The sequence below is a fragment of the Gemmiger formicilis genome (assembly GCF_900167555.1).
GTDB classification, from domain to species: Bacteria; Bacillota; Clostridia; order Oscillospirales; family Ruminococcaceae; genus Gemmiger; species Gemmiger formicilis.
In genome coordinates, this window is sequence record NZ_FUYF01000018.1 from 1 (window position 1) to 44,998 (window position 44,998).

General features: G+C 49.1%; 46 protein-coding genes. 23 read left to right on the forward strand and 23 right to left on the reverse strand.

Annotated features, from left to right (window positions below; translation table 11 throughout):
• Positions 1-117: 117 nt before the first annotated feature.
• Genes B5D32_RS15690 through B5D32_RS11690 form a run of 3 tightly spaced genes read right to left on the reverse strand, consistent with a single transcriptional unit; the run spans position 118 to position 2,439 of the window.
• Positions 118-681, reverse strand: a complete 564-nt coding sequence (locus tag B5D32_RS15690; RefSeq protein WP_078785207.1) for a response regulator — start codon at positions 679-681, stop codon at positions 118-120.
• Positions 629-1,765 carry a sensor histidine kinase gene (locus B5D32_RS11685; RefSeq protein ID WP_078785208.1) on the reverse strand — a complete coding sequence of 379 codons (1,137 nt, stop codon included), beginning with the start codon at positions 1,763-1,765 and terminating at the stop codon, positions 629-631. Before B5D32_RS11685 ends, B5D32_RS15690 begins: the two co-directional genes overlap by 53 nt.
• Positions 1,762-2,439 (reverse strand): response regulator transcription factor, encoded by a 678-nt coding sequence (locus B5D32_RS11690; protein ID WP_078785209.1) that lies wholly within the window; start codon positions 2,437-2,439, stop codon positions 1,762-1,764. The genes B5D32_RS11685 and B5D32_RS11690 overlap by 4 nt, the downstream gene beginning before the upstream one ends.
• A 143-nt stretch (positions 2,440-2,582) precedes the next feature.
• Here B5D32_RS11690 and B5D32_RS11695 point away from each other — a divergent pair, with 143 nt between their 5' ends.
• The 8 genes from B5D32_RS11695 (at position 2,583) to pcp (ending at position 8,088) form a co-directional block, all read left to right on the forward strand.
• The gene (locus B5D32_RS11695; RefSeq protein ID WP_078785210.1) at positions 2,583-2,726 is read left to right on the forward strand and encodes a CD1871A family CXXC motif-containing protein; all 144 of its coding nucleotides are present in this window, start codon (positions 2,583-2,585) and stop codon (positions 2,724-2,726) included.
• Positions 2,719-3,603, forward strand: a complete 885-nt coding sequence (locus tag B5D32_RS11700) for a 4Fe-4S binding protein (RefSeq protein WP_078785211.1) — start codon at positions 2,719-2,721, stop codon at positions 3,601-3,603. Before B5D32_RS11695 ends, B5D32_RS11700 begins: the two co-directional genes overlap by 8 nt.
• 2 nt (positions 3,604-3,605) lie before the next feature.
• The gene (locus B5D32_RS11705) at positions 3,606-4,472 is read left to right on the forward strand and encodes a TlpA family protein disulfide reductase (protein ID WP_078785212.1); all 867 of its coding nucleotides are present in this window, start codon (positions 3,606-3,608) and stop codon (positions 4,470-4,472) included.
• Positions 4,473-4,893: 421 nt separating this feature from the next.
• Entirely contained in the window at positions 4,894-5,319 is a 426-nt protein-coding gene (gene bilQ / locus B5D32_RS11710; protein ID WP_078785213.1) for a bilirubin utilization transcriptional regulator BilQ, read from the forward strand.
• On the forward strand, positions 5,303-6,406 hold the full coding sequence (bilR, locus tag B5D32_RS11715) for a bilirubin reductase (protein WP_078785214.1): 1,104 nt from the start codon (positions 5,303-5,305) through the stop codon (positions 6,404-6,406). The genes bilQ and bilR overlap by 17 nt, the downstream gene beginning before the upstream one ends.
• Positions 6,407-6,409: 3 nt before the next feature.
• Positions 6,410-6,916, forward strand: coding sequence for a flavodoxin family protein BilS (bilS, locus tag B5D32_RS11720; protein WP_078785215.1), 507 nt, complete (start codon positions 6,410-6,412; stop codon positions 6,914-6,916).
• A 326-nt stretch (positions 6,917-7,242) separates the two neighbouring features.
• The gene (locus tag B5D32_RS11725) at positions 7,243-7,437 is read left to right on the forward strand and encodes a hypothetical protein (protein WP_242943458.1); all 195 of its coding nucleotides are present in this window, start codon (positions 7,243-7,245) and stop codon (positions 7,435-7,437) included.
• A gap of 18 nt (positions 7,438-7,455) precedes the next feature.
• Positions 7,456-8,088, forward strand: a complete 633-nt coding sequence (gene pcp / locus B5D32_RS11730) for a pyroglutamyl-peptidase I (RefSeq protein ID WP_078785216.1) — start codon at positions 7,456-7,458, stop codon at positions 8,086-8,088.
• Positions 8,089-8,540: 452 nt separating this feature from the next.
• Here pcp and B5D32_RS11735 read toward each other — a convergent pair whose 3' ends face one another.
• The 6 genes from B5D32_RS11735 to B5D32_RS11760 all read right to left on the reverse strand — a co-directional run bounded on the left by B5D32_RS11735 (position 8,541) and on the right by B5D32_RS11760 (position 16,516).
• Positions 8,541-9,848, reverse strand: a complete 1,308-nt coding sequence (locus tag B5D32_RS11735) for an L-cysteine desulfidase family protein (RefSeq protein WP_078785217.1) — start codon at positions 9,846-9,848, stop codon at positions 8,541-8,543.
• Between the two features lie 237 nt (positions 9,849-10,085).
• Positions 10,086-10,979, reverse strand: coding sequence for a LysR family transcriptional regulator (locus B5D32_RS11740; protein ID WP_078785218.1), 894 nt, complete (start codon positions 10,977-10,979; stop codon positions 10,086-10,088).
• A gap of 405 nt (positions 10,980-11,384) precedes the next feature.
• On the reverse strand, positions 11,385-11,861 hold the full coding sequence (locus B5D32_RS11745; protein WP_078785219.1) for a hypothetical protein: 477 nt from the start codon (positions 11,859-11,861) through the stop codon (positions 11,385-11,387).
• A 287-nt stretch (positions 11,862-12,148) separates the two neighbouring features.
• The gene (locus B5D32_RS11750) at positions 12,149-13,420 is read right to left on the reverse strand and encodes a ParB N-terminal domain-containing protein (protein ID WP_078785220.1); all 1,272 of its coding nucleotides are present in this window, start codon (positions 13,418-13,420) and stop codon (positions 12,149-12,151) included.
• A 1-nt stretch (position 13,421) separates the two neighbouring features.
• The gene (locus tag B5D32_RS11755; RefSeq protein WP_159447037.1) at positions 13,422-14,267 is read right to left on the reverse strand and encodes a ParA family protein; all 846 of its coding nucleotides are present in this window, start codon (positions 14,265-14,267) and stop codon (positions 13,422-13,424) included.
• Positions 14,268-14,950: 683 nt separating this feature from the next.
• The gene (locus B5D32_RS11760; protein ID WP_159447038.1) at positions 14,951-16,516 is read right to left on the reverse strand and encodes a replication initiation protein; all 1,566 of its coding nucleotides are present in this window, start codon (positions 16,514-16,516) and stop codon (positions 14,951-14,953) included.
• 2,261 nt (positions 16,517-18,777) lie between these two features.
• On the opposite strand from B5D32_RS11760, the gene B5D32_RS11765 reads away from it, so the two are divergent.
• The 3 genes from B5D32_RS11765 (at position 18,778) to B5D32_RS11775 (ending at position 20,464) form a co-directional block, all read left to right on the forward strand.
• On the forward strand, positions 18,778-19,194 hold the full coding sequence (locus B5D32_RS11765; RefSeq protein ID WP_078785223.1) for a DUF3842 family protein: 417 nt from the start codon (positions 18,778-18,780) through the stop codon (positions 19,192-19,194).
• Entirely contained in the window at positions 19,191-19,778 is a 588-nt protein-coding gene (locus B5D32_RS11770; protein ID WP_078785224.1) for a uridine kinase family protein, read from the forward strand. The genes B5D32_RS11765 and B5D32_RS11770 overlap by 4 nt, the downstream gene beginning before the upstream one ends.
• 143 nt (positions 19,779-19,921) lie before the next feature.
• A complete protein-coding gene (locus tag B5D32_RS11775; protein ID WP_078785225.1) occupies positions 19,922-20,464 on the forward strand; it encodes an ECF transporter S component in 543 nt (180 codons plus the stop codon).
• 215 nt (positions 20,465-20,679) lie between these two features.
• Here the strand turns inward: B5D32_RS11775 and B5D32_RS11780 are convergent, their stop codons facing one another.
• Together B5D32_RS11780 and B5D32_RS11785 are read right to left on the reverse strand one after the other, a co-directional pair.
• Positions 20,680-21,615 carry a DUF1848 domain-containing protein gene (locus B5D32_RS11780; RefSeq protein WP_078785226.1) on the reverse strand — a complete coding sequence of 312 codons (936 nt, stop codon included), beginning with the start codon at positions 21,613-21,615 and terminating at the stop codon, positions 20,680-20,682.
• A 49-nt stretch (positions 21,616-21,664) separates the two neighbouring features.
• Positions 21,665-22,123 carry a helix-turn-helix domain-containing protein gene (locus B5D32_RS11785; protein ID WP_078785227.1) on the reverse strand — a complete coding sequence of 153 codons (459 nt, stop codon included), beginning with the start codon at positions 22,121-22,123 and terminating at the stop codon, positions 21,665-21,667.
• An 863-nt stretch (positions 22,124-22,986) separates the two neighbouring features.
• Between B5D32_RS11785 and B5D32_RS11795 the strand changes: the two genes are divergently transcribed.
• Together B5D32_RS11795 and B5D32_RS11800 are read left to right on the forward strand one after the other, a co-directional pair.
• Positions 22,987-23,469 carry an LURP-one-related/scramblase family protein gene (locus tag B5D32_RS11795; RefSeq protein ID WP_078785229.1) on the forward strand — a complete coding sequence of 161 codons (483 nt, stop codon included), beginning with the start codon at positions 22,987-22,989 and terminating at the stop codon, positions 23,467-23,469.
• A 69-nt stretch (positions 23,470-23,538) separates the two neighbouring features.
• On the forward strand, positions 23,539-23,988 hold the full coding sequence (locus B5D32_RS11800; RefSeq protein ID WP_078785230.1) for a hypothetical protein: 450 nt from the start codon (positions 23,539-23,541) through the stop codon (positions 23,986-23,988).
• A 214-nt stretch (positions 23,989-24,202) separates the two neighbouring features.
• Here B5D32_RS11800 and B5D32_RS11805 read toward each other — a convergent pair whose 3' ends face one another.
• Complete coding sequence (locus tag B5D32_RS11805) at positions 24,203-24,949, reverse strand: YoaP domain-containing protein (RefSeq protein ID WP_078785231.1); 747 nt, start codon at positions 24,947-24,949, stop codon at positions 24,203-24,205.
• A gap of 404 nt (positions 24,950-25,353) precedes the next feature.
• Between B5D32_RS11805 and B5D32_RS11810 the strand changes: the two genes are divergently transcribed.
• Both B5D32_RS11810 and B5D32_RS11815 read left to right on the forward strand, forming a co-directional pair.
• Positions 25,354-25,824, forward strand: a complete 471-nt coding sequence (locus B5D32_RS11810; RefSeq protein ID WP_078785232.1) for a GNAT family N-acetyltransferase — start codon at positions 25,354-25,356, stop codon at positions 25,822-25,824.
• A gap of 148 nt (positions 25,825-25,972) precedes the next feature.
• A complete protein-coding gene (locus tag B5D32_RS11815) occupies positions 25,973-26,425 on the forward strand; it encodes a DUF1003 domain-containing protein (RefSeq protein ID WP_143402749.1) in 453 nt (150 codons plus the stop codon).
• Between the two features lie 522 nt (positions 26,426-26,947).
• Here the strand turns inward: B5D32_RS11815 and B5D32_RS11820 are convergent.
• Positions 26,948-28,243 carry a tyrosine-type recombinase/integrase gene (locus B5D32_RS11820; protein WP_005608354.1) on the reverse strand — a complete coding sequence of 432 codons (1,296 nt, stop codon included), beginning with the start codon at positions 28,241-28,243 and terminating at the stop codon, positions 26,948-26,950.
• A gap of 86 nt (positions 28,244-28,329) precedes the next feature.
• Positions 28,330-28,959 (reverse strand): helix-turn-helix domain-containing protein, encoded by a 630-nt coding sequence (locus tag B5D32_RS11825; protein ID WP_005608353.1) that lies wholly within the window; start codon positions 28,957-28,959, stop codon positions 28,330-28,332.
• A gap of 171 nt (positions 28,960-29,130) precedes the next feature.
• Between B5D32_RS11825 and B5D32_RS11830 the strand changes: the two genes are divergently transcribed.
• The 8 genes from B5D32_RS11830 (at position 29,131) to B5D32_RS11870 (ending at position 36,012) form a co-directional block, all read left to right on the forward strand.
• Positions 29,131-29,361 (forward strand): helix-turn-helix domain-containing protein, encoded by a 231-nt coding sequence (locus B5D32_RS11830; protein WP_004843519.1) that lies wholly within the window; start codon positions 29,131-29,133, stop codon positions 29,359-29,361.
• 140 nt (positions 29,362-29,501) lie between these two features.
• A complete protein-coding gene (locus tag B5D32_RS11835; RefSeq protein WP_005608351.1) occupies positions 29,502-29,816 on the forward strand; it encodes a hypothetical protein in 315 nt (104 codons plus the stop codon).
• Positions 29,817-30,146: 330 nt separating this feature from the next.
• On the forward strand, positions 30,147-31,868 hold the full coding sequence (locus B5D32_RS11845) for a MobA/MobL family protein (RefSeq protein ID WP_040893156.1): 1,722 nt from the start codon (positions 30,147-30,149) through the stop codon (positions 31,866-31,868).
• A complete protein-coding gene (locus tag B5D32_RS11850; RefSeq protein WP_330378863.1) occupies positions 31,786-32,541 on the forward strand; it encodes a DUF6040 family protein in 756 nt (251 codons plus the stop codon). The genes B5D32_RS11845 and B5D32_RS11850 overlap by 83 nt, the downstream gene beginning before the upstream one ends.
• A gap of 63 nt (positions 32,542-32,604) precedes the next feature.
• Positions 32,605-32,949: a broad-spectrum bacteriocin mediterrocin MdcF gene (gene mdcF / locus B5D32_RS11855; RefSeq protein WP_005608346.1), complete on the forward strand. Its 345-nt coding sequence runs from the start codon at positions 32,605-32,607 to the stop codon at positions 32,947-32,949.
• A 67-nt stretch (positions 32,950-33,016) separates the two neighbouring features.
• On the forward strand, positions 33,017-33,466 hold the full coding sequence (locus B5D32_RS11860; RefSeq protein ID WP_004843525.1) for a hypothetical protein: 450 nt from the start codon (positions 33,017-33,019) through the stop codon (positions 33,464-33,466).
• Positions 33,467-35,407 (forward strand): DUF1430 domain-containing protein, encoded by a 1,941-nt coding sequence (locus B5D32_RS11865; protein WP_005608344.1) that lies wholly within the window; start codon positions 33,467-33,469, stop codon positions 35,405-35,407.
• Positions 35,404-36,012, forward strand: coding sequence for an ATP-binding cassette domain-containing protein (locus tag B5D32_RS11870; RefSeq protein ID WP_005608342.1), 609 nt, complete (start codon positions 35,404-35,406; stop codon positions 36,010-36,012). The genes B5D32_RS11865 and B5D32_RS11870 overlap by 4 nt, the downstream gene beginning before the upstream one ends.
• A 151-nt stretch (positions 36,013-36,163) precedes the next feature.
• Here the strand turns inward: B5D32_RS11870 and B5D32_RS11875 are convergent, their stop codons facing one another.
• The 9 genes from B5D32_RS11875 to B5D32_RS11915 form a co-directional block, all read right to left on the reverse strand.
• Positions 36,164-36,400, reverse strand: a complete 237-nt coding sequence (locus B5D32_RS11875; RefSeq protein ID WP_004843528.1) for a DUF6061 family protein — start codon at positions 36,398-36,400, stop codon at positions 36,164-36,166.
• A 296-nt stretch (positions 36,401-36,696) separates the two neighbouring features.
• Positions 36,697-37,074, reverse strand: coding sequence for a translation elongation factor Tu domain protein (locus tag B5D32_RS11880; protein WP_021748087.1), 378 nt, complete (start codon positions 37,072-37,074; stop codon positions 36,697-36,699).
• A gap of 615 nt (positions 37,075-37,689) precedes the next feature.
• Positions 37,690-37,920 (reverse strand): phosphoketolase family protein, encoded by a 231-nt coding sequence (locus tag B5D32_RS11885; RefSeq protein ID WP_078785234.1) that lies wholly within the window; start codon positions 37,918-37,920, stop codon positions 37,690-37,692.
• A 29-nt stretch (positions 37,921-37,949) separates the two neighbouring features.
• On the reverse strand, positions 37,950-39,440 hold the full coding sequence (locus B5D32_RS11890) for an L-fucose/L-arabinose isomerase family protein (RefSeq protein WP_078785235.1): 1,491 nt from the start codon (positions 39,438-39,440) through the stop codon (positions 37,950-37,952).
• Positions 39,441-39,569: 129 nt separating this feature from the next.
• Positions 39,570-40,196 carry a DUF4867 family protein gene (locus tag B5D32_RS11895; RefSeq protein ID WP_078785236.1) on the reverse strand — a complete coding sequence of 209 codons (627 nt, stop codon included), beginning with the start codon at positions 40,194-40,196 and terminating at the stop codon, positions 39,570-39,572.
• Positions 40,193-41,677, reverse strand: a complete 1,485-nt coding sequence (gene xylB, locus B5D32_RS11900) for a xylulokinase (RefSeq protein WP_078785237.1) — start codon at positions 41,675-41,677, stop codon at positions 40,193-40,195. Before xylB ends, B5D32_RS11895 begins: the two co-directional genes overlap by 4 nt.
• Before the next feature lie 27 nt (positions 41,678-41,704).
• Positions 41,705-42,370, reverse strand: a complete 666-nt coding sequence (fsa, locus tag B5D32_RS11905) for a fructose-6-phosphate aldolase (RefSeq protein ID WP_078785238.1) — start codon at positions 42,368-42,370, stop codon at positions 41,705-41,707.
• Between the two features lie 14 nt (positions 42,371-42,384).
• The gene (locus B5D32_RS11910) at positions 42,385-43,080 is read right to left on the reverse strand and encodes an L-ribulose-5-phosphate 4-epimerase (protein ID WP_078785239.1); all 696 of its coding nucleotides are present in this window, start codon (positions 43,078-43,080) and stop codon (positions 42,385-42,387) included.
• 206 nt (positions 43,081-43,286) lie between these two features.
• Positions 43,287-44,852 (reverse strand): xylulokinase, encoded by a 1,566-nt coding sequence (locus tag B5D32_RS11915; protein ID WP_078785240.1) that lies wholly within the window; start codon positions 44,850-44,852, stop codon positions 43,287-43,289.
• Between the last annotated feature and the right edge of the window lie 146 nt (positions 44,853-44,998).

The following is a 44,998-nucleotide window of genomic DNA, read 5'->3' on the forward strand; positions in this document are numbered from 1 at the left end:
TTTGTGTATTATCGAGCATTTTGGCAACGCAGATGCCGTGCCGCAGCCGCCGGAGCGGTGCTTAAGCCGTAAGGCGGGAATTATGCGGTGTTGCCTTAGGTTGGCCGCTGCAAAGCGTTACAAATCGTTCCGCAGCTTTACGGCACTCCGTTCGGCGATGCACTGCTTTAAGGCGTTGATCATCTTGGCTTCGTCCAGCGGTTTGGCCAGGTGAATATCCATGCCCGCCAGACGGCTGTCCATAATATCCTCGGAAAAAGCATTGGCGGACATGGCAATGATGGGGATGATTTCCGCGTCGGGGCGGTTCATGGCGCGGATGGTTCTGGCGGCGTCCCAGCCGTTCATACGCGGCATCATAATATCCATATAGATCACGCCGAAACAGTTGACGGGCGACCAATGGTCGCCTCTACACACGCAATAAGGCAAAAATGCAATTTTTTGACGGTCTGATATACTATATATATAAGGTCTACTGCAACACACCGCAAAAGGCAGCCCCCTATAGTTCGCTAAACTTTGATTTAGCGAACTTGTGCATTTCTCTTTTACGGGAGGCTTTTGCTTCCCGATGCCCCCTGCTCCCGTCATCTCGTTCTCCCTGCCGATGACTTTTATTTCCGCTTTACATGGGCAGCGCAACGGTAAATACGGTTCCTGCCCCTTCTGCCGGCTCATCCTGTACTGTACCGCCGTGCAGTGCTGCAATTTCCCGCACCAACGCCAAACCCAGTCCTGCGCCACCCATTTCGCGGCTTCTGGATTTGTCCACACGGAAAAACGGTTCAAAGATGCTGGTCCTGTATTCATCGGGAATACCGCAGCCGGTATCTGCAACGCGCAGTATTGCTTTGCCATTTGACTGGCTGATCGTAATCTGCACAGAACCGCCCGGCTGATTGTACTTGATTGCATTTTCCACAAGGTTGAACAGCATACGGTAAATCAGGGCATCGCTTCCGATAATATGAATATCCTCACATTCCTGATGCAAGGTGATCTGCTTTTTCTGGGCCAGCGGCGTCAGATCCGTCACAATTTCATCTGCCAGCGGCGCAAGCTCAATGCAGTCATCCCGCGGAACGGCCTGCAAATTGCTCATTTCCAGCAGGGTCCGTACAAGCGCCGATAAACGGGCTATCTGCTCTGTCTGAAAATGTACCAGCTCTGCGGTTTCCGCGTCCGTATTCATGTGATCTTCGGCGAAGATTTCCAGTTTTGCCTGCATGATGGCCAGCGGTGTTTTCAGCTCATGGGCTGCATTCCCGGCAAACTGCCGCTGTAGGTCAAAGGAATGGGCCAGGCGATTCAGCATTTGATTGACAGATTGACTTAGCTGCCGAAATTCCGCAACGGTATTTTCTTCCAGCCGTACATCAACCAGATTATCCTGATCGACCTTCTCGGCCTGCTGTGCCAGCTCTTTCAGTGGTTCCAGCGCTTTGCCGCTGATAAAATAAGCAATCGCTGCGCTGAACAGCGTCACCACTGCCGTAATGCACCACCCTTTGCGGCCAAAAATCGTCTTTGTATCGTAAACCTCTTGCGAGAATTGCACCAGAAAGTCTGACATCTGATCTTCGGGGATCTCTATGGTCAGATCCTCCCCGCCGTCCTGTTGATATTGTAAAACGTACCCGTTCAGATTGTCCATACCAGAGGCGCCGGAGCGATACAGCAACAAATTCAGGCAGATGCAGGCACCCGCAATCAGTAATGCCGTCATAAGTGTGATGCGCCATTGCAAAGATAATCGCTTCATTGCTCGCTCTCCCCCACTTCATAGCCTTCTCCGATGCGGTTTCGGATAGGATCATACCCCAGTGCCGCGCGCAGCTTTTTGCGCAGCGCCGAGATATGCACCCGAATCGAGTTGCTGAACGCATCTACGCGGCCGTCCCAGACATGTTCCATCAATTCCTCCTGACTGACAGGGCGTCCCTGATGCAGAAGCAGATATTCCAGAACACTGCTTTCCTTGCGGGTCAGTGGAACAGGTTGACCGTCCACCATAGCCACCCGGCTCTTGGTATCAAAGCTCAGTCTGCCGCATCGCAGGCAAACATTGCGCTGAATAAACTGCCGCCGTGTCAGGCTGCGGACGCGGGCTTCCAGTTCGGCCAAATGGAATGGCTTGGCCAGATAATCATTAGCGCCGGCGTCCAGGCCTTCCACCTTGTCCGCAATTTCACTGCGGGCCGACAGAATCAGAACCGGCGTTTCCAAATCGGTCTTTCGCAGTGTGCGCAGAACTGTCATTCCATCCACTCGGGGCAGGTTCAGATCCAGCAAAACAAGGTCATACCGCTCTGCCGCCAGCATTTCCAGCGCGGTTTCCCCATCACCGCAGTCATCTGTTTCATACCCTGCACGGTGCAGCTTTCTGGCAACGCTTTCCCGCAGGGACGGCTCATCCTCAACCAGCAGCAAACGCATAATAAACGCTCCTTATATAAACTGTGTTTCTGTTTACTACCATTATAACAGCTTTTGCTAAAATCTGCGTTAATTTTTTCTTAGCAGAAAATTTATACCCGTTGTGCTATACTGATCTCATCAAAACAAAAAGGAGGATCGAAATGTTGAGCAAAAAGGCAATCGTTCAGGTGCTTTTTCTGCTGGCTGCCGTTATGATGATCGGTTACGGGGCATGGCGCGGTGAGGCGGGCACTGTCTTTACGAAAGCAATTCGATTATGTATGGAGTGTGTTGGCATTGGATAAGAATCGTTCGCATTTTCTGGTCCGTTTCCGGGGACTGATCCAGGCAGGTGCAGCACTACTGACAAACATCCATCTGCCGAATTTTCTCAAAGGAACGCTTTATCAGGGCAAGGGGAAATATCTCTGCGTTCCGGGCCTTAACTGTTACTCCTGCCCCGGCGCTGCGGGGGCCTGCCCTATCGGGGCCTTTCAGGCTGTGGTCGGGTCGTCAAAGTTTCGGTTTTCCTATTATGTTACCGGCATTTTGATTCTGCTGGGCGTGCTGCTGGGGCGCTTCATCTGCGGTTTTCTCTGCCCGTTCGGCTGGCTGCAGGAGCTTTTGCATAAGATTCCCTCTCCTAAGCTGTCAACCAGACGCCTGAAACCGCTGCGCTATATCAAATATGCGGTACTGCTGATCATGGTCGTACTGCTTCCGGCTGTTATTGTCAACACATCCGGCATGGGGGATCCGTTCTTCTGCAAGTACCTGTGTCCGCAGGGCGTACTGGAGGGCGCAATTCCGCTTTCTCTTACAAACGCGGGCATACGAGCTGCTTTGGGAAAGCTGTTCAGCTGGAAATTCTGCATTCTGCTGGCAGTTGTGGTAGGCAGCGTGGTTTTTTACCGCCCGTTCTGCAAATGGCTGTGCCCCTTGGGGGCGGTCTATGCACTTATGAATCATGTATCCCTGTTTCAGATGCGCGTTGACCGCGATACATGTGTTTCCTGCGGTGCCTGCGCAAAAGCGTGCCCGATGGATGTGGATATTACCAGAACACCAAACCACGCGGAGTGTATCCGCTGCGGTAAGTGTATAAAGTCTTGTCCGACCAAAGCGATCTGCTATCAGTACGGTTTCGGCGACAAGTCAAAAACAGAAATCAAGGAGAATTGACAATGAAACGTTTTTTTGCATGGATCACAGCCCTTCTGATGCTGCTCTCCCTCGCTGCTTGCAGCAGCACACAGACAAGCACTGCGGCAGCTTCCCAGCAAGCATCTACTTCTGAGACGGGCAAGTCTGAAAATGAGCTTATCGCAGAGGAAAACGATATTCTGGCGGCAAATAACACCCTGTGGGAAAAGGTTTTTGCCTCCATGGACAAGAATGTTACCGACACCACACTAAGCAGCAATTACGGTGATATTCTTATGAATGCGTTGGATCATGCGAAGGACCAGTTCACCGATGAAGAATATGCTGCTTTAAAGGCCGATGCGGACAAAATCCGTGAGATCGAAACACAGATCGCAGCACTGCCGCAGGATGAAGCTGCCAGCCAGTCTATGACGCAGACGGCCAGCACATTCCCGCAATTTGAAGGAAAGGATTTGGACGGCAACAGCGTAAGCAGCAGTCTTTTTGCCGATAATGCGTTCACCGTTGTAAATTTCTGGTTCAGCGGCTGCAAGCCCTGTGTGGACGAGATGGACGACCTTAACGCATTGAATCAGCGCATTCAAGAGCAGGGCGGCGAGGTGATCGGTATCAACACAGAAACCCTTGATGGCAACGCGGACAACATTGCCGCTGCCAAACAGATTCTGGAACAGGCCGGGGCTGCATTCCGCAACATCTATTTTGACTCTGCCAGTGATGCCGGTAAGTTTGCCCTCGGCATTATGGCCTTCCCCACCACCTGCGTTGTGGATCGTCAGGGCAACATCGTTGGGGAACCGATTATGGGCGGTATTGATAAAGAGGATAACGCTGCCACACTGCAAAAGCTGATCGATGAGGCTCTTGCGCAGTCGCAGCAGTAAATAAGAAAATAGCTTAGGCAACACCGCATAATTCCCGCCTTACGGCTTAAGCGCCGCTCCGGCGGCTGCGGCACGGCATCTGCGTTGCCAAAATGCTCGATAATACACAAAGTATTATCTGCGCTTTTGGCTTAGCAGCTGCCGCACCTCGCTCGCCGTATCGGCACTTAGAATTATGCGGTATTGCCTTAAAAAACTCGCAGCAGTCATGGATACGAAAGTACCCTTTGGCTGCTGCGAGTTTGTATTTTGCTGCGCCGCCGTGTGGCTGGCTATGTCCCCTGCTCCAGGGCTTACTGCCCGGTTTGCTTTCCCTCTATAGCATATATTTTGTCTTTTCGATTGTATATCAGCATTTTATACTTGACAAAGTCAAGCGCATGGGCTATACTCTTTTACGAAAGGAGATGCTGCATCCACCATGTATCAAAAGGCCCTTTCCTACTACATCGCCATGCTGTACCGCAGCTTTGCGGATTTCACAGGCGGCAAGCTACAGGAAGTCGGACTAAATTTCGGGCTTTTGTTTTTTATTGTATATATCGGAAAAAAGCCGAACTGTACGCCTTCGGAATTGACAAAAGCATTGTCCCTTGACTGGGGGCACAGTCAACGGTGCATCAATCGTCTTACTGACGATGGCTTTATTACCAAGGAAAAATCAGGGCGTCACTATCTGCTCAACCTGACAGAACGCGGGCAGGAGGCTTTTGAAGCCGCCCACCGGATATTCTTTGACTGGGACGACAGATTTATGACGAATCTGACTGCAAAAGAAAAGGAACAGTTGCTTGCCTTATTGGAAAAAGCAACAGAAAGGATACCGCACCATGTACGAAACGATTAACAGCCCCATCAATTACGGCGGTTTGGAATTGAAAAACCGCATCATTTTTGCCCCTACCACCTTTGGCCTTGCGGAGGACGAATACTTTGAAAAGATCCGCAAGATCGCCGCAGGCGGCTGCGCCATGGTTATCATCGGTGACGTCCCCGTCGGCAAAAGCCAATTTGAGAAATCTCTTTTTGATAAAAAAGGCTTCGCCCATTATCAGAAGCTGGTCGAAATCGTCCACAGCTATGACTGCCGCATCTGCGCCCAGCTGCACCAGACCGACTCCAATATGCTGGCCATGCTGAAATACGTGCCCGGCGTTCTGACGAAGAAGATTTCCATGGAGGAGCTGCGTCCCCTGCTGAATGCCGAGGTTGCCCCTTACATCAGCAAGCTGTCCGCCCGCAAGATCCATAAAATCATCAACGGCTTCGGCGAGGCCGCCGTGCTGGCTGTCAAAGCCGGGTTCGATATGGTGCAGGTCCACGGTGACCGCATGTGCGGCAGCTTCAGCTCCACTGTCTTTAACCACCGCACGGATGAATACGGCGGCAGCGCCGAGAACCGTGCCCGCTTTGCGGTGGAGGCCGTCAAAGCCATCCGCAGCCGTCTGCCGGAGATTCCCATCGACTACAAGCTGGCCGTCCGGCAGGAAGATCCCCACTATGGCAATGCCGGTGTGCTGGAGTCCGAGCTGGGTATTTTTGTACCGCTGCTGACCGATGCCGGTGTGACCAGCTTCCATGTAACGCTGGCGAACCATTCCAGTCTGGAGGACACCATTCCCCCGGCCAACCACCCGTACTTCAAAGAGCAGGGCTGCTTCCTGAAATTCTGCGACGAGGTGCGCCAGTATACGGACAAGCCCATCACTGGCGTGGGCGGACTGAATCAGCCTGATTTTGTAGAGCAGCAGCTTGCAAGCGGACGCATCACCTGTGCTGCCATGAGCCGTCAGCTGTTGGCTGACCCGGAATGGCCGAACAAAGTGGCCTCCGGGCAGATCAAGGAGATTCACCGCTGTGTTCGCTGCAACAAAAAATGCCTTGGCGGCTTGCAGCAGCATCAGGGCACCCATTGCATTTATGAAAAGGTATGACCTGTGAAATACGCTATTGTATTCAGCAGCCAGACCGGCAATACTAAACAGCTTGCCGAGGTTGTTTCCTCTGTTCTCCCTCAGGCAGATTTGTGTTTCTTCGGTTCCCCGTCACAGGAGGCTCTGCAGGCAGAGCGTCTTTTCATCGGCTTTTGGACGGACAAGGGGCGCTGCAATCAGGAAATCACCGATTTCCTGAAAACGCTCAAGGGCAAAGAGGTGTTCCTGTTTGGCACAGCCGGGTTCGGCGGCAGTCAGGAATATTTTGACAAAATTCTTTCTTCCGTTCAAAAGCGCCTCGGTGCTTCCAATACTGTCATCGGCACCTACATGTGCCAGGGGAAAATGCCGCAATCGGTGCGGGAGCGCTATGTAAAGATGAAAAACAGCCCTCTGCCGATCCCAAACGTTGACAAAATGATTGAAAACTTTGATACTGCTGTTTCCCACCCCGACGAAACGGATTTGCAGAAATTGAAATATGCCGTGGCGCAATGCATAAAGCGCTGATACAAAGTAGGTCCTAAAAACACTCTTCCGTCTGGCTGCCTGCGCACCGGCGCTGGCCTACTGCGTCGTCATGACGATCCACTTTTTAAAGCAGCGGCAGACCCACCCCTGCTGAGCCGCCATGACTGCTTTTACCGCAGTCATAGCGAGACCCTTTATTTGCTTATCAATTGCGCACAGGTGCACGCGGGCAGACCTTTTATGGTCTGCCCTTTTTATTTGCACGCTTCCTCTGTTTTCGACAGGTCGGCTGCTTATATGCTATACTGGTACCATCATACAAAGGAGGCGCATCCGCCCTGCTGGGTGCCTCCGGCATTGTATTTATGCTCATCATGCTGTCCAGCCTAGCCGGCAGCCGGAACGGCGGTATTCCGCTCACTTTGATCCTTGTCGGTGCGCTCTATCTGAGCCAGCAGGTATATGATATTTTGTTCGTGCAGGACAATGTAGCCAACTTTATGCACATCGTCGGCGGCGCCTGCGGCACTGTGTTTGGTTTTGCCGTGCGCAGAAAATAATACGCGGAGGTTTCCTTCATGAAGATCCTTGTCACCGGTTTTGACCCGTTCGGCGGAGAGACCGTCAACCCGGCCTATGAGGCTGTCAAACTGCTGCCCGACACCATTGCCGGGGCACAGATCATCAAGCTGCAGGTTCCCACCCGGTTTGCTCTTTCCGGTACCGTTCTGGAAGCCGCCGTAAACGAGCACCGGCCCGATGCGATCATCTGTGTCGGGCAGGCAGGCGGGCGGTCCGCCATCACGCCGGAAAGAGTTGCCATCAACCTTGCGGACGCAAACATCCCCGACAATGCAGGCGACCAGCCTATGGACGAGCCGATCCGGAAGGACGGTGCGCCCGCCTACTTTACCTCTCTGCCCGTAAAAGCCATGGTGCAAAAAATGAGAGCCGCCGGTATTCCGGCAGCCCTCTCCTACACCGCTGGCTCCTTTGTGTGCAACTCCCTGATGTATACGCTGCTCTATCTCATCGACAGGCAGTATCCCGCTATGCGGGGCGGCTTTATCCATGTGCCGTATGCGATGGAGCAGGCCGTCAGCAAGCCGCTGGGAACACCCAGCATGGAGCTGCATCAAATCGCGCGCGGCCTTGCGCTTGCGGTAGAAGCAGTCGTCGAAAACGAGCGTGACCTTACCGTGAACCGGTAATACAGGCCCAATCTCTCGAAATAGTGCTTGCATTTTTTAGGGTTCGTGCTATAATCATAGCATCATCACAGAATAGGAACGGGACAACGGGGTCACGCACAGACAAGGTGCGCGATCCCGTTTTTTCGTCTGCGCACAAAGGCGTGCCGCACTTCATTGGGTGCTGCACGCCTTTTGGCTTTTCTGTTGCTTGTTTTCCGAATGGAGGGATTTGAAAATGCTTACCGCACGAATTAAAAAAATACGCTAAAACTATGTAAACGCCAAACCGCAGATCTCCTGCGAACGCGCCGCACTTTGGACAGAATCCTACAAAAGGAGCGCGGGAAAGCCCGTCTGCATCCGCAGCGCCGACAAAAGCACAGCTTTCCGGGTGGGAGCAGCTGGCCGAGCAGGAATACGGGATAAAGGTCACTTCCTATAAGTAGTCCCTGTTTTCCCCTGCGACGGCTTTACGGCTCCTGCATCATGATCCGCACGATCTCTTTGTCTGTTTCGCGCATACCCTCACGGCCCAGCAGTCCCACATTACGGATGGTATTTTCAACGCCCTTTGTGACGATGCCATCTCCACTGCGGAACTGCTGGCCGTTTTTGTACATGTGATACCCCAGGATGCCCGCCTCCACGCTGGAGGCGATCTTCGCCGCACAGCTGGCCTTGGCACCATCGCAGATAATACCCGAAACGATGGCCAGTGCATTGACAAGGGTGTGGGAGACCGCTTTCAGGTCTGCGCCCTGCAGATAGGCAATGCCGCAGCCCGCAGCACAGCCCGCGCTGACGGCCCCACAGTAGGCGGACAGCCGCCCTATACCGGCCTTCTCGTGGATCGCAATCAGGTTGGAGAGGGCCAGTGCGCGGCAGAGAGTCTCATCGGATGCCCCCAGCTCTCTGGCATACTCGATGACCGGCACCGAGACCGTGATGCCCTGATTGCCGCTGCCCGAGTTGATGACAACTGGCAGCTCACAGCCGCTCATACGGGCATCAGAGCCTGCTGCTGCCTTGGCAATAGCGCGGTTGCGCACATCCTCGCCGTAAAATTTCAGCATTGTAGAGCCGATGTTCGCACCGTAATCCCCTCGCAGTCCCTCTTCCGAGATGCGGGTGTTGTACCGGATCTGGGTTTCCAGCAAAGGTCGGATGTCGTTGATCTCGCAGGTATCGGCAAATGCAAAGATATCCGCAATGTTCAGCAGTGCCCGGTCTGTCAGACCGCTCTCGGCAGGGGCGGCGTCACCGCAGAGCTGCTTTGTCTCCTGCGCGGTATGATCCAGCAGCACTTCGCTGTTTCTTTGGATCAGGACAATATTCGTGTGGTACTGGCAGATGCGCACCACGGCAGAATCGCTCCCCTGCTGCAGCGTCACAATAATGTCGAAGATAAAGCCGTTGTCGATTGCCTTCACCGTGACCGGCACCTGCTTCAGGAAGGTGCGCATCGCAGCCTTCTGGTCCGTTGTTACAGCTGCGATGACCTCCAGTGCCTTGTCCGCCTGCCCGCCGACGATGCCTGCCGCTGCGGCGGCTTCAATGCCCTTCATGCCATCGGTGTTGGGCACGATGACGCTCTTGACATTCTTGATAATGTTGCTGCTCACGCCGATCTCGACTTTGTCCGGCATGCCGCCAAGCACATCCCGCGCCTTGGCGGCGGCGTAGGCGATGGCAATCGGTTCGGTGCAGCCCATGGCAGGGATCAACTCCTCTTTCAGGATCTGCACATACGCCTGATAGGTCCTGCTCTGCTTATCCATACAAGTGACTCCTTTGGTTGCTCTGCAAAGTGTCCGCAGCGGGGTATTATACCGCGTCTGCTGGTTTGTATAGTACAAGTATAGACATTTTCCCCGCCTTTTGCAACAGCATTTTGGCGGCGTTCCAATCCGGAGCACTTTATGCACAGGTTGGACATAAACACTTCCGTTTTCTGCATCCTATAACGCAAAATGTGCCTGCTTGCGCGGGCACATTTTGCGTTATTCTGCTTTTTCCTATCTGGCCGCATTCAGCAGCTGCTTTTGAAATTCCCGGGCCGCCGTATTCAACGGACGGTGCCGGTCATAAACCAGACTTACTGAGCGCTGCGGAATCGCCTCCCGCAGGGTCAGCTGTACAATGCTGCGACGCTGCAGGCTGCTGCGGGCCATCGGCTCCGGCACAAAGGCAAGGCCAAGCTCACTCTTTACCAGCGTCATCATCTGGTCTGTGGTGGCCGCCTCAATATCCGGCTTCAGGTCTGCACTGTGCTCAAGGAAAAACTGCCGGTAAAACAGGCGGCTCATGCTCTCGTTCCCCAGCATGATCAGCGGATAGGCGTCAAGCTCCTGCAACGAGAGCGTCCGGCTTGCCAGCGCCGTGAAGGTTTTCCCGCCGACCAGGATTTCGTTGAACGGCATCAAATCAACTTTTTTCAGCTCCCCCTCTGCACCGGTGGGGGTCGTTACAACAGCGAAATCGACCTCGCCGTTTTTCACAGCCTGAATCGCCTGCGGCGTTGAATGGTTGGAGATCCGCAGCCGGATACCGGGGTACTGCGCATGGAAGTCCCGCAGCCGTTCCGACAGGTAGATGTTCAGCGCCGTCTCGGTTGCGCTGATACTGATTGCACCATGCTCAAAGGTCGCGCTGGCGCTCAGCTCCTCCTCGGCATCCTGTATCTGCACAGCAGCCGAGGAAATGCGGGTATAGAGCATCTCCCCCTCCGGCGTCAGCGCCACACCCCGGTTGGAGCGGATAAACAGCACACAGTGCAGCTGATCCTCCAGCTTGTTCATCGTATGTGTGATGTTGGGCTGGTTGCTGCCCAGCACGCGGGCCGCCTTGGTAAAATTGCGGTATTTTGCGACAAAGTAAAAAATCTTGTAGTATTCCCAATCGACATACATAGGCGCAGCCTCATTCATAGCAAAATTACATAGTCATAATGCGGTAAATACTTTTTACACATTCTATGTCACAAAGTATAATAGCACCTCAACCCAAAATCAAGCAAAATTTTCCCTCTATAGAAACAAATTGTAAGGAAGACGAAACCAAAGTGCTGACCGCAGTACCTGCGGAAGGGTACCTGGCTCTAAGGCAACATCGCATATTTCTGTGTGCCGCCCCTATATTTTTTCAAGACTGCGTCTCCCCCCTCCCCTGCCCGCATTTGCTGGTGGGGGCTTTTTGTTTACCGTCTTCAGCGCGTCCCTCTCTCAGAGCGCGTGCGTGGACGCCTCTGCAGCGCGTTTTGCTGCGGGCAGCGGCAGACAAAAAAACGCCCACAGCGGCGGCTGTGGGCTTTGGGTTCAATCATTATTGGCGGATGCTCCCAGCGCACGGCAAAGCGGATGATTCAGCAGCATACCGGCGATAACATACCGATAGGAGTGCACCACACCGTTTCGGATCGTTTGCGGTATCCGCTGCTTTCGTACCAGCTTTTCCAGCGCATCCATCTGCTCTTTCAAAAAGTAAAAAGATATTTGTGGATAGATCTTGTCATCCAACTGCGTAGCAATAAACCGGCTGACAACCTTTGTTTCCGGAAACAGATAGTAGTCCGCCCTGTTCTGCTCGATTTCTGCTTTGCTGGCCAGATATTCCCTGCTGTTCATGATCAGGCAGTTGTCAGCACCGACCTTCATGACCTTATCCATCTCGGACTGGAGCAGCCGATTGGCCAGGGTGCCTACGCGGATATCCTCCACAGCAGCCTCATCCACAAGCGTCTCCCGAATCAGGAGCCCTACCCGAAGGTTGACCTTGACTTTTTCTTCTTTCATTCGCATCACCCTTTGGGCAATACCGCATAATTCTAAGTGCCGATACGGCGAGCGAAGTGCGGCAGCTGCTAAGCCAAAAGCGCAGATAATACTGGATGTCTTATCGAGCATTTTGGCAACGCAGATGCTGTGCCGCACACCGAGCCGCAGCGAGGCGTTTCGGAGCGCAACCGCCGCTTGCGGCGGCTCTTGGCGCGGAGATCCGCCGGAGCGGTGCTTAAGCCGTAAGGCGGGAATTGTGCGGTGTTGCCTTTGTTACCGGGACAGTGTCTCCCCCCTACCCTGCCTTACTTTGCGGCTTCAATCAAATCCCGGAGGCTTTGCGCCTGCTCGATCAGTTCATTCAGGATCGCAACATCATTATCACGGCGCTCCTGAGACATCTTTTTGACGCCGCGCTTATAGCTGGTTGAACTCATTTTCTTAAAAATCTTATTGGCAACAGGCTGGATCGTCTTTTCCACAAAGGTCGCGCTTTCAGACTCGCTCTTTTGCTCCTTTTTCTCGACGCGCTTTGCCTCCTGATCCCTGGCCACATCCTTTGCGATTTCCTCGGCCTTCTCCGTATCATGCCGACTGACGGCGTCACGGTACTCCCCTACCCTGTTCTGCAGCAGGCGGATTTCGTTTTTACACTCCGCAAACGCAGTCTTCAGGCGCTCGTCCCGCTCATCCGGCTCGTTGGTTTTTCTGGCTCTGTCAATAGCTCGTATAAAATCATAATGTATGCTGTTGCATTCCTGCAGCAGGCGCTCCCGGGCATCGGTGTCACAGTTGCTCACATCAACCGCGCTCAGCAACAGATAGCACTGCGCAATTTTATGCTGCTCCTCCGGCTCCAGCGTGATATAGCTTTCACACTCCATGCGGGTCAGAAACTTGTTATCCAAAAGGCGAAGCAGCTCTTTGTCCAGCTTTTCCTCGATGCGGAAATCACGGTCGATCTGCTTGGCTGTGGTTGCACTCACTTCCTTAATTGCCTTTTTAGCGTCCTTTTCCGTCATATTGAACGGCTCGTTCTGAAGGCAGACCACAAATTCTGCAACGGCCTTACGGCGGATCTGTTCATCCGCAAAGCCGCCGCGGACCTGCAGGTTCGCACTGTATAAAAGCACCTTTTTTTCATTTTCCGAAAGACTGGTTGTGATCACATTGCAGTTTTTGATGGTGTTCCAGGTGGCGTCTCCTCTCTTTTCGAGGTACTCCATCGCGCGGTAGCGGCGCTCACCGGAGAGAAGGACATACACTGTTTTTCCATTTTCTTCCTGCGGAAACACCACCAAATTATGCATCAGGCCGTTGCGCTGAATATCCTCCGCCAGCTGCACAATATCCTCTTGGGTATCTGCCTGCCGGAAGATTTCGTTGTCCGCGTTTACGCGAATATCGTACAGTGCAATATCACGAGCTTCGTATTCAATGCTTTTATGCCCTGCGGTCAGATCACTGATAATTTTTCCTGCATCGCCATTATTGGAATCAATTTTGCCCAGCTCTGCATCCGTCGGGCGGGAACGTTTTACGATTTCCTTCTTTTTGGCGGGGCTTTTCATTCCCATATCATTTCACCTCCAGACGCTTTTTTAACTCTTCATAGGCTTTCACATAGGCTTTTGCCACAGGCTGCGTTTTTGCCATATAGCACACAGGCAAAAAGCGGGAAATGGATGTTTTCACTGTCTTGCTTGTGGGAATTGCAACGCTGAACAGCGATGTGCCGAGTTCTTCCTTAAAATGCTCCTGAATCTTCTTGTCTGTTGCTGCGCTTTTGTCTACATTCACCAACAACACACCGGCACCCATCAGGTGAGAAGTGGAGCTTTGCTTCATCTTGTTGCATTCATAATAAAGGCGAAATGCCGATTCTTCGGAGTTATCCTCACAGCCGGCTGGAATCAGGATATAATCCGCCGCATAGATTGCATTGGAAAGCAACAGGCTGTCCCGCGTAGGCTGTGTGTCAATAAGAATGTAATCGTACTCATCACGTACCTGATTGAGGAAATAGTACAGAAAATCCCCCATACCGGAAACCTTCCTCGGATCTCCGTCCTTCAGGCGCTCTGCATCGCCAATCAGCAGTTCAATGCGCTTATTGATTCGCGGCGTCTGCGCATCGCACGGGATCATATCCACATTTTCATACTGCGTTTCCATAATAAAGTCTCGCGTCTTGCTATGATACAGGAACCCGTCGAAAAGATTATAAAGCGCCTTACCGTAGAATTCATCACTTGTGATGCTCAAGCCGCCGCTGAGTGCTTTGGTGAGATTTCCCTGCGGATCAGTATCCACGCAAAGAACTTTTTTCCCCTCATCGCCCATCAGGTAGGCAAGATTGGAGGCCGTTACGGTTTTACCCGTGCCTCCCTTTTCAATGGCAATTGTAATAATTTTTGCAGACATTGAGCAATTCCTCATTTCTGTAAAGGCTGTTATTTGTGGATGTGTCCGTTAATTCTTGTTGCTGTGAATTGTCGTTCTGTAATTCTCTTGTAATCGATTTTCCATGTCTTTTTGCCATTTCCGGTTGTACGATTTTATCACACTTCCGTGGCTGAATATGTTGAAGCCTATGCCTCGCCACAAAATAGTTGCAGCCATCTTTTGCTGTTTATTGTAATTTCAATTATAACATAGATATAAGTAAAGTCAATTCTCTTTTCCGGGTATCATCCTGCCATAACGATATTTCAAGTCTATCAATTCTTGTTGCTATTCTTTAATATATCTGCATTCGTATAGGCCATTTCTTTACATACTCGCACCGCGCTTCACAGCACGAAACAGAGTTCAGACCGTCAAAAAAATTGCCTTCTTGCCTTATTGCATGTATAGGGGCGACCATTGGTTGCCCGTCAACTTACCGCATCAACGCATCTCCTGGGATAGTTTGCTTACAAGGCAAACGGGCACGGGCGAGCAATGCTCGCCCCTACTAGAGTTTTTTGACAGTCTTACAGAGTCAACACATCTTTCAATTCTTGTTGCTGTTCTCGGTTTGTATTTATTTGTCACTTATAATCTTTGTTTTTTCTTTACAGCAAAAAGCAGCAGCCTGCAACTTGCAGGCTGCTGCCAAATAATACCTATACATCCTCAAAGACAGACATATCAAACTTAAACACTCCCGCCGGATCCAACGATGCGAGCTTCTGCTTGCCAGCCGCGATAATCAAAGCACTGTTTTCAATCGTATCGTTATAAACAACCGTGCGGTAATACTGTGCAGACTTCCTTTCGGTTGCTTTGTCAAACATCTCCGTAAATTTTACACACAGTCCCAGGGCCCATGTTTTCAGCCCGGCATTGTCATGAATGATTCGGTTTAAAGAATCCAGTGTTTCCTCCGCTTGGTCACACTTGTTGGTGTTGGTCAGGATCTTAGCCGTGTATGTGAAAATATCATTGCAGATATTTTTCTCGTTGTCCGTCAGCTTATCCTCATACGAAGCATAGTCTGCTTTGTTTCTGATCTCCGTAGTTGCTTTTCTATACTTCATTTTCAAAATATCTGTGCTAAATGGCTCTGTAATATGCTGGGCTGCTTTTTCCGCACTCTGGGTTTTCTTCTTTCTGGAATCCCTTACAATTTCGTCATCGTGCGTATTTCTATCATGATAGGAGCGGACATCCCTCATTTCCGCTTTGGTCTTGTATTTGATGAAAATATACAGGTATTCATATTTGCGAACACCGCGCTTGCGCGCCGGGGCATAGTCAAACCAAAGATCCGTCATCTCATTGATTTCTTTCTTAACGGTCTTTAAAACATTCTTTTCAAACTCTGTAAAAGTCTTGTACTTTTCAGACAGCGGTTTTTCCCGGTCAAACTTTTTCTTGTCGGCAGATGCCGGATCCTTTTTCTTTTTACTCTTTGTGGACTCTCTCTCTGCCTCTGTGGGTGCAGAAAGCAGACCTTTAAACTCATCAATATTGAATTTTTTATACTTATAACCCGTCAGCTCGTCGCGCTTTGAGGAGAACTTATTCAGAATCTCATCATTTACCGGCTGGAATACAAGGCCGTTCGTATAGCCATAGTCTCTGTTTCCATTGTCATAGGAGAGTATGATTTCATAAACGCGCATAGAGTAGGTGCTTTTCATCATCAGCAGATATTCGATGCTGTAAGAGGTATAGTTGCTGGTAAGCTGCGCAATATCCTTCCAGATGTCCTGGTTAAAGCGCAGGCGAATCTCTTTCTTGTCGAAATCGACCTCAGAACCTTTTTGCAGCCAGGAAATGGAGCGATACACCTTACTGCCGGGTTCTTTCTTGACCCAGAAGGTACGATTTTCCAAATTTTCTATAGTCTCCTTCAGATTCAGTGCATAAGTCGTATCCACCGTGCGCACTCCGGTCAACTTGGCAAAATCGTTGAAAGTGATCGAATAATATTTGGATGCATCCTTATCATTTTTCTGGTCGATTTTAGACATGAGCATAAAGAGAACCTTTTGCTCATTTCTGGGCAGAGAGTACTTTGTCCGCTGGATCAGGTCATTACTTTTGGTAATGTAAGAGCCAAAGCCGACAGGGGAGTGCTGCCATTTCGCAATCGCCTGCTTTTTCTCGCGGACCTCATCATCAGAAAGGACCTCTCCAACTAAAGATTCCTCGTTTTCATCAATGGACGAATTCGTTTTGTTCATATCCATTACTTATAGCTGTACAAGAAGGGCCTTAAAATAATTACGATATACAGCTATATATTCCTTTCGTTAGATGTTACAATACAAATAGGTACACAAATATCATTATACTGATAATATTACTATACTATTTGCCGACTGTCAACGAAAAATGTTTGGAGCTTTTCTTTTTTTTAAATTTTGCTTTTTTCTCTTTTACAATTATTTATCTTATATCTTACTTCTTACTTATTTATTATAATATGTAGAAAGAGAGGTTTCCACATGGCAGCGGAGAGGAAAAAACACTTGGCGAAAGAGATTTCCACACCGGATGCAAGAGGTTTAAAAGGCTGTAGAAAGAGATTGCTACAGCCCAATCAGCCAAAATAAGCATGTAGAAACCTCTTTTTTGCCGTGGAAGAATCTCTGTTTTCAAAGTTTTTTCTGTATACTGCCTGTTGCGGCTACAAATTGTGCAGGGTGAAAATCTTGCTTTTGCGATAGCGGGAGAGCATTGCCGTGCAAACATAGGTGGAGAGTGCGATAGCTGATTTTTCCGGTGTAGAAACCTCTCTTTGCGCAAGCAACGGAAAACGCTGACGCTTGAATTAGGATAGTGTGCATAGAAGCAGGGGAGAGAGTGAAACAAAAATTTCCCTTCCGCGAGTGTAGGAACCTCCTTTTGCTGCTGCAAGTGATCTCTGCGGTAGGAGGTGCTCGATTTTTTCCGGTGTAGAAACCTCCTTTTAGGAATTGCTTCAAAAACACTATATATTGGTGTTGTGGATCAACTAACATACTTATTCTTGCACAAAGAGAGGCTATATAGGCAGAGACAGGAAAGGTAATAGTGGCGAACCAAGAGGTTACTACACATAAACAGCGTAAAATTTTTAAACAGAATAATAGGCGATATACCGATATATAACTGGGCTGCGAAAAAGGAATTATCTGCACTAAAAAGAGGTTTCTACATCAAAAGAGCGAAAGAAAAGAGGAAAAAACACAGCCATGTACAGGAAGACACTACCAAAGCAGCGTAGTGATAAAAGGATGTAAAACCACAATATATAGATATAAAGAAGAAAATAGCACTTGAAAAACCAAAAAAGCTGGGAGAGAAGATAGTAGAAATGGGAAAAATCGTCGCAGAAGAAATACAATAAGGAAATATTATTATAATGTATACAACATGTACACAGCGTAATGCGAAGATGATCCAGAGAGGTCCATAGTGGTGCAAAGTATGGCATAATGCAAAGTAAACATTTTTTTTCGGGAGTGAGATGTAGAAACCTCTCTTTTCGCTGGACTTCATGACTTCTTGATGAGAAAACCTCTTTTTAGCGGGTTTATCCACTTTTTCGGCAGTAATCTACAGGGATTGCGGGCTTAATGTACTTACATAAGGTGAATAAAAAGGATAGGTGAGTGGCTGTATAAGATATAATTTAATATACAAATAGGATAATATATGGGAAATATACAAATTGGTCCATACAATCTGTTCCCAAAAGGGAAATTATCCGATTGTTAAAGTGTAGAAACCTCTCTTTTAGGTGGGCGGGAAAGCCTTCGCAACACGAAATAGGCTGAATAAGAGAATGGACCTTGCAATAGGTAGAAAGGCGGATTATCACCCCGTAGGTTATATGGCACATGCCGAAGGAAGAAAAAGCATAAAGCAAACACCATCCAATAAGGTAAGGGTTATCTCAAGAGGGCAGGGGAGGGGGACTGGCAGCAGGATTGGGTTTGCGTCTGCTATAAAGGCATACAGCATTTGGGAAAGTTTCGATATGCTATAGCAGCGAGAGCAGTCGCCTTGGCAGTCAAGAGATCTCTTAGCGAACGCAACAAAAAAGCAAAAATAAAGTTACAGCAACAGGAATTGATGGAAAATGGAGCACGATGAATTTTTACAAGTAATCAGAAGCCCTTTTCATTTTGCCACTTGCGATGCCGTACTCCGGGGGTGTAAAATAGTAGACATAAGTAAGCCACTGCAGTGGCGCAGACTGTCGAAAAAGGTGCGTTCACCCCTTGGCCCCCTCTGCGAGGGGGCTCCGCCGCAGGCGGTGGGGGAGAGAACTATACGGTTGCCCGAAATATTTCGGGCTATGGCAAGGTTTTCTCCCTCCGCCTCTTCGGGGCACCGCTCCCCCTCTGGCGCAAGCGCCACCTCCCCCGTATCGGGGGAGTCTGTCTCGCAGAGGGAGGTTTTTCGACAGCCTGAGCCGCTGCAGTGGCAGGGCATATAGCGACAGGGGATGTAAGGTATGAAACGAGTTTTGATCATTGATGGGCAGGGCGGCGGCATGGGCGCACAGCTTGCAAAGCTGCTGCTGCCTAAACTGCCTGCGGATTGCGAGCTGCTGGCAGTGGGCACGAATGTGCTGGCAACCAGCGCCATGCTGAAGGCGGGTGCAGTGCGCGGTGCCACCGGGGAAAATGCGGTGGTGTACAACGCCGCCAGAGCCGATGTTATCCTGGGACCCATCGGTATCTTGATGGCTAACGGCATCATGGGCGAGGTTTCACCCAAAATGTCGGTGGCGATTTCTGGCAGTGAGGCAGCCAAGGTTTTGATCCCGGCGTCTGGCTGCGGGATCTTTGTGGCGGGCACGCAGGATTGCCGCCTTGACGAGTATCTGCAAAATGCCGTAGCACTTACGCTGCGTGCGCTGGACGCATGACGCCGCTGGCAACAGCCGCCGCCCCGATCCTGCAGGCCGCACAGTTGGCCGCAGAAAACGGCCCGGCGCTGCTGGCCATTGATGGGCGTTGCGGCAGCGGCAAGTCTACACTGGCGGAATTTCTGGCGGGGCAGCTGGGCTGCCGGGTAGTGCATACCGATGATTTCTATCTACCGCTTGCTGCGCGCTGCGCGAACTGGCAGGAGCAGCCCGGCGCGAATATAGATTTCATTCGACTGAGAAACGAGGTTCTGCAGCCGCTTTTGCGCGGAGAAACCGCGCTCTATAAGGCATACAGCTGCGCGGCGGGGGCCTTCCTGCCGTCTAAGCCGTTTGCTGCCGCACCGTTGACGATTCTAGAGGGCAGCTACAGCCTGCATCCGGCGCTGCAGACCGAATTTGCGGTGCGCGTGTTTGTTACCTGCCCGCCTGATGTGCAGGAGGCACGCCTGCAGGCGAGAGAGGGCATACACTACGCAAATTTTGTGCAGCGGTGGATCCCGCTGGAGGAAGGCTATTTTGCTGCCTATGATCCAGCCGCACGCTGCGATTTTGTACTGGACACGGCGGAGATTTTTGTGTAATATAGTAAGCGAACCTATGGCATGACTGTGTGACTCCCGCTATGGCGGGTTTGAGATGATGCAGTAATGCCCTTATGAAAAAGCCAGGAAGGCAGTGCCCAGAAGGGTGCGCGGTTCAAACTTTTTGATAAGGGTGATATGTTGTGAAAAACCAGAATTCCAAAAGATTGGCTTATGCAGCGCTTTTCTTGGCGCTATGCCTTGTGCTGCCCATGCTGACGGGCCAGATTCCGCAAATCGGCAGTATGCTGCTGCCGATGCACATTCCGGTGCTTTTGTGCGGCCTTGTCTGCGGCTGGCAGTACGGTGCAGCGGTGGGCTTTGTTGCGCCGCTGCTGCGCTCGGTCCTGTTCGGGATGCCTCCGATGTATCCGGTGGCTATTGCGATGGCCTTTGAGCTGCTGACCTACGGCCTTGTTATCGGGCTGGTATACCGCCGTATGGCTCAAAGGGGCGCGGCAGGGGTGTATGCAGCGCTGCTTACCGCCATGGCAGCGGGGCGGCTTGTCTGGGGCGTGGCTGAGGTCGTGCTGCTGGGCTTGGGTGGCAAGGCGTTTACCGCCCAGGCATTCTTGGCGGGCGCACTGCTCAATGCCGTGCCGGGTATTATTGTGCAGCTGGTTCTGATCCCCGCTGTGATGGCGGCCCTGCAGAAGGCCGGAGCCGTTAAAGAATACGCCGAATAAGGCCGTTTGCTGAGAGGCTGCGCAGGAAGCGCAGCCTTTTTTGCTGTGTGCGGCTGTATTGAAGCTCGCTTTACACGATACAGCAACAGGAATCGCTCGCCCCCATATTTTCGCAAATGAAAACAAAAAAAGCTTGCAAAATAAGGCTAAAATGCCTGTACTTGCAAGCTTTTGTTGTTGCAGCGGTGAAAACGGCCGGCAGCCGCTGTCTGCTGCTAGAGGAGCTCAGCCATACTGATCTGATCGACCAGCCAGCTTTCCTGTTTTGCCTCGTGGATCACATCGCCCGGCTGGCTGTGCCCGACCAAAAAGGGCGAAGCGGGGTCGTGCATACGCATATTCTGCGCTACAGTCACACGGCTGGCGTTGGCGTAGCAGTATAGGCAGCCGTGACCGCAGGTATTGTAGGCACCTATATCCGCCGTAAGGCAGCAAGCGCACTCCTTGCGGGCTGGCTTTTGCGGGGGCAGCCGCAGGGGACGGTGCAGCGCGGCCTCGAAAGTCCGTTGCGTCATGCAGCCGCTGCAATCGGCACCATAGCGGGCCAGCGCAGTGCCCTCGGCGCAGGGTCGTATCATCATGCCGTATTTTTTGCCGATTTCAACAAAAGCTTTTCCCAGTGTTTCGCGCTCAGTGAGTGGGACGCTTTTCATCTGCGGAAAATTCCGCCGTACCTTCTCATAAAGGTCGATAAAGCTGATCACACAGGTCCTGGTATAGCCGGAAAGTACAGATGCCATCTGCTCGAATTCAGCGATATGTCGCGCAGCTGTGTAGGTGTCGGAAAGAAAAATGGGGTCATACCGCCATGATATACAATCGGGACCGACAATTTTTGACAGGGTGATAAAGTCCTGCAAGACCTGCGCCTTCGGCGGTACATGCGGCTCAATCTCCGGTCCGTAAGGGGTGATCGTGATGAACCAGTACTGCCCATAGGGGCGCAGCAGCTCCATGCGGGGGAACATCGGTGCAGGATTTTTGGTGCAAAAGCCGATCAGGTCCACCACATCCGGGTTGATGGCATACCGCGTGACGGACTGCGGGTCATAAGGGTTGCGCACCAGCACAAACCCTGCACGCAGGCGGTTCGCAAACCACGTGCTGTAAAAGGCAGGGATATCGGTGCGGAAACCTGTTTGTAAAATCATAAAATGCCCTCCTGTTGGTGCAGCATGCAGCTTGCCGATTCTATACAAATTATAATACCATGCTGCAGAGCATTGCAAGGAGGCTGAGCGCCGCTGCAAAATTTTCCTTTTTAGCTGGTTCGTCTCTTAGGCCTCGATGGCTTTCTACCGGGCGTAGTGGGACAGCGTCTCTCCTATGGTGCGCTTGAACAGGCGGGTAGTGTACAACCGGGATACCTACCTCCTGTGCCGCCTGTGTGATCGTGTAGCGATGATACCGGAGCAGGTTCGCCGCAAACTGGATGCGGGTCAGGGTCACATAGTCGGTCAGGTTGCTGTGCACTTCCCGGTGGAGCTGGTCGGACAGATAAGAGCGGCTCAGGTTGAAGCGGGCAGTCAGCGTGGAAAGGGGCAGGTCCTCCTTCAGATGCAGGTTGTTATAGTGGATGATATTGCGGATGACCACCGAATAGCCGGCGGTAGAGTACCGCGCCACCCGGTCGCAATATTGCTGCAGCATCTCGACCATAAGGGCCTGCTCTTGCTGCCCGGTGGTGATTTCACCGGCGTCCAGCAGACGGAATGTGAAAATGTGTCTTTTGCAAGGCGATAAAATGTACAATGTGCATTTTTTACAGGTGAATGGTAATTACAGAGCGTAGCTATGTAAAAAAACACAAAGGAGAAATGTGCTTTTTGGGTGGATTTGTGCAGAAATGTACACTTTTCAGGGCGGCAAAACAGCACATTTTTGCCGATATTGCCGCATGCTACATGAAATGTGCGATTTACCATAAAATCATACGATATATCGGAATAATTTAACTTTCGGAATGTAACATTTGGCACATGCTATGCGTAAAGAAGCTGCACACCGCCATAAAGAGCCTATGGGGGTGAACATAGTTTAGCTGCAGAGAAATGGGATACGATACGCAATTCCGGCACGGTAACGCTGCTTTGAGTTGGTTACAAAAGCTTATGCGGAATGCTCCGCACAGCAATGCATACTGGTTGGAAGCGCAATACAACAGATTCCTGGGCTTCAAAATACAACAATTTCCGGGAGACAAAAATGAACCCCGGAAAAGGTTGTACTCTGCGTATTGAAAATACAGGTGAATTGGGCGCTTGTTCGATGCCTACTGGTACGCAATAGCAAAACAAGGATACAAATCAAAGCGTACAAAAGAAAGAAAAGCGCAAGCAGCATATCCTTGCCCTGCAGAGAGAATGGATTCCGGTATTCTTCCGCTGAAAGCAAAATAACAGGGCTAATTTTCCGGATTTTCCCTTGTGATTTGGTGGCGCGATAAACTATAATAAGCATAAGGCAAGCAAATGCGATGACGATAACAGATACTGCGCAGGCAAGTGAAAGGAAGAAACGCAATGAAGATGCTTTTCAAGCAACGGATGTTCTCCTGGTTCGACAGCTATGATATTTACGATGAATATGGGAATACCATGTTTGTGGTCAAGGGCCAGCTTTCCTGGGGGCATTGCTTGAGAATCTTTGATGCGGCGGGCTGCCCGGTTGGCTGCGTCAAAGAAAAGATATTTACATGGATGCCCAAATTTGAGCTCTACACAGGTGAGGATAATTATGTGGGGTGCCTGAGCCGAGAGCTGACGCTTTTCCGGCCCAGCTACCATATCGACTGCAATGGCTGGCGCATTGAGGGCAGCTTTTGGGAATGGGATTATGACATCCTTGCCCCCAGCAGGCATACCGTGGCACATATCGCCAAGGAGCTTTGGAATTGGACCGATACATACACCATTGAGGTTGCCGACTCAAGAGATGCCCTCTGCGCGCTGATGGTCGTGCTTGCGATCGATGCAGAGAAATGCTCGCGGTATAACCATACCTGACAGGCTGCACACAAAAAATACTCCCTTATTCTGCTGCGCACGCAGCAGGGTAGGGGAGTTTTCTGGTTCGTGAAGCAGCACGCCGCCGAGGAAATGAGCCGCTGCGGTGCCGCCATACGCGACCCCGCGCAGATACGCGCCTACGGCAAACAGGTAAAAGCGCAGCTTGCCGACTTTGCCCAAACGGTCAAGGCGGGCAGCCGCACCGAGCTTGCCATGGTCTACCGCCTGCGCGATATGCTGCTGAGCCAGCGCGCCTACCTGACCGCCATGGCGGACTACACCGCCCACGGCGGCAAAAGCCGCGGCAGCGCCCTGTACACCGACCTGACGGGCGGGGTTAAGCCGTTTGCCCAGCTGCCGGATACCTTCACCTTTGCCCTGGACGAAACCGAATCCCCGCTGATTCAGGAGCTGTGGTTCGAGGATGGTACCTGCCGCGCCCCATCCCCGAGGATGACGACTTTTTTGAAAACGTCTGGCGCAGCTACCGCGAAACAGAGAACGTTGACTGAATAGATGGTTCTACCTGGCCTGATAAACACAACACTAGTATATCATGAAAACGAATATCCCGGGCCTCATTACATGCGATGCAGAAGCGCTAAATCATGGAGCGTATCCCTGTTATCGACCCGTTTGCATACATCTGCATCCTGATACCGGCAAAACGATACGGCATCGTTTTGATAGTAGGGGATCAGTCTGATTTGCTCATCAACGATTCGTTCTTTCATATCTGTACACCGGCCAATGCCAGAAACTTTTTGTCGGACTGGATACCCTGCGTCAGGAATACGCCGTCCCGGAACAGTGCGTAGGTTGTGACGGGTGCGGATACATTCTGCGCGGCTTCTTTGTCGGTGATGTGGATGGCCCGGAACGGGATGTTATGCTGCTGCGCGGCCTGCTGCACCTTCGGCACCCAGTAATAGGTAAAGGGACACTGATCGGTGTAGTAGAGGACGAAGCCTTCACCATCAGCTTTAGGGTGCTTAGCGCAGTTCTTGAATTTCGGCAGTGCTGTATCGGCGTTGAGCGGGAGGCACATGAGGGTGATTCCACAGTCCGAGACATCTGCGACTTCAAATCCCTTGTGGGACAAAAACTTGGGGTCGGCGAGAAATTCCCGCTTGCGTCCCTCGGCGCACAAAATGCAGATGCCCTTTTTGCCCTGCGCTCTTGCATCGCTGAGGCATTTTTCCAGCAGGTCATTTGAGCAGCCATGCCCTTTCATGGAACCGGAGAACCACAGGCAGTTGATGTACAGCCAGCCGTCCGCTGTAATGGGCACCCATGCGTTTTCTGCCGGGATGTACTCGATAAAGCACTTGCCACGCTCAACACTGCGGTAGAAAACAAGCCCCTCAGCAAAGCGCTGCTTGAGCCATTCTTTTTTGGCAAGGCTCTGCTTGCCGGACATCGCGCAGCAGATATGCTCCTTGTCGATGTTCTCTTTGGTGATTTGGATGTAGTCCACAGGTGGCCTCCTTGCAGAAAAGGCGCAGCATGCCCCAGCCTCTGGGGCACACTGCGTCTTGAGCGTCTGGTGAAATAGTGTTTATACGAATTACTATATGCCAAACAGCTCGTATTGTCAATAGAGCGTTAAAAACTGCGTTACAAAGTATGATGACAGTGGACATTGCTGCAAGCACAAAGAACATCCTGTGCAAGGCGGTACATGCCTGACAGAGAAGCGGCGGAATCTTCAGACTGCACGAACCGTAAATATTTCATGAAATTTCGCAACAAGCAATTTACTTGGCGCGAGTTTGTGATACTATAAAGAAAATACGGGGCTGCAGGGGATAAGAAATGAACTCGCAGGCAGGTTGGCATAGCGTACCCCGCAGACAAACGGTGGAATGGAGTTGTGTTGTGATGAAAATTCGTAAGGCAGAAGAAAAGGACATCCCAAGAATTATGGAGCTGCTGGGTCAGGTGCTGCAGATCCATGCAGAGATACGCCCGGATGTGTTTATCCCCGGCACCACAAAATACACCGCCAGCGAACTGAAGGAACTGCTGGAGCAGGAAGATAAGCCTATCTTTGTTGCAGCCGGTGAGGATGATGTGTGCATAGGCTATGCTTTCTGCCAGTTGAAGGAGCAGCCGTTTTCTACCAATATGGTACCGTTTAAGGCACTGTTTATTGATGATCTGTGCGTTGACAAGCAGACGCGCGGACAACATATCGGGGAAAGCCTGTTTGAATATGTGAAACAGCAGGCAAAGAAGCTTGGCTGCTATGAAGTCACCTTGAATGTCTGGGCAGGGAATACATCAGCCGAAAGCTTCTATGAGAAGATGGGTATGAAAACAAAGGAACGGCAGATGGAGTACATCCTATAAAGATAGAATGATGGAAAGGGTTTACGTCAGCAAGCCAGCAGACGAAGTGTGAAGCGGGCACAGTGGCCCATAAAGAACAGGAGGGGCAAACGCCCTGAAGGAAAACAGAAAGCTGCTAAAAGAAGTGCTCAAGGACATCCGCCATGATATGAGCGATGAGGAAGTGTTAAATCTGCTGGCAGACAGCAAAATTTCAGTTAGCCCCGAAAGCGAAAAGGAAAAGTATACGCTGGGGCAGCGTGCTGCGGATGTAATAGCAAAATTCGCCGGTAGTTGGGCATTTATCTTTTCCTTTACCGGCGTTTTAGTTCTTTGGATGATTGTCAATACGCTGCTGGCGGCCAAGGCGTTTGACCCATATCCGTTTATTCTGCTGAATTTGGTGTTGTCTTGTGTGGCGGCAATTCAGGCGCCGCTTATTATGATGAGTCAGAACCGGCAGGAGGAAAAGGATCGACGCAGAGCGGAAAATGATTATAAGGTCAATTTGAAAACCGAAATTATGATTGAGAATCTGTACGATAAAGTGAATGCTATTCTTGCTAAGCAGTCGGCACTGGAAAAGCGGCTGCAGACTGAGGATAAAAACGGCAGGGTATAGAAGCATAGGAAAATAAAAACATCCCGTCTACGAGTCAAGCGCACTTGTTTACATAAGTGTACTTGCGGCAGACGGGATGTTGCTGTTTTATTTACAGTACAATAAAGGTGCAGGTGGCAGCAGGCAGGGTCAGCTCACCGGCAGGGGCGGCAACCGCAGGCTGCTGTTGGCTTCGCTGCACAATCGTGATTTCGTTGTGTGGACAGGGCATTTCGTGTCCCTCCTTTCGGTAATTGGTGGATGGGGTGGCGTTTTACCACCTCATTTTGGGCAGAAAAAAGCAGGAGACCTTTTTCAGATTTCCTGCTCGGTATGCCGCTGTATGAGCGGCGGGTATTTAGTTGTAAAAGTTTGGGACAAGTTGACCCGATGTGTGTGGAATAACAAACTGGAATTTATATAATTATTCCTCTAACTTTCCCCATTTTATAGGCTTTCCCGCCTGTCCATTAGTGAAATGATATGTAGTTTCCCTTCTTTTTGCCCTTATGAGATAATCACAAGGGAAATAAGGGAAATTTTTTAGTCATTGCCCACCACTTTATCAAGAAGCCGAACTGATTTTCGTTTCGCATCTCTTGTGGAGTGAGCATAGACGTTCATTGTGGTACTGACATCTGAGTGTCCCAACAATTCCTGCACATCTTTTGGGGCAGCTCCATTTGCTAAAAGGTTGCTTGTATAGGTGTGACGTAACTGGTGGAAATGAAAGCCTTCAAATCCCTCTAATGTTTTTGCCACCTTTCTGCAAACAGTCCCCAAAGTAGTTGGAAGTTCCAAACAACCATCCGGTCTTAAACAGACGAAAGAAATTTCTTTATAATCTGTCGGGACTTCCTCTGTTCTGTCTAAACAATAATATTCGTAGTACACTCTGTTTTTCTCTTTGACCTCTTTGTAGTAGTTCGTGTGATAAAGTTCTCCGTACTGCATTCGATTTTTTAACTGCTCTTTCCGGGCATTACGGAAAATCTCTACCAGTGTATCTCCAAAATCAACAACCCTTACTTTTTTCCGCTTGGTTGGTCCGATGATATATTTGCGCTTTGAGCCATCATATCGGATGCTGCGTCTTATGGTAAGGCATTGTTCTTCCAGATTTACGTCCTGCCATGCCAAACCGCAGGCTTCTCCAATACGAAGCCCGGCATAATAGGCTATCTGGATTGGAAGTATTGCGGCTGGGTTCTTTTTTTGCAGATAAGCAAGCAATCTTTCATAATCTTCTCGTGAAATTGGTTGGACATTTCCGTCCATATCCTCATCGGAAAACAAATCCACTTCATCCGTCTGATACCGCAGTTTAATATACTGCATGGGATTGAACGTAATATACTGCTTTGGAAATACTGCAAAACGGAAGGACTGCTGCATGACTGCGGAAAAAGAATGGATATAATCTTTGCTGTAACCCTTTCTCTCTTTTCCGTCGGGATGAACTCCCCCGAAGGAAAGCAAATCGAAGAAGGATTGCAAATGTTCAGAGGTTACATTTTTCAGTTTCCGTTCTGCCAATGGGTGTTTCTTGATATTTCGGATTGTTCCGAGGTAATTCTCCACCGTACCATTGCTGAGCGTACCTGTTTTTAATTCCTCCTCTGCCCACACATCCAAAAGCTGTCCGACTGTGAGATTTTCCGCTTTGGCAACAAATTTCTTTTTCTCATAATCATCCATTGCCTGACGGAGCAGCTTTTCAGTTTCACTTTTGCTTTCTGTTCCAACGCATTCTTTCTGAACAAGATTGCCGCTTGCGTCCTCTACATAGAAGCGGTAGTACCATTTCTTTCCTTTTTTTCTTACAGATCCTTTTGCCATAATCGTATGTCTCCTTTCGATATTAGACAATCGGAACTGATGAAATGCTTCGTGCGTGTAAGTATATCATAACTCCGGTTGTCTTACTATACCGATTCGGAATCTTCGTATAAGACTTCTGATAAAAGATTTGCAAGCCTTTGTTCTGCTGTTTTTGGTTTCTTGGAATAGAGCCTTACAACGTCTGCCATCTCATTAAAAGCATTGATGGTGTGAGTGATTTCCCTTAAGAACATAATCTCATTATATTCATCATTCGATTCAAACCCTATTGTTTTGGCAATATCCGTCTGACCAGCATTCCCCTTGAAGTTTTTGCAGGCGAACTGGAAGGAATCCAAAAACAGACCATATTGTTTTAACATCAGCAGTAATAAATCTTTTGAAAAAGCATCTTCTTCTTTGGTAAGGGCAAGCGGTAACTGTTCCAGAATATCTCCCATCGCATCACGAATCTGTAACTCTCTCTTATCCGTAATGTCGGTTTCATATTCATCTGTTTCCCCTTTGAGCCATTCCACAGATACATGGAGTGCTTCCGAAAGACCTTCCAGCACCATTTTTTTCGTATTGTCAATCGAACCATTCTCATAACGCAGGATTGTAGAAGCGGTAACACCCATCTTTTCTGCGACATAAGGCTGTGTCAGATTCAATTCCAGACGGCGCTGTTTTACTCTGCTGCCTATCAGCTTGCGTAGTTCTTTATCTTTCATGCTGACTGCCTCCTTTTTCGGTATGTATGAATTATAGCATTGTTTTTCTGTAATTGCAATATGCAACTTAAAAATTATTTTTAATATTTCGTAACGCTTGACAAAAAGATATGAAAAGGATATACTTACATCACAAGAATTGCATAATGCAATTTATAAGGAGGTGATTATATGACGCAAAGAAAAATTGCATTATCCATCGAAGAAGCTGCTGACTATACGGGAATCGGCAGAAACACCTTAAGACAGCTTGTAGAATGGAAGAAACTTCCAGTATTAAAGGTTGGTCGCAAAGTCCTGATTAAAACCGATATTCTGGAAATGTTTATGGAAGCGAATGAAGGTCGTGATTTGAGGGATAGAGGAAATGTAAAAGCCGTAACAAGAACTGCGGCAAATTAAAAAGGCGGCTTCCAAAGAAACCGCCAAAGGTTCTATCAGACCGAAGCCATGATATACCTACACGCAAGAAGATTATACCATGTGCTTCTTCTGATACGCAACCGAGAACTTATGTTTGTAAAAGAAAGGGGAATGTAATCATGGCAAAATCAACAAAAAGTTATGAAGAACGAATGCTTGAAATGGAAAAGAAGGAACAGGAAAGCCTTGAAAAAGCAAAACGATATGCAGCACAGAAGAAAGAACTTCTGAAACGAAAGAAAGCCGAAGAAAGTAAAAAACGAACCCATAGGCTCTGTCAGGTTGGCGGTGCGGTGGAATCCGTTCTCGGTGCGCCTATCGAGGAAGAGGACATCCCAAAGCTGATTGGTTTTCTGAAAAAGCAGGAAGCCAATGGGAAATTTTTTTCAAAGGCAATGCAGAAAGAAACACATACCGATATGGAGGAAGTGTAATGGCGGGGGGGGGGATGAGTTTTTCATTCCCTTCATTGCTTTTTCATGAAGGGCGCACTTATGGACAACCAGAGGTCGTCCCAATAAGTTTGCCACAAGTGGCAACCGGTCTTCGCTCACGCTTGCCGGGCTCGTTCCGTCGGCGGGGCTTTCAGCCAGACCTGCTCATGCCGCAGGAGGCACTCTTCGCCAGAGGGGCGCATTCCATGCAGGCTGCTATGCGCAGGGCACTCTTACGCAGAGGGCGTTCCGGCAATACTGCTTTTTCTAAAACTGAAAGCAATGTTGCCGGAAATCTATGCCGGATGTGCAGAAAGGGGGAATCCAGACATGGCGATTTTTCATTACACAATCAAAATAGTCGGACGAAGTAAAGGGAAATCTGTTATCTCCGCTTCCGCATATCTCAATGGGGATGTGATGAAAAACGAGGAAACCGGGCGAATCAGTTATTACACTTCTAAAAAAGAAGTGGTCTACACCAGTCTGATGATGTGCGAAAACGCACCTCCTGAATGGCAGATAGTACCAGAAGAAAATATAAAACGCTTTCAAAAATCTGTCCGATACAAAAGGTCAGAAGATAAAGAAGCTGCTTTAGAAAAATTTAAAATCACATTTCAGAAACAACGGTTATGGAATGAGGTATTGAAGATTGAAAAAAGTGCAGATGCCCAACTTGGCAGGTCATTTGAATTTGCCCTCCCCAAAGAATGGAGCAGACAGGAACAGATTCAATATACAGCCGACTATATCAAAAAAACATTTGTGGATAAGGGAATGTGTGCTGATTGGAGTATCCACGACAAAGGGGATGGCAATCCTCATGTCCATCTGCTTCTGACAATGCGCCCTTTTAACCCGGATCATTCTTGGGGGAAGAAAGAAGTCAAAGATTGGGATTTTGTCAGAGATAAAAGCGGAAATATCGTGATTGATGAATCCCATCCGAACTGGTGGCAGGATAAGAAAAACCCTGACCGTCATGGAATCCGTATCCCTGTATTAGATGAAAACGGAATCCAGAAGATTGGTGCAAGAAACCGCCTGCAATGGAAACGGGTACTGACCGATGCTACGGGATGGAACAATCCAAAAAACTGTGAACTGTGGCGGAGCGAGTGGGCAAAGGTGTGTAATGAACATCTGCCTTTGCATAATCAGGTCGATCACCGTTCTTACGAAAAGCAGGGAAAACTCCAGATTCCTACCATCCATGAAGGTGCTGACGCAAGAAAGATTGAACAAAAGTTTCTTGCCGGGCAGGAAATAAAAGGTTCGTGGAAAGTAGCGGAAAATCAAATCATAAAACAACAAAACACGTTATTGCAAAAGATACTGGACACCTTTGGGAAAGTATCAGGTGCATTATCATTATGGAAGGAGCGATTAAATGACATTAGAAGAAAGCCGGGAAATTATACCCTTAATGGAGTCCATGATTGGGCAAATCGAAGAACAGCAGACCTTAATGGCAGAAATGCTTCTGGAAATGCAGAACCGGGACACCCAACTCTCTCTTATGCAGGAACAGAATCAGAAATTGCAAAAATTAAACAGCGAGTTATCCGAGCTGCTCAACATTTTGCCAAATACCGAGGAACTACTTTCCAAGATGGAAGAACAGAAAACGAAGATAGAACTTTTGGAAAACGAAAATCAGCAATGGCAGATATTGGCACAGAAGCTGAACAGCGAAAACAGTTTATTACTGAAACAGAACACCGAATTGCTGAACTGGAACAGCAGGTAGAGAAAGGACGTGATATAGATGAACGAATCCAGAGAATTAAAGAACGCCGAACAGTTGGAAGAACTTCTGCTCTTGACCGAGGAGATACAAGAAGAGTTGGAACAGAAAGACCAGCTTATCGTGGAACTGAAGACGCAGCTCAACGAATCTCTGACCTTGAACGAGAAATTAAACAAAGAGAACAGAGCCGGGAATATTCAAGCATTAAAGAACGACTTGAAGCTGGCAGACAGAGCATTGCGGAGCGAGAAAGAGAAGCTGCGAAGCGCAAACGTCACGATAGAGGAATGTCAAGATAAAATACGATGCTTAACACAACAACGGGATTATGCCCGGACACATCAGAAAATCGTAGAGATACCGGTAGAAAAGCCGGTACTCTATAAAAAATGCGAAGCCTGTGACCGGACAGCCTATCAGAATGCAAAAGCAAGATACGAAACACAAAAAGAGCAACTTGCAGGACAATATAAAGCAAAAACGGTAATGTTCCAAACAACCTTGTTCCTTCTTGCATGGTATTCGCTGACAACCACTCTTTTTCAGGCAGTACAGTCAGATGTGTTCCTTTCCGATTGCAAATCATTCTTCCATGATGCAGCATCATTCATACAAACTTTTATCGGTTGGACGATTGATGCCGGGCAATCTGTGGCACAAATCAGCACAAAAATTCCAAATGAGATTATAGCCGGAATCATATATTGGTTATTGATGATATTGGTTGTTGGAATATGTGTGGCAGGGACAGGGATACTGGCAATACTGATAGAAATAAAGGTTATAGAATTATATAAGAAAAACTGTTGGGATGTTATTACCCTACTGATGATACTGACAAGTGCGGCTGTCATCATTTATTTTGGAGAAGTAATTAAAAAAGCATTATCAATAAATCTGTTGTTCTTTTGGTTAATTTTACAAGGAATATATCTTACAATTCGACGCTATATAAGTCAAGATACTGATTGACTAGATACAAAATATTTGATAAAATATAAATAGAAATACAGCAGATCAAAGGAGGTAAAACTTATGAGAGCAAAGAAAGTGATTGTAGGGGTAGCTATTAGTGCAATGTTAATTTCTTCATCAATTCCAGTAATGGCATTTTCTGTTACAAACGGGAATAAGACATTTGATAAAAAGTGGGAATTGAGCACTACATCTGATGGCGGAAAAGGTGTTTTGACTTATGGTTATAATACTCTTGCTATTAATGAAGATTATGCACACGCATATCATTCAACTAAAGATCATTACGCATATGTCAAGAATGGAAATGGTTCTTTTTCGGGTTCAAATGTTGGTAAAGGTAATTGGTCTAAAATTGAGGTTGCTCATAAAGGAAATAGTATTACCTACGGTAATAGCTACTAAACAAAGGTTCGGGATAATGGCTGAGTGGTTGGAATTCCAACCACTCCTTTTTGTGGAGTGTATATAAATGAAGAAAAAAATAAAATATATAGGAATTGTTTTGGTTATTTTGTTCTGTTGCTATAATTTATTTTGGTACTTCGGGAGTTATAAACCATATAACGAATTTCAGAAAGACTTCCCTGAAATAGAAGAATCTGGAGTAAAAATTTACACAGATAAAGATGGATTCCAGTATAGTGTGTCTGTCCCTGATTATTTGCTTTGGAATGGAAATCTTGCGATAGCTGAGTCAGATGTTCGATATGCACTAATTATTTGGATAAAACCATTTCACCAAGGAATAAGTCAAGGCGTGCTATTTAATGACTATAAGGATTTGAATACTCAAATTATGTTGTCAAGTAGCAAAAAAGCTGAAGATCAAGAAGATCAATGGATTGTTGATGAAAATAGCACAATATTGACTACGATATTTGAAAAAGCAAATAAAGTATGGAATCTGGGGTTGAAATAAATGAAAGCAATTAAAAACTTATGTTTGTTTTGTTTCCTGATTTTTGGAATACTTATGCAATCTGAAATATTTCAAGATCAGCTTTGGAACTTTTCTACAGCATATTTTACGTCATCACGCTATGAAGTTGCTAGTGAAGATATGTCGCAGTTTCTGAAAGATGTATCAGAAACTGCAACGGAGAATGATGTACATATTTTTTCTCAGTACAATGAAATCAATAATAAATACCTTTCAACACTTCATATTTATGGCGATGATAAAGTAATCAGACAAACATTAAAAAATACTGCAAACATAGAAGAATCAGAATATACCGCTTTAGTTTCCGGAATTACGAAAGTAAAATTTCATAATCTCTCAGAATTGCAAAGTACCTCTGTGGGTTATGAAAACTTTATCTCATACATAGGAAATGAGGACAATATTATCTCTGCATATCAGAAATTATCAGAAAAATATAGCTTAACTTATCCAGAATATTGGAATTCTACGGAAAAGGACATGATTTTTATTATATGGGGTATGATTATTGCATTGATGATTGTTCTAAATGTAATTGAAGTGGTTAGGCGAAAAAAAGAGGTTGTTGTACGAGTTTCCTTAGGAGAAAGTGCTGGTTTCATAGCATTTAAGGCTGCTTTATTCGATGTAACTTTTGACATTGCATTATTTATTGTTGCAAAAATATTGCTGTCAAATTATATATCGGGAGCATATGAGAATAGACTCGTCACAATTTTATATTCCATTGGAATTATTCTTTCCACTATTCCATATTGTTCTTTTTGCTTTTTTGATATTAGAAAGGCATTCGCAAATGCAACACACAAAAGAGGAGTGGATTTTTTAATTTATTCGTTAAAATTTATAGCAGGGGTAGCCGCTGTTTTTACAATTACCACTAATATTAGTAGTATTCATAATAACCTATTTACAAATGAACATTTGTTAGAAGAATATTATGATGCAAATTATTTTACCGTAAAGACTACTGATTTTAATGCTGAAAAAGAAGAAGCTTTTTGGAATAAACTATACAAGAATGAATATAACACATTAAAGCCTGTAATATGCTTGAATATTTTAAATGATAAAAATGATGTGATATATGTAAATAATCATGCAAAAGATATGTTACAAGGTTTTACGAAGCAGATAAATGCAGTAGAGAATGAATCTTCTGATTTGATTATTTTCATTCCAAAGAATAGATATTTTGCTAAAAACAAGCAATTAGCCTATGACTCCTTGAGCCATGTTTTAAATCATGATAATTTACAACAATTAAATATTCAGTACATAGAGTATAGCGAAACAGAATACTTTTCCTATTTAGATACAAGTAGAATAAATGGTATCGAAAAAAGCAAAAATCCGATAATTATTTATCAGGCAAACAAAGATTTAGCAGTCAATGGTGGGTATCTTGAAAGCTATAAAGCAGGAGCAGTTTTATTTCAATGTGATGAAAAACAGCTAAGAAATATCAGCAAAAAGTATGAAGATATGCTTGGAAATTATCAGCTAGTAATTACAAACGTACATGAACAGTATTTATATAATCACACATTTTTAATAAAACTCGTGGGATTTTTAAGTTCTCTTTGTACGATTGTATTGCTTTTAAATATTATGATTATTGTTACAGTAAGTAGACTAGAGTTCCGAGAAAATGCAATGAAAATTTCCTTGATGAAAATCTTTGGATATAGTTTATTTGAACGGCACAAAACACTTCTTAAAATGATTGTAGTGGAAAATTTTGTGATATTAGTAGGTATGCTTATCTATTCTTTATTATCGGTACAGACTGAAGTAGGAATTAGCATTCTTGTTAGTTCATTTATGGCACTAATAGAATTTACAATTATTTTCTTTAATATCACAATTGTTGAAAAAACAAACATACCGAAATCATTAAAAGGAGGTTGCTTATGATAACAATTGAAAATCTATGCAAAGCATATAATGATAAAATTTTGTTCAAAAATTTTCATTTGGAAATTCCAGATAGCCGTTTTTTGGTAATTAGTGGCGAAAGTGGATGCGGAAAAAGTACTTTACTTAATATGATTGGAGGTATTGAAACTCCTGACAAAGGTTCTATTATTGTGAATGGTTTTGATGTGGCAAAAAAAGGAAAAAAGCAGAAATATTTCAAAGAAGTTGTTGGATTTTTATTTCAAAATTTTGCCCTTTTGGAAAACAAAACAGTAAAAGAAAATCTAGAAATAATAAAAAAATCAGGTAGAACGGATATTTCAATAAATGAAGCTCTTGAAAAAGTTGGTTTACAGAAAGTAATTAACAAAAAAGTCTATCAATTATCTGGTGGCGAACAGCAGAGAGTTGCGTTAGCTCGTTTAATGCTAAAGAAATGTTCGATTGTATTAGCAGACGAACCAACTGGTTCCTTAGACAAAAAAAATAGTGAGATTGTTATGAATATATTGCATGAGTTAAGTGAACAGGGAAAAACAGTTATTGTTGTAACTCATAGTGAAGAAATTGTAGCACAAGAAAAGCATGTTCTATATTTATAATTACCCATAATAGAAGAATATGTTCTTTCGGGAGACACCTCCTCTAAGAACATATTCTTTTGGTTAAAATTGATTATAAAGATACTTTTATTTCAGTATATTCGCTATATTGATGGGATATATATTTGCATATTATTTATATGGATAAGGATTATAACTCTAGTGAGTCTTCTGCATCTACCCACATCTGTAAATTACCCTCAAGATATAATCTTGCATATTCCAAAGGCTCATCCACAGCCAATGAAGTAAGCGCACATTCTGATCCGTATGTGGTTTTTAGATTTTTTTCAGCTTTCCAGCAATCAATGCGAAGCATATATCCGGCACTTGTGTAAACATCAATACTATCGTGATTTATGTTGTATTCTGCATAAATTGTTCTCATCGTATCTTATCTCCATTTTCTTTTAATAATCAGTTATAGAGTTAAATATCGAAAACATTTCAATCAGTTCACCATGTCGTTATTGTTATACTGTGTTATGAAATTTTCTTTCCCTTATTTTTTCCCATATTAAGGTTCATGAAAACCAATGTGAGAATATAACACAAGGGAAAGAGTAAGGGAAAGCTCACTTGCTACAAACTTAGTATTTTCAAGGGTTTGCGAAGAATTTGATAATTAAATATAACAGTTATTAAATTTCCTAAAATATGTGAAATATCAACTGGAATTTGTAATTACATTCCATACATATTGGCATTCTTTACAATCACTCTATCTCCTTTTTCTAATTGTTCCTTAGAAACTCCTCTTAACCCAAGTCCAACATGTTCTGTTTTATATCCACAACCATTTGATTTTCGTTCTTTTGTATGTATATCGATGGTAGTAATTATAGTCTCTAATACACCTCCATTTGTTTTATAAACACACGCATTTTCTCCTTCTCTACACATTCCTGTTGATATGTTTCCTGTGGCAACTGTTCCAACCCCCATAATTGTAAATACATCATCAATAATCAATTCAAAGTCTTCTTTTAAACATAATGGAACATCTAATCTGTTCATATACTCTTTTTCTCGCTCTTTCTTGCTTTTACCAAATAATCCCATAGTGTTTCTCCTTTATAACTTCCGATTTGTCGTTGACTTCATTATACTTTATTCGACCGTCAAAGTATAGAGAGATTTTGTAAAACTTGTCGGCTGGGAACAGCTTGCAGCGCAAGGTGTCCCCAGATGGTAAGTCCACAAAAGGGTAGCTGGCAGCAGCCAGCGCAGCGTCCCCTGTTTGATTTGGAGCAGACCATGACTGCGGAAAATCACAGCCCTCCGGCGAGGAGCCTTCGGAGAACGCAATGCACCAACCTCTGGGTGGTGTATAATTGCGCCCTTAGTAAACTAAGGGGTTTCCGGCTTCTCCCGCTCCAGCAGTTTTTTCAATAGTTCCTGCGTGCCCCCAGCAGGGCATAAAAAAACGCCACAGGTTTGTGTTACCCATGGCGTTGCCCCGGCAGATGGCCGGTCTGTATTCAGTTATATGGTCACGGGGCGGAGGCCCCGATTGACGGGTGCTGTACCCATATCTCGGCATTTCGTGGCCTTTCAGCGTGTCAAGGCTCACTCAACAGTAGTAATATCGTAGTAAATGAGGTGGTTTTGACCTGTCTGAAATGCCCGTGGATACAGTGTTTTCAAGGGATAATCAGGTTTCGGCTTGATTTTTAATTAAAAAGTGTAGACCTTCTCCGGCAAATGCCGCTTCCGATCCAAAATTTCGGGCATATCCTGACCGATCTCGTGGATGCAGTTCTTGTGGGCGATGAGCTTGCGCTTGACGTCCTCACGCTTCAGCGGGCGGCGCAGCAGGGGGTTATCCGGCAGATAGAGCTGACCGGCTGTCGGATAGTTGCTGGCACGCCGGTAAGCGTCGATCTTCTGCGATCCTTGCTGATTCATACGCAGCTCTTCTTTACCGTCCCTTATTATTATGCAAACGGATTTTCTGTGGGATACGGCAGGCTCTTGGGCTGGTTGTAGGCAATGTCCGCAATGCCGAGGAACTTGAACACTTCAAACAGCGTCTTGCCATAGTGACCGAAGGCAACGGCACCGTGGTGCGGGTAGCGCTTCTGAATCAGGACATGGCGGTAGAAACGGCCCATCTCGGGAATGGCGAAGATGGCGATGCCGCCGAAAGACCGCGTTGCAACGGGTAAAATTTCACCCTGAGCGATGTAGGCGCGCAGCTGGCCTTCGCTGTCGCACTGCAAACGGTAGAACGTGATGTCGGACGGCGCAATGTCGCCTTCCAGCGTGCCGCGGGTGAAATCGGGATCGCTGCCGGCGGGCTCCAGCAGGCGGTGCTGGATGAGCTGGTACTTGACGGCGCGGTCACTGCACATCTTGCAGGACGGCGTGTTGCCGCAGTGGAAGCCCATGAAGGTATCGGTCAGCTTGTAATTGAACTTGCCGGTGATGTCCTCATCATAAATGTACTTGGGTACGCTGTTGTTGATGTCCAGCAGGGTGACGGTGTCGCCGGAGGCGCACATACCGATGTACTCGGACAGGGCACCGTAAATATCGACCTCGCAGGCCACGGGGATGCCGCGGCTGGCAAGGCGGGAGTTGACGTAGCAAGGCTCAAACCCGAACTGCGACGGGAAAGCGGGCCAGCACTTATCGGCAAAAGCAACATACTTTTTGCTGCCCTTGTGGTTCTCGGCCCAGTCGAGCAGGGTCAGCTCAAACTGCGCCATGCGGGTCAGCAGGTCGGGGTAATAGTGCCCCTCGCCCATCTCGGCGGCCATGTCCTTGCAGACGTCCGCGATGCGCGGGTCGCCCGCATGCTCTTTGTAGGAAACGAGCAGGTCAAGCTCGGAGTTTTCCTCGATCTCAACACCCAGCTCATACAGCCCCTTGATGGGGGCATTGCAGGCGAAGAAGTCCTGCGGGCGCGGGCCGAAGGTGATGATTTTCAAATCACGCACGCCCAGAATGGTGCGGGCAATCGGCACAAACTCGGCGATCTTGTCGGCAATTTCCTCCGCCGTGCCGACGGGATACTCGGGAATATAGCCCTTCAGATGGCGCATGCCGAGATTGTAGGAGCAGTTCAGCATACCACAGTACGCATCTCCGCGGCCATTGATCATATCGCCGTCGCCCTCGGCTGCCGCTACGAACATGCAGGGGCCGTCAAAGTACTTGGCAATCAGCGTTTCGGGCGTTTCGGGGCCGAAGTTGCCGAGGAATACGGTCAGCGCGTTGCAGCCTGCGGCGGTGACTTCGGCCACGGCTTTTTGCATGTCGTGCTCGTTCTCGACAGTGGTCTTGCACTCGTACAGGTCAGTGCCCTTGGCGGCGCAGGCGGCAGAGATGGCAGCGCGGCGCTTCTCGCTCAGGACGATGGGAAAACAGTCACGGCTGACGGCAATGATGCCGAGCTTGACCTCGGGGATGTTGGATGATTTCATGGTTTTGCCTCCTATATATTTACACATTTTGCAATGGCGGGCGGATATGGAATCCGCCCCTACGGGGATGCCGTGGAACTTTCCTGTATCGTAGGGGGAGCATTCTATATGCTCCCGCAAAGGCTGCTCCTAAACATGTACGTTTTCCCCCACCAATCCGACATACGCCCCGGCCTTGGCCTCGGCGCTGTCGGGATGGGCGAGCAGCCACTTGTTGCAGGCCCACAGCTGCGGGTCATCGCCGCCGTCATTCTTGATGGCGGGCTTTGCGGTATTGGTGCCTTTGGGCAGGGCGACCAGCACGCGGAAGCCCTTGGCTGCGTCCACATGGCAGGGCGCGTAGTGCAGCGTCGTGGCGTAGACTTCCACCAGTGTGCCTGCCGGGACGCGGAACGCCTTGACCTTGGCGGTGTCCAGCTTGCCGCCCGCGATTTCCTCCTGCCTGGCAAGCAACAGCACAAAATCTTCGGTACCCAGATTGAACTCGCTGTCGCGGTGGTATTCCAGGCAGTTCAAATAGGTGTTGTGACCGTTGCACCAGCCCAGTTGGCAGGGCATGCCGCCGAAAAGATGCTCCGACACTTCGACGGCGGCGGGCAGTTCCTGCAGGGCTGCGTCCTCGGCCACATAATCTGTAGCTGCGGGCAGCGGGGTGTTTGCCAAGGCGGCCAAAATTTCCGCTTTGGCGGTATCCAGCCCGGTCACAACGCGGCCATAGGGCTTGAATTCCGGGTCGGTTACAGAAAAAATCTTCATTGCAGTGCCTCCATTTCCGCAAAGGATACTTTCAGTGCCGGGTACAGCTTGTGCCACACGGCGTAGCGCGCGTTGTATTTTTCGACGAGCGCGGCGTCCGGCTCGGTTGTGCTCTTGGCGTGGACGAGCGCCTCGGCGCAGGCCTGCACGCTGGGGTATGCCCCGCAGGCTACCGCCGCCAGCATCGCGCCGCCGTAGCCGGGGCCTTGCTCGGTCTGGGGCAGCGTCAGCGGGATGCCCAGCACATTCGCCAAAATCTCCCGCCACAGCGGGCTTTTGGCACCGCCGCCGCAGAGCGTGCTGGCTTTAATCTTCACGCCTTGTGCCCGCGCAATCTCCACACAATCGCGAATCGCAAACGCCACACCTTCCAGCACCGCCTGGGTCAGCGCGGCACGCGGGGTGTCCATCCGCAGCCCGACGAACGCACCGCGCGAGGCAGGATCGTTGTGGGGGCTGCGTTCGCCCATCAGGTAGGGCAGGAAGTAGACGTCGTTCGCGCCAAGCTTGTCCGCCGTAATGGGTGTCTGCTCGGCAGCGTAGTCAGTGGTGTGCAGCACTTCTTCGCTCCACCACTTGTTGCAGGACGCAGCCGAGAGGATGCAGCCCATCAAATGATACCCTCCGTCCGCGTGGGCGAAGCTGTGCAGGGCGTTCTGCTTATCGACGCCGAACGTATCGCTGGTGATGAACACCGTGCCCGATGTGCCCAAGGAAATATTGCACTTACCGCCGCCCACCGCGCCGCAGCCGACAGCCGCAGCGGCGTTATCACCCGCGCCCGCGCAAACGACGACATCCGCAGGCAGGCCCAGCGTTTGGGCGGCTTCAGCGGTCAGCGTGCCGACGGGCTGCCAGCTCTCAAACAGCTTCGGCAGCTTGGATTCCTGCACGCCGCAGATGTCCAGCATTTCCTTGCTCCAGCATTTGTGCTCCACGTCCAACAGCAGCATGCCTGATGCGTCGGAATAGTCGGTGCAGTGGACGCCGGTCAGCTTATAGTTGATGTAATCCTTCGGCAGCATGATTTTTTCGATGCGGGCGAAGTTGTCCGGCTCGTTCTCCTGCATCCAAAGCAGTTTGGGTGCGGTGAAGCCTGCAAAGGCGATGTTTGCGGTGTAACGGCTCAGCTTGTCTTTGCCGATAACGCCGTTTAAGTAGTCGACCTGCCTTTGGGTGCGGCCATCGTTCCAAAGAATGCAGGGGCGGATAACCGCGTCATTTTTGTCCAGCACAACCAGCCCGTGCATCTGGCCGCCCGCGCCGATGCCCTTGACCTGAGACGCATCAAACCCGTCCAGCAGCGCGGGGATGCCGTCGCAGACCGCCGCCCACCAATCGGCGGGGTCCTGCTCGCTCCAACCGGGATGCGGGAAAGCAATCGGGTATTCCCGGCTGACGATGTTGGCAATGCTGCCCGTTTCGTCCATCAGCAGCAGCTTCACCGCAGAGGTGCCGAGGTCGATCCCAATATAGTACATATCTTTGTCTCCCCCCTTACGGAAGATTTATCCGTTGACGCCAAAAACTTTTGTATAGTCGGCCTTGAACTTCTCAATGCCGGCATCGGTCAGCGGATGGTGAAGCATCTGCTCGATGACCTTGTACGGCACCGTGGCAATGTCGGCACCAGCCAAGGCACAGTCGGTCACATGGATGGGATTGCGCACGCTGGCGGCGATGATTTGAGTCTCGATGTCCGGATAGTTCAGGAATATATCATGGATAGTCTCGATCAGATCAATGCCCGGCTGGCCGATGTCATCGAGACGCCCCAAAAACGGGTTGACATACGTGGCGCCCGCGCGGGCTGCCAGCAGCGCCTGATTGGCGCTGAAAATCAGTGTGCAGTTCGTAGGGATGCCCTCGCCGGACAGCACCTTGATGGCCTTTAACCCCTCGGCGGTCATGGGAATTTTGACCACCATGTGCTTCGGGTCCAGCGCGTAGATGGCGCGGCCCTCGGCGATCATGTCCTCGGCATCGGTTGTGGTCGCCTTGACCTCGCCGGAGATGGGGCCGTCCACGATGGTGGTAATCTCTTTCAACGTTTCGGCGTAGTCGCGGCCCTCTTTGGCAATCAGGCTGGGGTTTGTGGTGACACCGGCAATAATGCCCATGTCGTTGGCACGGCGGATCTCGTCGACGTTGGCGGTATCAATGTAAAATTTCATACGGTAAAACCTCCTTATTTCTGGCCGTAATAGGCGTTGGGTCCGTGTTTTCTCATAAAATGCTTGTCCAAAACATGCTGTGGGGCAGGCTGTGCATCGGGGTCAATGGTCAGGGTCAAAATTGCCATCTTTGCGACTTCTTCCAGCACAACAGCGTGGTAGACAGCCTGTGCCGCATCTTTGCCCCAGGTAAAGGGACCGTGGCTGGCACAGAGAACACCGGGTACATGCACCGGGTCAATGCCGCGGTTTTGGAACGTCTCGATGATGACCTTGCCGGTGTTCTTCTCGTAGTCCTCGTCGATTTCCTCCGGCGTCAGCTCCCGCGTGCAGGGGACAGGGCCGTAAAAATAGTCGGCGTGGGTCGTGCCAAAGGCGGGCAGGTCGCGCCGTGCCTGGGCAAAGGCCACTGCGTGGGTTGAGTGGGTGTGTACGATGCCGCCCAACTGCGGGAAGGCCCGGTACAGCTCGAGATGCGTTTTCGTGTCGCTGCTGGGCTTCAGCTCGCCCTCGATCTTGTTGCCGTTCAAATCAATGACAACGAGCATTTCCGGTGTAAGTTCGTCATATTCCACGCCGGACGGCTTGATGACAAACAGGCCCTTCTCGCGGTCAATGCCCGAGACATTGCCCCAGGTGTAGGTTACAAGTCCTCGGCGGGGCAATTCCATGTTGGCTTCATAAACTTGCTGCTTTAATGCTTCCAGCATAGGTTATCCTTTCCGCTTTAACGCTAAATCGTTCAAGAACAGCTTTTGTTCCGGACTTTCCGCCGCTGGCTGGCGTTGCCCGGCAGCTGACGCATACAAGCCCTTAGGCAATACCGCATAATTCCCGCCTTGCGGCTTAAGCACCGCTCCGACGGCTGCCGCACCTCGCTCGCCGTATCGGCACTTAGAATTATGCGGTATTGCCCTTATTTTACAACGGCGCGCTCGGCTTTCAGCGCGGTTTGGTATTGGGTCAAAAAGGCGGCAAACCCAGACTGCTCGGCAGGATCGGGGAACAGGGTCGTGCTTTGGGCGTCGGCAAAAACGCAGCGGTTCAAATACGCGGCCAGCGTTTCGCCGTCGGCGCGGTGCAGACGATACGCAGCCAGCAGGGCCATGCCGTAGGAACCGCCCTCACCGGCTGTTTCCATGCAGGTCACAGGCGCACCCGCCGCCGCAGCCAGATACCGCTGGGCCACGCCCGGCGTTTTGAAGATGCCGCCGTGACCGAGCAGGGTATTCACAGCCACATTTTCTTTGCGCAGAATTTCCAGCCCCATCGCCAACGTGGCAAAGGCAGAATAGATGTTGGCGCGCATAAAGTTGGCCAGCGTAAACGCACTGTCCGGGCGGCGCAGCAGCAGGGGGACGCCCGCGTCCAAGTGGGTGACGCTCTCACCGGAAATGTAGTTGACGGGCGTGATGCCGCCGCAGTCAGGCGCACCGTGCAGCGATTCGTTAAACAGGAGGGTAAACAACGCACCTTTGTCGATGTTTGCTCCGCACAGTGCCGCGCTCTCGGCCAGCAGATCGACCCAGGCGTTCAAATCGCTGGTGCAGTTGTTGCAGTGGACCATGGCGACCGCCGCGCCGTCGGGGGTCGTGACCATGTCGATTTCCGGGTAGACCTTGGACAGCGGCTTTTCCAGGACGACCATGGCAAAAATGCTGGTGCCTGCGCTGACATTGCCGGTGCGCGGGGCGACACTGTTTGTTGCCACCATGCCGGTGCCGGCGTCGCCCTCCGGTGGGCAGAACGGTATGCCGGGTTGCAGCGTGCCGGTTGGGTCGAGCCGCTTCGCCCCCTCGACGGTCAGCATACCGGCGTCCTCGCCTGCGGGCAAAACGGTAGGCAGCAGTTTGACAAGATCCACAGGGCAGCCTTGCTTGTCTGCCAGCGCGTTAAATTTTGCGAGCATTGCGGCATCATACCCGCCGGTGGTGCTGTCGATCGGGAACATGCCGCTGGCATCGCCTTCGCCCAGCACCTTGCGCCCGGTCAGCTGCCAGTGTACATAGCCTGCCAGCGTGGTGAAAAAGTCCAGCTGCGGCAGGTGTGGCTCGCGGTTCAGCATGGCTTGGTACAGGTGTGCTGCGCTCCACCGCTGCGGGATGTTGAACCCGAACGCCGAGGTCAACTCTTCTGCTGCCGCGCCGGTCATCGTGTTGCGCCATGTGCGGAACGGTACCAGCAGCTTGCCCGCAGCATCAAACGCCAGATACCCATGCATCATAGCCGAAACGCCAATGCACCCCACTGTGGTCAGCGGCTGGCCACACTTGGCCAGCACATCCGCAGCCAATGCCGCGTAGGCAGCCTGCACACCCTGCCAGACTTCCTCCAGCGGGTAGGTCCAGATGCCATTTTCCAGCCGGTTCTCCCAGGTAAAATCGCCCTGGGCCACAGGCTTGCAGGTATCGCCAACAAGCACAGCTTTGATGCGGGTGGAACCCAACTCAATGCCGAGAGAACACTGCTTTAAGTCAATCATAGGGATCCTCCTTGACAAAATAAAGGATGGTCTTTATCATAAAACTATCTAAGGCAATACCGCATAATTCTAAGTGCCGATACGGCGAGCGAGGTGCGGCAGCTGCTAAGCCAAAAGCGCAGATAATACTTTGTGTATTATCGAGC

What these genes read in the sequence shown, in the direction of transcription:
- B5D32_RS15690 (WP_078785207.1), bottom strand. Translation starts at nt 681, where the DNA reads ATGAGCCGGCAGAAGGGGCAGGAACCGTATTTACCGTTGCGCTGCCCA.
- B5D32_RS11685 (WP_078785208.1), bottom strand. Translation starts at nt 1,765, where the DNA reads ATGAAGCGATTATCTTTGCAATGGCGCATCACACTTATGACGGCATTA.
- B5D32_RS11690 (WP_078785209.1), bottom strand. Translation starts at nt 2,439, where the DNA reads ATGCGTTTGCTGCTGGTTGAGGATGAGCCGTCCCTGCGGGAAAGCGTT.
- B5D32_RS11695 (WP_078785210.1), top strand. Translation starts at nt 2,583, where the DNA reads ATGTTGAGCAAAAAGGCAATCGTTCAGGTGCTTTTTCTGCTGGCTGCC.
- B5D32_RS11705 (WP_078785212.1), top strand. Translation starts at nt 3,606, where the DNA reads ATGAAACGTTTTTTTGCATGGATCACAGCCCTTCTGATGCTGCTCTCC.
- bilQ (WP_078785213.1), top strand. Translation starts at nt 4,894, where the DNA reads ATGTATCAAAAGGCCCTTTCCTACTACATCGCCATGCTGTACCGCAGC.
- bilR (WP_078785214.1), top strand. Translation starts at nt 5,303, where the DNA reads ATGTACGAAACGATTAACAGCCCCATCAATTACGGCGGTTTGGAATTG.
- B5D32_RS11725 (WP_242943458.1), top strand. Translation starts at nt 7,243, where the DNA reads ATGCTCATCATGCTGTCCAGCCTAGCCGGCAGCCGGAACGGCGGTATT.
- pcp (WP_078785216.1), top strand. Translation starts at nt 7,456, where the DNA reads ATGAAGATCCTTGTCACCGGTTTTGACCCGTTCGGCGGAGAGACCGTC.
- B5D32_RS11735 (WP_078785217.1), bottom strand. Translation starts at nt 9,848, where the DNA reads ATGGATAAGCAGAGCAGGACCTATCAGGCGTATGTGCAGATCCTGAAA.
- B5D32_RS11740 (WP_078785218.1), bottom strand. Translation starts at nt 10,979, where the DNA reads ATGTATGTCGATTGGGAATACTACAAGATTTTTTACTTTGTCGCAAAA.
- B5D32_RS11745 (WP_078785219.1), bottom strand. Translation starts at nt 11,861, where the DNA reads ATGAAAGAAGAAAAAGTCAAGGTCAACCTTCGGGTAGGGCTCCTGATT.
- B5D32_RS11750 (WP_078785220.1), bottom strand. Translation starts at nt 13,420, where the DNA reads ATGGGAATGAAAAGCCCCGCCAAAAAGAAGGAAATCGTAAAACGTTCC.
- B5D32_RS11755 (WP_159447037.1), bottom strand. Translation starts at nt 14,267, where the DNA reads ATGTCTGCAAAAATTATTACAATTGCCATTGAAAAGGGAGGCACGGGT.
- B5D32_RS11760 (WP_159447038.1), bottom strand. Translation starts at nt 16,516, where the DNA reads ATGAACAAAACGAATTCGTCCATTGATGAAAACGAGGAATCTTTAGTT.
- B5D32_RS11765 (WP_078785223.1), top strand. Translation starts at nt 18,778, where the DNA reads ATGAAACGAGTTTTGATCATTGATGGGCAGGGCGGCGGCATGGGCGCA.
- B5D32_RS11770 (WP_078785224.1), top strand. Translation starts at nt 19,191, where the DNA reads ATGACGCCGCTGGCAACAGCCGCCGCCCCGATCCTGCAGGCCGCACAG.
- B5D32_RS11780 (WP_078785226.1), bottom strand. Translation starts at nt 21,615, where the DNA reads ATGATTTTACAAACAGGTTTCCGCACCGATATCCCTGCCTTTTACAGC.
- B5D32_RS11785 (WP_078785227.1), bottom strand. Translation starts at nt 22,123, where the DNA reads ATGGTCGAGATGCTGCAGCAATATTGCGACCGGGTGGCGCGGTACTCT.
- B5D32_RS11795 (WP_078785229.1), top strand. Translation starts at nt 22,987, where the DNA reads ATGAAGATGCTTTTCAAGCAACGGATGTTCTCCTGGTTCGACAGCTAT.
- B5D32_RS11810 (WP_078785232.1), top strand. Translation starts at nt 25,354, where the DNA reads ATGAAAATTCGTAAGGCAGAAGAAAAGGACATCCCAAGAATTATGGAG.
- B5D32_RS11815 (WP_143402749.1), top strand. Translation starts at nt 25,973, where the DNA reads ATGAGCGATGAGGAAGTGTTAAATCTGCTGGCAGACAGCAAAATTTCA.
- B5D32_RS11820 (WP_005608354.1), bottom strand. Translation starts at nt 28,243, where the DNA reads ATGGCAAAAGGATCTGTAAGAAAAAAAGGAAAGAAATGGTACTACCGC.
- B5D32_RS11825 (WP_005608353.1), bottom strand. Translation starts at nt 28,959, where the DNA reads ATGAAAGATAAAGAACTACGCAAGCTGATAGGCAGCAGAGTAAAACAG.
- B5D32_RS11830 (WP_004843519.1), top strand. Translation starts at nt 29,131, where the DNA reads ATGACGCAAAGAAAAATTGCATTATCCATCGAAGAAGCTGCTGACTAT.
- B5D32_RS11835 (WP_005608351.1), top strand. Translation starts at nt 29,502, where the DNA reads ATGGCAAAATCAACAAAAAGTTATGAAGAACGAATGCTTGAAATGGAA.
- B5D32_RS11845 (WP_040893156.1), top strand. Translation starts at nt 30,147, where the DNA reads ATGGCGATTTTTCATTACACAATCAAAATAGTCGGACGAAGTAAAGGG.
- mdcF (WP_005608346.1), top strand. Translation starts at nt 32,605, where the DNA reads ATGAGAGCAAAGAAAGTGATTGTAGGGGTAGCTATTAGTGCAATGTTA.
- B5D32_RS11860 (WP_004843525.1), top strand. Translation starts at nt 33,017, where the DNA reads ATGAAGAAAAAAATAAAATATATAGGAATTGTTTTGGTTATTTTGTTC.
- B5D32_RS11865 (WP_005608344.1), top strand. Translation starts at nt 33,467, where the DNA reads ATGAAAGCAATTAAAAACTTATGTTTGTTTTGTTTCCTGATTTTTGGA.
- B5D32_RS11870 (WP_005608342.1), top strand. Translation starts at nt 35,404, where the DNA reads ATGATAACAATTGAAAATCTATGCAAAGCATATAATGATAAAATTTTG.
- B5D32_RS11875 (WP_004843528.1), bottom strand. Translation starts at nt 36,400, where the DNA reads ATGAGAACAATTTATGCAGAATACAACATAAATCACGATAGTATTGAT.
- B5D32_RS11880 (WP_021748087.1), bottom strand. Translation starts at nt 37,074, where the DNA reads ATGGGATTATTTGGTAAAAGCAAGAAAGAGCGAGAAAAAGAGTATATG.
- B5D32_RS11885 (WP_078785234.1), bottom strand. Translation starts at nt 37,920, where the DNA reads ATGAATCAGCAAGGATCGCAGAAGATCGACGCTTACCGGCGTGCCAGC.
- B5D32_RS11890 (WP_078785235.1), bottom strand. Translation starts at nt 39,440, where the DNA reads ATGAAATCATCCAACATCCCCGAGGTCAAGCTCGGCATCATTGCCGTC.
- B5D32_RS11895 (WP_078785236.1), bottom strand. Translation starts at nt 40,196, where the DNA reads ATGAAGATTTTTTCTGTAACCGACCCGGAATTCAAGCCCTATGGCCGC.
- xylB (WP_078785237.1), bottom strand. Translation starts at nt 41,677, where the DNA reads ATGTACTATATTGGGATCGACCTCGGCACCTCTGCGGTGAAGCTGCTG.
- fsa (WP_078785238.1), bottom strand. Translation starts at nt 42,370, where the DNA reads ATGAAATTTTACATTGATACCGCCAACGTCGACGAGATCCGCCGTGCC.
- B5D32_RS11910 (WP_078785239.1), bottom strand. Translation starts at nt 43,080, where the DNA reads ATGCTGGAAGCATTAAAGCAGCAAGTTTATGAAGCCAACATGGAATTG.
- B5D32_RS11915 (WP_078785240.1), bottom strand. Translation starts at nt 44,852, where the DNA reads ATGATTGACTTAAAGCAGTGTTCTCTCGGCATTGAGTTGGGTTCCACC.